Here is a 54538-nt window from a genome sequence, read left to right as displayed (position 1 = left end):
AAGCCTCCTCCCAATATCCTCGATCTCCAGGCGAATTCCTAGTAACACGTCTGGTGTATTCAAAAATGCCTGAGAACCCTTGTCTTAGTAGGGTTCCCAGGCATTTCGTTTACCTAGTAACTGTCGAGCTCGGGGTCAGGAAAATAAGCTTAACGTTGTAAATCCGCATTTTCCTGACGGGACCCCTTAAGGCTCAAAAAAGACAGGTGGCTTTAGCAGGGAGAGTTTCACAACATTTTTTTAGTTGCTGCTTTAGGCTTAATGTTGGCAATGGAGGTTAACGCTTTGCAAATTGTGGGTAGCAGAGGCGATAGGGACAACTAGAAAGCAGGTGATCAAATGACAGTATCAGAAGGAAAACGTGTTCCGGAATTTACGCTGCCGTCCACAAAGAGGAAAAGCATGTCACTTTCCGATTATATGGGGGAGAAGCATGTGCTGCTCGTGTTTTTTCCGCTTGCCTTCACCCCTGGCTGAATCAGAGAATTGACCTCTTGGAAAGAGGCCTACGATTTTTTTGACGAACGCCAGATTGAAGTGCTAGGGATCAGCGTCGATCATATGTACACGCAAAACGTATTTGAAGCTACGCTCGGGACGCTTCCGTATCCGCTGTTAGCCGACTGGCATAAAACAACAGCGCGTGACTTTGGTGTGCTCGACCCGGAGGATGAAGTATCCAGCCGTGCCTGCTTCTTGATTCACAGGGACGGGACGCTCGCCTATCGGAATGAAGCGTTTGATGCCGAGAATGACGCTCACTATCAGGAAGTGTTTGAAGCCTGCCGAAAGCTGGAGAGCAGGCAATCCTAAAAAAAGCTGCTGCCAATTAAACGGCAGCAGCTTTTTAATATCGCTATCGATTCTCATTATCTTTATCGTGCGTAACGTCTGCCTTTTCCTCATCTGTTTCAGCGCGGCCTTCTTTAACCGGCTTCATCGTGCCTTCTTCTTTTGAAACTTTCGCAAATAGCAATGACCCTAATCCAAGGGCAAGAACGACGAGAATCAGGATGTCGACAGCAACCTGTGCAGGTCCGCCGATCGGATGCTCCTGCGTCGTTGTGTAAATAAAATAAATGGCAGCGCCGACGATCATAACGACCGCAAACAGCGGTGTAATGCCTCTTAGTAAACGGCTCACTATAAACCCTCCTTCATGTGTGCTGATAGTACGTAAATTCCTGTAAAATGAAAATTATATTCGCTTTTTTGCGTGATTCATACGAAAGCAACCCCAATATTGGCAACGAATAGATATTTAAACCTAGTTACATAGATGATTATTCGATTCTTTTAATGGTTTTATTCATAATAAACGTTATTTTTGTGTAAAATTATGTATTAGGAAAGATTTACTTTTCTTTCTTCCAGCTTCCAACTATTATAAACGTATACTCATCGTTTGGAGGGGATACCATGTATATTCTTTTTCGTATCAGATGGGGAACGGATGAAATACTGACTCATACTGGGTTGGACATTCCGAAGGTTTTCGACACGAAGGAAGAAGCGGAATTGATGGCAGCAGCGCTGAACAAATCAATCCGGCCGTCCATGGAGTGGCAGGTAAGACAAGCGTCGACAGAAGAAGCGACGTCACCTGTGACCGAGAAGCTGAAGGGAACATTTGCATAAACCGGTTCGCAGCCGTACAACAGCATACAGCAGATTCAATACTCTTACTCACTCTACTAGTCACTCTACTTATTCGATTTTAAACGTCACCGCGACCAATCTGCAAAGGAGATCTCTGTTCTCCTATGAAAAACTCAGGAGCCAATGTGCTCCTGAGTTTTTTTGCATGGCGAAATGAAAGGGACGAAGTAACGCGAAAGTTTTCATTCCGGCTCACGAAGTTTTCATTTGGGGAGGGAAAGTTATTAAATGTTGAGGCAAACATTTCATCCTCTGCGTCGAAGTTATCAGTGTTATCAATTCGCGTTCTATATAGCGAAAAAGTTATTAGTTGACCGAGCCAACTTTTCATTTGGTGCCGCCAACTTATCAAGATCCTAAAAGGAAGCTTCCGGACCCCGGAAGCAATCTGCTTCAGTCGGAAAAGTTGAACATTTTCTAGAGAAGATAAACGTTTCCGTCCGCCAGATGAACGTTTCTTCGTTATAGCAGTTCGAAGTTGATGCTCGTAAACAGTTAGATGCCGAAGTTAAAGCTTTCACCTGAAAAGTTGAACATCTTCCTTAAGAAGTTAATGATTTTGCCAGAAAAGATGAACACTTTCCCAAGCAACACCCTTCTTAAGGAAGCTTCCGGTGCCCGGAAGCGATCCGTGCATTCGTGACATAAGTTTATGGGAGACCGTACCTGCTGTCTAAAAAAAGCATGAATAAAAGCACCGCTGCCTGTCAGACAACGGTGCTTTTGAAAAGCTGTTTTACATCGATTTGTTCCGGGAAAGATGAGCAGCGCTGCTATCATTTTACAACAAGCCGATCATATACACGCCAATCGCAAACACGACCGATACGACCGGGATCGCGGCAGCTACGACGAAGATGTCTTTATAGCTGTCTTTATGCGTCATGCCGGTAACTGCCAATAGCGTCAGTACAGCGCCGTTATGCGGCAGGGCGTCTAAACCACCTGACGCAATCGAAGCAACGCGGTGAAACGCTTCCGGCGGAATGCCCGCCTGATTGGCCATCTCCAAATACTGGGCGCCAAGCGCTTCAAGGGCAATGCCCATCCCGCCTGAGGCAGAACCGGTTGCGCCTGCCATCAGGTTAACGGCAACGGCCTGGGAGATGAGCGGATTGCCGGGGATGCCCATGACAAGCTCGGACAGCCGATCAAAACCCGGAACTGCCTGCACAACCGTTCCGAATCCGACAGCGGCGCTTGTGTTAATGATCGCCACTACAGAGCCGCCGGCGCCTTCGTTCACGGCTTGCACGAATGACGCGTATTTTGAGATGTTAAATAGAAGAATGGTGGCGATCCCCGTCAGAAGAGCGACGACGATGTCCCAGCCGAACACGTTCAGCGTGAGTATAACGAGTGCGAGAGGAACAAAGGATAAAAGAATGCTCGGCATCTCTCCATCGGCTTTTTTCTGTTTTTCCTTCGGCTCGGTATACACCTCTCCCGCTTCACGCAGCTTCTGTTCGCGCCAGCGGAGGTAAAAATACCCGCCGAACATCATCACTGCCGCTGCTGTTAACCCCATTACAGGACCGGCCATCGCATTTGTGCCATAGTAGCCGGTTGGAATCAGGTTCTGGATTTGCGGCGAACCGGGCAGCGCCGTCATCGTAAACGTCAGTGCGCCGAGTGCAATCGTCGGCGGAATCAGGCGCCTCGGTATGTTTGCCTCGCGGAATAAAGGGAGAGCGAGCGGATAGACGGCGAACACGACGACGAAAAGGCTCACGCCTCCGTAGGTTAAAGCTGCAGCAGACAAGACGACACCGAGAATGGCCCGTTTGACGCCGATCGTTTTCGTAATCGCCGTTGCGACAGAGCGTGACATTCCGGTGACGTCCATCAGCTTTCCGAAAATGGCACCGAGCATAAAGACCGGAAACCAATCCTGTGCAAATCCGACAAACCCGCCCATATATGTATCGCGATAGGCATCGAGCAGGTCGAGTCCTCCGGTTAGAGCGACAATACCGGCTGCGATAGGTGCCACCCAGATGATGGACCAGCCGAGATAGGCGAGGACCATGATCGTAATTAATCCTAATAAAATTCCAAGCATGATGAAGCAGCCTCCTTCATAATAGTGAGAGCGGTTACAAAAAAATCGTTCAGCCCCACCTTGTTAGTCATGCAAGATAAATGCCAATTTTGCAAAATGTTTAGAGTGTAATCAGAAAGGAGCGATAATCGTGAGAGTCAATAACCAGCTTTCAACCTCTTATATAGAAAAAATCAGCGTCCTGCCTGAGGACGTTCCATTTCGGCAATTGATTTCTGAATCCGGGACCGGTTTTGTCGTGCTGACAGATGAAGCTGGTGTAGTCCGCGGAATGCTTACGCCAGAACGTCTGCGTAAAGCCGAGCGGGATCGTGTGGAACCTGATAACCCGATTCCCGATGCGTATGTAAAAGAGCCTGTTTTCATTGAGGATCATGATCCGCTTTCGACGTTTCCTCCAGAAGAAACGGCTGCGCTTGTCCGCCGTAACGGGCAAATTGCCGGACTGCTGAAGCGGGATACGGTGCTTCGTGACCTGCAGCGGCTACGAGCAGAAAGCCGTCTGAATGAAGAAATTCTGCAGGTCGTGTTTGAAACGGCGTACGAGGGCATCGCCGTCGTCGATCAGCACGCGAACATCGTGCATATGAATGATGCCTACCGCAGCTTTCTCGGCATCACGCCTGAAGCAGAGGTAATCGGGCGAGCAGTTACAGACGTCATCGACAATACGCAGCTTCACCGCGTCGTTGAAACCGGAATTCCGGAGCGTGCACAGACGCAGGTGATTCAGGGTCAGAAAATGATCGTGCACCGGATACCGATCTGGCGTGGCGACGAGATCACCGGTGCGATTGGCATGCTGATTTTTGAAGGGGTGTCCGAGCTGTATCACATATTGGAGCAGGAAGCGGAGGGAAAAACGCTTGCTGAAACGGCAAAGGCAGCACCTGAATATGAAGACGTCACGTTTGAAAATATGGTTGGGGAAAGTCATGCGATTCAGATGATGAAAAGCCGGGCCAGAAAAGCGTCGCGTACGAAAGCGACGGTGATGATTACCGGCGAAAGCGGCACTGGAAAAGAAGTATTTGCAAAAGCGATCCGCAATATGAGTCCACGTGCGAAAGGACCGTATGTGAGCATAAACTGTGCGGCGATACCGGATCAGCTGTTGGAAGCCGAGCTGTTCGGCTTTGAGGAAGGATCATTTACCGGTGCGAAAAAAGGCGGGCAGAGCGGTAAATTTGAACAGGCGCATAAAGGAACGCTGTTTCTCGATGAAATTGGAGATATGCCGCTGCATATGCAGACGAAAATTTTGCGCGTGCTGGAGGAGGAAGCCGTTGTGCGTGTTGGCGGCAGCCAGATGATCCAGCTCGACGTCCGCATTATTACGGCAACCAATCAAAACCTGCTGAAAAAGGTGGAGGAAGGCACGTTTCGAAAGGATCTGTATTACCGTTTAAACGTCATTCAACTGGAGCTGCCGACGCTTCGTGAACGAAAGGAAGACATACCTGCGCTCGTGCAGCACTACATTCCGAAGCTCGCCTACAAGCACAGTCTGGAGCAGAAAACGTTCACGAAAGAAGCGATGCAGAAGCTGAGAAGCTATGAATGGCCGGGAAATATCCGTGAGCTAGTGAATGTCTTGGAGCAGGTGCTGACGCTTGCCGACGGCACGGCGGTCGAGGTGCATGATTTGCCGCATGCCGTGCAGGCTGCAGCGGAGCAGGAGCCAAAAGCGATGCTGCATGAGAGGAAGGAAAGCCGCGAAAAAAGTATGATAGAAACTGTGTTGGAAGAAGCAGGCGGCAACAAAACGAAAGCAGCAGAGCAGCTCGGTATTCACAGAACGACGCTTCATAAAAAGATCAAGCGTTACAGCATTGAAGTGTAGCGATAAATCTACACTGTTTCGCTACACTCGTTGATAAATGAATACGCTTTCACATAAAACCGCTTACAATGATGCAGAGGAAAAGTTGGCATGGCTTTTGCATCTCTATAGAACATGAGAAAAGAAAAGGAGGTCTATCTTTGGGATATTCAACGGTACACTTACCCAAAAGCATTTTATATGGAGAAAACAGCTTTTCAGCCATCGGCACAGAAGCAGCTAAGTCCGGCTCACGTGTCCTGCTGATCAGCGATGAAGTCATGAAAAAACTGGGCTACGTAGAGGAATGCCACGCCTTTCTTCGAGAAGCAGACGTTGCCTGCACCGACTATCTCGGCGTCGCATCGGAGCCGACGGACGTCTACGTAGCGGAAGCGCTGCAGCTCATTCAGGATCATCAGTGTGATCAGGTGATCGCGCTTGGAGGCGGGAGCTGCATCGATACGGCCAAAGCGGTCGCGGTGCTTGCGACAAATAAAGGAGATATCAGTGACTACATGGGCGGAAAAACACTCGCAGCTAAGGCGCCCTTACCGCTGACCGCGATTCCAACGACGGGTGGAACAGGCTCGGAAGCGACTGATGTCACCGTGATTACGAATACGCGCACTGACGTAAAAATGATGATAAAGCAGCCGGCATTCATGCCGGAAAAAGCGATCGTCGATCCGTATTTGACTGTATCCTCTCCGAAAAGCATCACTGCTGCTACCGGTGTCGATGCGCTCACGCATGCAGTTGAAGCGTTCATTTCCAGAAAAGCACATGCGTTTACCGATGCGCTGGCGCTTTCTGCGATTAAACGAATCATGCTCTATCTGCCGAAGGCGTTTGAAAACGGCAAGGATATCGAAGCCCGTGATCATATGATTTACGGCTCCATGCAGGCAGGAATGGCCTTTTCCAATTCATCGGTCTGTCTCGTTCACGGCATGTCGCGTCCGATCGGCGCGCTTTTCCACGTGCCGCACGGCATTTCCAATGCGATGCTGCTGCCGGTGCTGTTAAACTACGCCAAAGAGAGCTGCACGGACCGCCTCGCGGAAATCGGCCGCTACGTATCTGCCGAGCTGGATGCAGCAACCGATGCAGAGGCGGCTGATTACGTCGTATCCGAAATTCTTCATCTGTGCGAAGCGCTCTCTATACCAAATTTGAAGGCGTGGGGTGTGGAAGCAGATAAGTTTCAGAGCGTGCTTGATAAAATGGCGTCTGATGCACTCGACAGCGGCAGCCCCGCAAACAACCCGAAAGTGCCGACAAAAGAAGAAATTATCGACCTGTATAAAGAAGCATATGACTTTCAGTATGCAAGCCTGCAAAACCAATAAGGAGGAATAAATCATGACTGTACAAACAGCAAAGCAGTTGAAAAACTTCATTAATGGAGAATGGGTGGAATCCACGACCGATCAGTATCAGTCTGTTCCAAATCCGGCAACAGGAGAAGAAATTGCACGCGTTCCGCTATCCACGAAAGAAGACGTTGATAAAGCAGTGAACAACGCGAGGGAAGCGTATAAGCTGTGGAAAAAAACACCGGTGCCGAAGCGGTCCCGTATTTTTTATAAGTATCATCAGCTGCTGATGGAGCATTACGAAGAGCTCGCTGAATTGATTACGATCGAAAACGGCAAGACTTACGAAGATGCCTATGGGGAAGTGCTGCGCGGAATTGAGTGTGTAGAATTCGCGTCAGGCGCCCCGCATTTAATGAAGGGTGAAGTACTTCCGGAAATTGCGACAAACATTGAATCGAGCATGTACCGTTATCCGGTCGGTGTCGTTGGCGGCATTACGCCATTCAACTTCCCGATGATGGTGCCGTGCTGGATGTTCCCGCTCGCGATTGCATGCGGCAACTCATTTGTCATGAAGCCGTCCGAGCAGACGCCACTCCTTGCCGAACGACTTGTTGAGCTGTTTATGGAAGCGGGTCTCCCGAAAGGTGTGCTCAACATCGTACACGGTGCGCACGATGTCGTAAACGGCCTGCTGGAACATGACGAAGTCGATGCGATCTCGTTCGTAGGTTCGCAGCCGGTAGCGGAGTACGTGTATTCAACTGGTACGAGATACGGAAAACGCGTTCAGGCGCTGGCCGGAGCGAAGAACCACTCCATCGTCCTCGGCGATGCTGAGATGGATAAAACAATTGAAGGCATCATCGGCGGAGCGTTTGGCAGTGCGGGCCAGCGCTGCATGGCAACAGCTGTCGTCGTTGTCACAGAGGACGTAGCCGACGACGTCGTCAACCGCCTCATTGAAGCCGCGGATCAGCTGAAGCTCGGTGATGGGCTGAAAAAAGACGTGAACCTCGGTCCGGTCATCCGCGACACGCACCTGGAGCGTGTCCACCAGGCTATCGAAGAGGGTGTCGCAGAAGGCGCTAAGCTCGTCCGCGATGGCAGGGAAGATGTGAAGAGCGAGCTGCCGCCTGGCTTTTTCCTTGGTGCTACTATCTTTGACCACGTGTCGTCTGATATGAAAGTATGGGAGAAAGAAATTTTCGCTCCCGTCCTCTCGATCGTACGCGTGAAGAATTTGACAGAAGCGATCGAATTCACGAACCGATCCGAGTTCGGAAACGGCTCCGTGCTGTACACCACAAGCGGGGCTGCCGTACGCGAATACCGAGAGGACATCGAAGTCGGCATGCTCGGCGTGAACGTCAACGTACCAGCGCCGATGGCCTTCTTCCCGTTCTCCGGCTGGAAAAAATCATTTTACGGAGATCTGCATGCAAACGGCATGGACGGCGTTAACTTCTATACGCGCCGCAAAATGGTCACCTCCAGATGGTCGTAATATAGAAGCAAAGAGAAGCCCGGGAGCCGATGCGCTCCCGGGCTTTTCTGCGTGCGGAAGTTTTCATTTCGGCTGCTGAAGTTTTTATTTGGAGTCGTGAAGTTATCATTTCAAGAGGCAAACATTTCATCCTCTGCGTCGAAGTTATCAGTGTTATCATTTGGCGTTCTATATAGCGAAAAAGTTATTAGTTGACCGAGCCAACTTTTCATTTGGTGCCGCCAACTTATCAAGATCCTCAAAGGAAGCTTCCGGACCCCGGAAGCAGTCCGACGAAAACCTTCGTTTCGGAAAAGTTGAATATTTACAAAGAGAAGTTAATGATTTTGAAAAGGAAGATGAACACTTTCCTCAAACTCCCCTTTGTAAGAAAGCTTCCGGCTCCGGAAGCAGATCCTGCGCAGTTCCGGCATCATTTTCTCCTAAACTGCACCAGTTTTCCATACCTGTCCAGTGAGTTCACAGTTCGTTGCGACTTTTTTTCAATGTAAGCGGTTAGCATCGTTGAGCGTAAGCGCTGGCTGCGGTAAGATAGAGAGCGGACGTTTAACTAGAAAGGAACGAGAGCTTACTATGACGAACCTGGATTTTCTGAACCAGTTTTGGATTATCGTGTTTTTCCTGATTCCGATCGTGCTGATTTCGAGAACGGTCGTCGCAGGAACGCGGTATTCTCCCATTTTGATCGTTGTGCTATTCGGTTTGGCGATGGGCTTTTTGCTTGAATACAGCGGGGTAAGCGACCCTGGACTGACGGCATTCCCGATGGTCGGTATTATGGCGCAGACAACCATTATTGCGCTGATTGCTTCGTTTTTTGTCGGCGGACAGGAGCTGCGCAAAATTCTCGGGCGAAAATCGCTCGCTGCGAAAGACATGGTCACGCCGGCAGATGAGGAAGTCATTCTTGGTACGACGCGCACGCAAATGTTTCTCATTGTTCGCTCGCTTTTCATTCTGCTCGGCATGTACGGACTGATGCATGCGATTCAGGGGACGGGCACTCCTGAACTGAGCAGCTATTATCCTGTTATCGCCTACATCGGCATCATCGGATCACTGATATTAATCGATAACAAGGCGCGTATCACAAATAAGCCGCTCTACTTGCGAAAAGGTGTCGTGGAGCTTGTGCTGCTGCTTGTGGTGCTGCTTATTTCATATTTGATCGCCCAGCTTGTGGCGCCGGTCATTGCGCTGCCGCAGATTTTCTTTGCAATGATGGTGTCCGCTGCGATTGGGGCTGTGTTTTACAAGTGGACGTTCGGTCCCACGCTGCGCTCGCTATTGTTTGCGGGAATTCCGATCGTGCTCGCCGCGAACTTTCTCGTCGGCGGCTCGCGAATCGGTGAGGCGTTCGACATTCCGGGCGTTAATGCCGTGCTCGTTTACGGCTTCTTCGGCCAGCTCGTCTGGATGTTCGGCGGGATTGCATTGCTGATGTATTTTGCCCGCACATCCAACGCCCGCAATCTGGCGCCGGGCATGGCAGGGGCGTTGTCACACTCCGGTTTAACCGGCGCGTGTACGGCAGGGGACTTCGGAAAAACGGCAGCAAGCCGTGCGCCAATTATGATTAACATTCCGTTTTTCGGTCACATTTTTGTCTTCTCGATTCTGGCTGTGAGTGCAGAGCAGGGAAGTCTCTGGCTATGGCCGGCGCTTCTGCTCGTTGCAATCGGTCTTGGCCTGACGGTTCTCTCACTGAAAAACCTGCGCGCAGCAGGTGGAGAGGATCGCCGCGAAGTAACGTCACTGATGCAGTTTTCCTTCGGCTGGCAGCTTTGCGCGGTGTTCGGCGGATTGGCGTTTTTGTACATGGGACCGCTCGCGATTGACTATGCCGCGATGGCGCAGGCCTCGGCGATTTCGCACTTCGGCCTGTTTGCAGCAATTCAGGAAGGGATGTTCGGAGAGAATGCAGCACTGCTTATTCCGTTCGTCTTCTCGATGCCGTTCCTCGTGCACCCGCTCGTGTTTTACATGTTCGGACGCGCGATGGAAAACGGCGGCGACATGCCGAAAAAGCCGGTATACATCATGGCTTTCATCGGTCTGATCGGTGTTACCATTTCCTTGTTTGTATAAAAAGAAGCCGTTCCCAGCGTGGGAGCGGCTTTTCTTTTTTAGTGCTAAGATGCACGTATCACCGGCGAATGGCCTAATAGAAAGACGAACGCAGTTCAACTGGCTGATCCGGCAAAGACGTGCTTCATGGCGTACGTTTTTGGGGAGATGCCGTAGCGCTTTTTAAAAACGGAAGAATAATAGCTTGCGGATTGAAAGCCGACGCGGATCGAGACTTCTTCGATCGACAGCTGATTACCCGCCAATAGGCGCAGGGAGGCATCGAGCCGGTATGCGACCAGATAAGCCTTTAGACCAGTCTGAAACTCCTTCTTAAACAGCATGCTGAGGTGAGACTCGGAGATAAAAAGCTCCTTCGCAATACGACCAACAGTAAGGGACGGGGAACTGAAGTGACGGTGAACGATGTCGGCAGCCTGCTGTGCAGAAGTTAACGACGGGCTCATATGGTGCATTCCTCCTCAAGCGGGTATCGCTTGGTATTTCTATATATCTTACAAACAATGTCGAAATTTGTAAATAGTCCTAGTTAGGTCCAAAGGCTTATTTTTCAGTAGAGTGAACAACGTGTCCCTAATTGTTCATTTGAGCGAAAGTTACGAACCAAGAACGAGCAGGCAGGCGCCTGCAAGCGCCATTAGAAAGCCGGTCATCTGCCAGCCGGACAGCTTTTCCTGAATGATCAGCCGGGCGCAGAGAAGCGTGAACAATGGGGACATGGATCCGGCAAGTCCAATGACCGAGAGTAGCCCCATATTGACGCCTATAATATAGAGCACGGCAGCTAACGTTTGAAAGATACCCATAATACTAACGAGGACGCCGGCTCGAACGGTCAGTTGAAGGCTTGTTTTCTGCACGATCATCACAGCGGCTGTCAGAAAGAGCGCCCCGGCCATCGTAAACAGAACGGTCCACATCGCTTCACCCGCCGGAGGAACGTAAATGAGCACAAAAAAGAGCCCGAGCAGAAAGCCCGCCGTCGCCGCTTCCAGCATCACTTTGGCTGAAGCAGCAGTATCGTCATTCTCATCCTGCTTTGAGATTAATACGATCGCGAGTGTAAGGACAACCAGTCCAGCAAAAATGAGCACACCGGGACGTTCTCCGAATAGCAGACCGGCTGTCACCGGCATAATCGCCGACATAATCCCGCAAATGGACGCGGAAACGCCCATTTTTCCATTTGCAAGTGCCCGGAAATAAAACAAAAAGCCAGCTGCCAGCGCGGCGCCTGAGAGACCTCCCCAAATGAGAGCATCTGTGCTGTATGTATCAGTTGTAAGCAGTACAATTGGAATCATCATAATCGTACCAGCTAATTGCGCATAAAAAATGACCGCAAGCGTCGGCATGCGGCGAGTTACCTGGCCGGCCAGAAAATCACCGATTCCAAATAAGACGGCAGTTAAAAATCCTAATAAGAGTGCCACGTGTCATGATCTCCTTTCCACAATCAGACTTCCAGTATACACGGTACGATATCATTTGTAAGGAACCGTGCACGGAAAATAAGAAAAACCAACCCGCGGCGGGGTCGGTTTCAAAAATCTGCGCTTATGGTTCAGGTGCATGCTGCGGATTGGGACCGAACCGGTTGCTCCCGGAATCTGATTCCAATGCCATGAACACGATAAAAATAATCCAGCCGATAAACGGAACAATGTTGATCAGAATCCAGAAACCGCTGCGATTCGTATCGTGCAGCCTTCTTACACCGACGGCAAGAGACGGAATAAGGACCGCCAGACTGTAAACGGAAGAAATCACCGTCGGCAGTCCAATCAGCGTTTCCAGCATCGCGAGCCCGACAAGAATCATAAAATGGACGAGAAAAAACATCCAGTATTCTTTTCGGCGGGCCCGTCCGGAGAACGTTGCATAGTTTTTTAACACGTGGAGATACCAGTTCATGATCGGCTCCTTTCAGGATGAAAAAACACCAGGCTACAGTTCCGTATCTTCGAATCGCTCAAGATCGTTGTTATGGCCAATGACGAGCAGAATATTACCTGTACGGATCGGTTCATCCGGCTTTGGTGAAATATTCATCGCTTCACCGTCTTTAATCGCAAGCAGCGTGATGCCGTATTTCGCTCGCAGCTGCAGTGACATAAGCGTTTCCCCATCAATCTTATCGGAAGCGCGAAGCTCGATGATGCTGTAGTCATCGGACAGATCGATATAATCGATAACCTTATCGGAGACGATATTATGGGCAATTCGTTTGCCCATATCAAATTCCGGATGCACGACGACGTCTGCGCCGATTTTATCAAGTACCTTCTGATGATACATATTCTGCGCCTTGACCCACACCTGCGACACGCCTTCATCCTTTAACACGAGCGTCGTTAAAATGCTCGCCTGAATGTTATCACCAATTGCGACGACAACGTGTTCGAAATTGCGGATGCCGATGCCGTGCAGCTGCCGTTCGTCGGTGCTGTCGAGTTGAACGGCATGAGTGGAAAATCGGCTGTACTGATCGACTTTATCCTGATCGATATCAATCGCCATCACTTCGTGGCCCATATTATGCAGCTCCCGGCAGACGCTACCTCCGAATCGTCCGAGGCCGATCACCGCGTATTGATTTTTATGACGAGTTTTCTTTTTTCTCATAAAAAATAACCCCCCTATACTTCCTGCTTTTAAAGCTACGCCGGAAGCGGGGGATTGTCAATCATGAAATCATACAGACTTTTCCAATGTGTCTTAGGTCAATCCTGCAGCAGCCGGTAGACACCGACAGCGAGCAGCGCTCCGATCACCGTTGCTGTCAGGTAAATCCACAGGTGCTCGAGCGTGCCGGAAGCGAGTGCGGGACCGAGTGAGCGCGCCGGGTTCATCGAGGCACCGCTGATTGGACCGGCAAACATCGCCTCCAGCCCGACCGTTGCTCCAATCGCGATGCCGGCGAAGCTTTTAATCGCCTTTGCGTGAACGGCTGAAGCGGCGATGACGAGCATGAGGATAAACGTTAATATGATTTCAAGAATGAACGACTGCTCAGGGGCATAGGCAGGCAGCGTCGCGCCGAGGTCTGCGACGTTTCCGAACAGGGCAAGCAGCGTCAGGCTCGCCGCAGTCGCACCGCCTACCTGAGCCGCTATGTAAGGAAGCACGCTTTTTCCGGGAAAGGTGCGCATCGCCCAAAAGCCGATCGTCACCGCGGGGTTAAAATGGGCACCGGATATGTGACCGAACGTATAAATCAGCGCCATGACGACGAGTCCAAACGTGAGTGCGATTCCCACGTGTGTAATATCTCCGGTTAGTTCATTAACAACAACGGCTCCCGTGCCAGCGAATACAAGGATGTAGGTACCGACGAATTCCGCCGTTAAGGATTGTCTCATGTGTGTAAGCCTCCAGCATCGAATGTGTATATAAGCGTTCGTTTATATTCTGTCGCAGAGCTGGAGAGAAGTCAACCAGTAATTAAATGAACGTCGTCCATACGCCTGTTTCACCGAGAAAATCGTTACGTGTGATCCGTTCACCCGTTATATACTGACGATAGGCAGCAATCGTTCCGTCATGAGAAAACAGCCAAATGTGCTCTGCCTGACTTGAGCGGCACCACGTAAGCAGCTTCTCACAGTGCACATAAAACGTCGGCTCCGGCATCGTATTCAGAGCTCCCCGCCAAAGCATCGTATCTTTTTCTGGCATCAGCTGCCACTGTGAAAAGTCTTCGCCCAAATGCTGTTTGGCAAGCAGCCGGTCACATGGAAGCGTGCGTCCAAGTTGAGGGACTGGAAAGACTCTTGGACCGATGAACGGTGTGACAACGTGTTCCACATCGCCAGGTGAGACGAGCGAAGCAGTTTCCAGCGTTCGCCGAGTCGGGCTGCTTACAATAACGTCAGGCGGTGCCGCTTCAGAAAGAGCAATGCGAAGGTCGTCCGCCTGCTGCCTGCCAAGCTGCGTTAAGCGAGGATGATCCAGCTTTAGGCTATCCGGAGGGTGCAGCGTATGAGCTGCTTCGCCGTGGCGAATAAAGGTCAGCTTCATGAACGCTTCTCCATTGAAGTTCGGGCAATACAGTGGACACGGTAAACGGCGTGTTCCACGTCATCACGATAAAAGCTAGAGTGGTGGGTCATGCCAATTTTTTCAGCCGTTCGTCTGGAGGCAGCGTTGTCAGCAGTCATATAGGAGTAAACAGCAGGGAGCTGAAGCGCTGAGCATGCATTTAATCTAAAAAAGGAAGCGGCTTCAGTAGCAAATCCATGTCCCTGATGGTCGCGGTGAATATGGTAGCCAATTTCCGGCAGTCTTTCCCCGTCGATCATCTGATAGGTAATGCCGCAGTCCCCGATCATGGCATTGCTTGCCTTAAGCTGAATGGCATACAAACCGGCCCCTTCCTTATATAACGTTTGACTGCGGGCAATCCAGTCTTTGCACATGCGTTCAGAAAACGGCTGCGGGTAGTGAGCCATCGTAGCCGGATCTCCGAGAATATCGATCAGCCAGTCCAAGTCCTCTTCGATAAAAGGACGCAAGATCAGCCTGTCTGTTTCGAACATAAATATCCCTCCTTAGTAGTAGTAAACCAATAAAACGAATCTATGAAAAGCTCCTATTTTACTTGAAGAAATCGCTTTCAGCTGCATAGTTTGATAAACTGAATAAAATCAGGATCGAAAGGAGTGCGAGTTCATGCAGACGAAACTGGCGCACGTGCGCATTAACGTGAAGGATTTGGAGCGCGCCGTTCATTGGTATACGAAAACGCTTGGCTGGAAGGTGGAAACCGAGTGGCCGAAGGAACGGCCGAACTACGTTCACTTTGAAGCAGCTAATGGAGCTGTTTTCGGCCTGATGGAAAACGAGGACTTTCCGTCAGCCGGGCGGTTTAACTTTCACGCTGAGGATGTTGACTCACTTTGGGGCAAGTTGAAAAATCAGGTCCGCGTTCTGGAGCCGCTGTTTGAAACCGAGTACGGGTCGCGCAAATTTACGATTCAGGATCCGGATGGTAACGAGCTCGGGTTCGTTCAGGAGGACTAGCATGGGGATGTTTGGCGCGGTCGTCGGTATTCTCGGCCTGCTCGTGCTGGGGATTCTGATTGCCGCCTTCCGCTTATTAGCGAGGCAGGAGGAAGCAGCCGTTTCAGCTGAAGGTAAAGAGCGCACAAAGCTCGTGATCGGAGCAGCTTTTGCCTTTCTCGCGCTGGTTGGATTAGCCGGTCTCCTCTGGTGGTAAAGAAAGAGGACACCGAAAGGAGGAGTCGACCATGCTGACAGCTGCCGTTATCATTGCGGTATTCGTACTTATCGGACAAAGTGTTCTGCTTCTCATTCTGCTGAAAGCAGTGAAGCAGCACTTCCGCGAACAACAGATTTTGCAGGAACAGATGGTGTATCAGCTCGTCAATCTGCGGGAAGAGTGGAAAGATAAGCAACAGATATGAGGATAGAGGGGGAAACCAGTGTGGAAAAAGACGTTTGGATTAGACGGTCACAGCCTCAGGATGCAGAAGCGCTGCAAAAGCTGATGCACGACTATATCACCTTGTTTTATGAACAGGAAGAGCCCGACTCTAAGCAGACCGCAGCGGTGATCACGCGCTTGCTGGATGATGAAGCGTTCGGCGTACAGTTCGTCGCTGAGACAGAAGAGGGGATTGTCGGATTTGCCACGCTGTACGTGAGCTTCAGCACGTTAAAAATGAAGCCGCAGGCGATCATGAATGACCTGTACGTGACGGCAGAGATGCGCGGAGGCAAGATTGGAGAAAAGCTGTTTACGGCGTGCGTGGATTTTGTGCGCGACGGTGATTATGCGTCGCTCGTCTGGGAAACAGCAGCGGACAATGAGCCGGCTCAGGCGTTTTACGCAAAAATGGGCGCAACGTTATCGGAGTGGCTGCATTATGAAATCAGCTGATACGTTAACGATCCGTCCGTTTACGGCAGAAGATGATGCGACCTTAATCAGCTGGATCACGTCGCCGGAAATGCTCGTGCAGTGGGCAGGGACGACGTTTAGCTACCCGCTTACCTCGCTGCAGCTGGAGGAATACCGGAAAGAACCGGACAGCATCATCTGGAGCGCTGAAAAAGAAGGGCGGCTCATCGGCCACCTGGCGCTTCGAAAGATTGATCATACCCATAACAGTGCGCGGATCGGCAAAGTGATCATCGGTGTACCGGAAGAGCGCGGCCGCGGGTATGCCGGCCAGATGGTAACACATGCTCTTTCCACAGCTTTTGACGACCTGCAGCTCCACCGGGTAAGCCTTGGCGTATTTGATTTTAATGCGGCTGCCATTCATGCGTATCAGAAGCTCGGCTTTCATTACGAAGGCACGTACCGTGACTTTCGCAAAGTCGGCGATACATACTGGAACTTAATTGAAATGAGCATGCTGGAAGACGAATGGAGGGAACGGAACGCGTGAAGTACCCATCAATAGCAGCGTTAGCGATCATCGCAGTGTTTCTGCTGTTTAACGGCGTCGTCTTTTTCACGACTTCGTCCGAGACTGCCCAGCTGCTCGTGCTGCTTTCATCGCTGGCCTTTTTCGGGCTTCTGCTGATCGGAGTAAAGAAGCGGCATGAGCAAAATTCGTAAGGGGAAGAGGCTTTCTGCAGAGTATGTTGCAGAAAGCCTTTTCGTTGTTTAGTGACGTTCGAACCAGTCGAGTATCTCTACCTGCGCAGCATCCCAGTTTTCCTGCACGCTGTGATCATCCCCTTCATAGGTGAGCAGCGAGGACTCCTGCCCGGCGGTATTCATCGCTTCGTGCAGCTTTTCGGCCTGGTCAACCGGGACCTGATCATCTGCTTCTCCGTGGAGAAGGAGGAGCGGTGCGTCGATCTCTTCTGCCCAGTGGACTGCTGACCGTTTTTCATACTCCTCCGGCACCTCTTCGGGAATGCCGATCAGTTCAGCGAGCAGCGGCCGCATTTCAGGACGATCGTTTTCATACAGCTCGCGGATATCAGTCGCTCCTCCCACGACAGCCGCGGCCTGGATGTCCATGCCTTCTTGTATGGCCCGGGTCGTCATCATGCCTCCTCTGGAAAAGCCGAGCATATAGATCTCATCTGCATCGGCGAAAGCGAGCTCTTCCGCAACGTGTGCCAGCTGCAGCACGTCGTGCACATCGTCCCCGCCAAATTCATCCTCGCCTTCGCTGCTGCCGCCCTCCCGGTACTGGCTGGCAATCACCGTGTAGCCCTGATCGGCCCAGTAGCTGTGAAAAAAAAGCGAGTTCATCGTGCGTCACTTCACCAAAGTTTCGATTTCCGCCTCTATTGATGATCAGCGTCGGTGCCGGTTCTTCATCCGCACTGATGATATATCCATCAATCATATAGCCGTCGCTTTCATATGTGATCTCCCAGACGTTTACGTCATAATCACTTGAGAAATCCGGTATTTCCTGTTTATCTCGGATAACCTCCTCATTCGAACAGGCTGAGATAAGCAGGACTGCCAGTACAGGTAATGTTATTTTCATAACCGCCTCCTTTCATATAACTACGGAATGAAGACGGGAGCGGTTTCAATAAACTGCCAATTGGTGAAACGTGTAGGTACACTTCTCGTCTAACACGATAAGAGGAGGGTTTTTATGAAAAGGGGAATCATCGCAGCCATGTTGATACTGGCGGCCTGTGGCGAAAGCGATGAATCAGCGGGAGTAGCGGGAGAAAGCAGTGAGCCTGATTATACGACTGTAGACGTTCCGGCAGACGATCGGGAAGCACTGCTGGACGTGATGCGCACCTGGAGCGAAGAGGAACTGGACGAGGACGGCGGATTGTTTCTCGCCTCCGACAGTTCAGCCGGAGCGGCGGCAAATGGAAGCGTCGTGCAGCAGGTGGCAGCCGATGATGTATCAGCCGCAGCAGAATCGCTTACAGCGTTCGCCGAAACACTGGAGTCAGGTGATGAACAGACCGTTTATTTGCAGAGCGTGCCCTATAGGGAAGACGAGCTGAAGCAGCTGGCGGAACGATTTACGGAAGAGGCCGGAAACTGGTACGAACACGGTGCCTTAATCGACGTCGTTTCGTCGATTCGCAATCACGAAATGGACGTGCGCGTCACGTCTATGGATGCAGTGGATGAAGCTGCGATCAGGGCGGATCTTGGCTCGATTTCCTTTATAACCTGGCACGAAGCGCACTCCAACGAACGGGATGATGCAAACGTTCCGGTCGAAGCCCCTGACTATACCGGCACGGTGACAGAGATCGATGACGATTTTTTCATGACGATTGACGACGAGAACGATGTCGATGTGATGGACGGGGACATTATGAAAGAAGGCGAGGAGCAGCTGCCGCCTGACATAATGGAAGCAGGGGACGAGGTGGAAGTGTGGATAGGCGGTGCACCGAACATGCGGGATGAGGCGTATGACGCAGCGATTGCCGTGCATGTGCTGACAGATGAGACAGAAGAACGATTGCCGACAGTGGACCATGAATCGTGGAGCGCTCCGCTTGAGGGTGAGACGAAAGTGACAATGCATCCTGACGGAGGTGAGCCGGACCGTGCGGCGATTGTGCATGAGCCAGAACCACTTGCCGAAAGCCTGCGAATTCCGGGAGATCTGGATCCGGAAGAGACTCCTTTTCTTGCTGTCGTTTCAGGTGAGTCCGGATCATGTGCGGTCGAACCTACTGAAATTCGCGTGTTTGAAAGCGGACTCGCCGAGCTGCATCCGGATCCGGCAGAGGGGCACGAGGGTTGCACCGACGACTATAATCCGTACACGCTGATCATTCCGATGCAGCCTGATGTGGCAGACAGGATTGAGCACGTGCAGCCGGCACCAGTCAGCGGACATTCGGAGCTGCCTGTTGAAGAGCCCGGCACCCTGTATTAACAAGTGCGTGTAAATGAAAGGAAGGAGAGGATACATGGTGAGGTTGTTACTTATAGCCGGCGCGATAATGCTCGCCGGCTGTGCAGCGGACGATCTGCGTGTTTATGAGTGGCAGCAGTCTTCAGATCATTGGGAGCTGCAAGTTTCAGTTGAAGAACTGGCAGCCGGTGACGATCAAGGGGAAGAAGTGCTCATTACAGCTGAGTATAGGAATGAATCAGCGGTTGCAGAAAATGTACGGATCACGTCGCTATCTGCAGAATTGGATCAGAATGAAATGGCCTCTTCCTCAGTCGATGAAGTGGAGGCAGGCGAGACAGTGGAGCAGGAACGGAGAGGAAGCGCTCAAAATCCCGCCTTTTTAGGGAGTATTGTAAACGAAGAACCGATCATCATCACCCTGGACTGGCATGAAGCAGGAGAAGCGCGTCAGGAAACATTTCAGTTTCAGGTGGAAGAATGATAATGACGTCACACCGGAACAACGAAATAACAGGCTCCCGTCAAATGATGACCGGGGGCCTGTTAACTGTTTTAAGCTCTTAAGCGTATTCTGTAAAAATACGTTAAGTTAATATAGGGTTAGATAACAGTTCATTAAAATGAAATTTCAATATCGATGTCTTCCCCTAATTCATTCCAGTCTTCATCAATCGGGGCTGACCATGTCATTCTTACACTGTTTACATCTTCTGCATTTGAATTTTCAAGGATAAAAAAGAAGCTGCCGCTGTGATTCGTATTTGCCATCATATCACTGTCTAAATAATCAGACATCAGCCAATCAGATTCAAGCTGCTCACCTGTATCTGTTGAGATAGTGGCCTGATTTACATAGAATGTAATATCGTCATCAGACGAGTTTTGCACCTCAACATCAATTTGAATGTAATCAATCACGTCTGACTCCATCAATTCAGCCATATCAGGTGTTAGTTCACCGGATATTGTGTTTACTTGAAGAATATCCATTATGACTGGACCAGTTTCAATTGTATCAATATCATCCTGTCGGGCATGGAGTGTGAATGTGCCGCCCTCATTTTCGATGGTTTCTCCAACTTCTGTTTCCCATCCATCCTCCTGAACCTCTTCCATGACCTCTTCATCTTCATTATTCAAGTTTTGATCGGCCGAGTCATTAGCAGCTTCATTAGAATTATCATGTTCATTACTTACTTCTTCATCATTATCACCGTTGTTAGAGTTGTTTTCTGGGCTATCTTCAATTTGGTTAGTCGCATCGTTGTTATTGCTTGCTTCTGTTTCATTCACATTGTTTTCTTCACCACAAGCAACCAGCAGTAAAATAACACTAATCGAAAGGAGACCTAATGATTTTTTCATAATCATACCCCCTAATTAATATACTTTTATCATACCAAATCAAAGCATATAAATGTCATAAATTTCATTACAAAGCATCAAGATAGATAGTTTATAAATATAAAAAAGCGCCCCAACAGGCGCTTCTTTCGTTCCTTATGTATGGTCTTTCAGCGAAGCAGCAGGGAACACGAATACATTGATGAGCAGCACAGCGCCGAGAGCAATGTAGATCAGCGGTGTAACCGAAAACGTACCGCCGAGAAATTCTGCTGAGGCAGCATAAAATCCGACGATCAACAGAAGCGCTCCGAAAACAGCATTTGCTTTACCAAACAGTGTCAGCTTATTCATACTGATCCCCTTACTGAAGGTATTGGAATGACTGAGATTCCGAATACAGTATACCATCAAATGCAGAAAACGTCCGCATGAAAAAATTGGATGAGCAAACTGGTTGGAAAAAGGTATGCTACAATGAGCTGGAAAAGATTTCTGGGAGGTGGAGTAATGAGAGGCTTGTGGTGGAAAGGAGTGGCCGTAGGAGTGACAGAAACCGTGCCGGGAATTAGCGGAAGCACGGTGGCCATGATCGCAGGTATTTATGAGAAACTAATCGCTTCACTGAGTATGCTGTCAACGAAAGATCGTCATCAGGCGATTCCGTTTTTAGCGGTATTTGGGTTTGGTATGGTGACGGGGCTTCTCGGAGCGATCTGGACAGTCGATTATTTGCTTCATACATATAGAACTCCGACTTTATTGTTTTTTGCAGGAATCATCACCGGTTTTTTACCTGGACTGGTGAAAGAAACAGCATCGATGGGAAAAGGAATTCGACTCAAAGAAACAGGGTGGATTTGTGCAGGAATAGCTGTTGTCATTTTACTGCAAACAGCAGGAGGAAGAATCACATTTGAAACAGAAGGCAGTACGTGGGTACACTATTTATTTCTAGGTTCTGCAGGACTGGCTGCCAGTACAGCGCTTGTACTGCCCGGAATGAGCGGGGCACTTATTTTGACGATTCTCGGTGTGTATGAAACGGTGACGGCGGCCGTATTGCAACTGAATTTCTCTGTTTTACTCCCGATCGCAGCAGGCGCTGTAACGGGCCTGCTCGTTATTAGCAGACTTGTTAAAGCAGCTCTTTCAAAACATCCTTTTCGTACCTACCTGCTCATCACGGGTCTTGTTACGGGTTCTCTGTATGCACTCATGGTAAATCTCGATTCGTCAGCACCAGCAGTGTGGCTGGCTTCAGGGGTTACATTTACAGCTGGAGCTGCAGGAATGCTGCTTATCGCAAATCTTTCTTCTACTAAAACATAACAGGAGGCTTTCCATGATTGATGTGATCATTATCGGCGCAGGAACGATGGGGCTTGCGGCTGGCTATACGGCAGCGAAAGACGGAAAAAGCGTGGTGATGATTGACGCGGATGATCCACCGCACAATTCCGGCAGTCATCACGGTGATACGCGGATGATTCGGCTCGCTTATGCAGAAGGGGCACAGTACGTGCCGTTTGTACTCCGGGCAAAAGCGCTATGGGAGGAGCTGGAGCATGCGACGGGAGAAGAGATGTACGTGAAAACAGGAGTGCTTGGAGCAGGTAAAAAAGATGGGACGTTCGTGAATCAAATGATCGATAGTGCCCGTGAATATAACCTTCCGCTCGATGTTCTTACCGCTGAAGAGGCCAACGCTCGCTGGAAGGGCCTTGCGCTTCCGGCTGATTACGCGGGCTGCTATGAACCGGAGGCAGGTGTCCTGTATGCCGAAAAAGCGCTTCGCGTCTACCGGCGGGAAGCGCTCGCAGCAGGAGCAAAACTCTATACGCACACGACCGTGCAATCCGTTGAACCGTCGGCGGATTTTGTGACTGTGGTGACGGACCACGGCAGCTGCACCGGAAAGCATCTGATTGTGTCTGCCGGAGCGAGGAGCGGAGCAGTTTTGAAGCAACTCGGGCTACGAATCCCGCTGCAGCCTATTCGCAAAACGTTTTCCTGGTACGAGGCCGATGAAGCACGCTACTCGGCACACGTATTTCCAGGATTTGCGATGGAAACAGCGGACGGAACGTTTTACGGGTTTTCAAGTGTCGATGAGGCAGGAATCAAGCTGGGTCGCCACGACGGCGGGGAAGCGGTCGATCCGGAGCAGCAGCTCGCTCCTTTTCAGGCAGCGGACAGCGCAGACACGTCAGCTTTTCTAAGCCGGTTCCTGCCACTGTCAGGAAAATTCAAGCATGGCAAAACGTGTTTGTATACGATGACGCCGGATGGAAGCTTTGTCATCGACCGGCATCCGCAGTTTGCTCACATCGCTGTTGCAGCAGGATTTTCCGGACACGGGTTTAAATTCGCGCCGGCAGTAGGAGAAGCGCTCGTGCAGCTCGTCGAAGGCAGCGATACGACAATGGATCTCACTTCGTTTACGATTGGACGGTTTTCAGATGAAGGCTGACACGTTCACCAGAATCATCTACGTGAGTGCGCTCGCCTTTCCGCTGCCAATGCTGCTCATTTATCTCGACTATGGAAGCCGTTTTTACGATTGGGCCGTTCCAGGCGTATTTCGTCATATCCTAGGAATGATGGTCATCAGCATGGCGGCAGCGTTCCTGCTCGCACGGTGGGGCAGGCAACTTTCACCGCTTTATACGGCCGGATTGATTCTCTTATGCACGGTAACGTTTGTGAGCGGACCTCTGCTCATGGAAGAGAGCTACTGGTTCGCACCGCTGAGCCGCAACGCCCTGCTCGGCATTGCGACCGGGCTCTATGCATCTTTTTTTATCCTTATGTGGCTGCCGATGTATCAGGCAAACCGGCGTTAGCCGCTAACCACGATCGTTCAGGTGTCTGTGCGGAAGCTATCGATACTTAATAAGCTCAATTCCGGGTGTTGCCTTCTGGTGGAATAGGACGCTCCTGAAACATGCTGGCAAAATGTACGAGGTTGTAGCACATGATTTTCGTATTCTGCTTGGTAAAAGCATTATCCCGGTCCGTTTCCAAATAAGACGGTCCGGGTCCCGCTTCCCCAACCCAGTAGGCATCGACGTTCGGCGGAATTGTAAAGCCAATGTGCGACAGGCCGTAAAGGATGGATTTTGCGGCTTCTTTTGCTCCATCTTCGTTACCGGTTACAACGGCACCGCCCACTTTATTGTAGTAAATCGACTGGCCTTTCGTATTCAAGTCACTGCTAGCTGCGTAAAGCCGTTCCATCGCAAGCGTCATCACACTGCTTTTTTCCCCGATCCAGATGGGAGTTGCCATAATCAAAATGTTTGCTCCCATCACTTTTTCAAGGAGCCCCGGCCATTCATCACCTTCACCAAGGTCCTTCTCCATTCCAGGTAATATGCGGTAATCAGCCAGCCGAATTTCTTCGGTTTCCACGCCAAGCTTTGTGAACCATTCCGCTGCTTCCTCCAATAATCCAGAGGTATGGGAAAGGGCAGGGGACGGCTTTAACGAACCGTTCAGAAAAAGTGCTTTCATCGTATCATTCTCCTTTTTAAAAAAGTGCTCCGATTAGCTGCTCAAACGACTGTCTCCAACGATTGTTTCTTTCCATTAAATACCTACTATACTGTATGTTGAAACGTATAGTTCAAAAAAAAGCCACCGAAATGATTTCGGCGGCCCTTCGCTTAGCGCAGTGCAGTATTTAATGTTTCGAGATTCTGCTCCATTAGAGAAAAGTATGTTTCCTCATTTTCTACATCTTCTTCAACAAGAACTTCTAAGTTATGAAGCTCAAGAGATTCAGCACCGACCTGCTCGCGGACTGTTTCGGTGATGTTTTCCGGAATGTTCTGCTCGAACATCACGTAGTTAATATCGTTGTCTTCCATAAATTCAATCGTTTCTTCCATTTGCTGAATGGATGGCTCGTTTGAAGGGGAGAGACCAGCAATCCCTAATTGACGGATCCCGTACTCTTCTTCCCAGTAGCCATAGCCGGCGTGGGAAACGACGATGATGTCCTGCGTCATATTCTCAGAAAGCTCGACAAACTGCTCGTCCAGCTCTTCAAACTGGGTTAACAGCTCCTCGTAATTTTCTTCAAACGTATCAGCTGCATCTGGATTTGCTTCGCTCAGCGCGTTTTTAATGTTTTCTGCCTGCTCAGCAGCACGCTTCGGATCGAGCCATAGGTGCGGATCTTCATCGCCGTGGCTGTGATCGTGGTCATGATCATCGTTGTTGTCATCATGATTATGGCCGTGATTATCGTCATCGTGGTCGTGATCATGATCATCGTTGTTATCATCGTGATTATGTCCATGATCGTTGTCATGGTCGTGATCATGGTCATGGTCATGGTCGTGGTCATCATTAATGCCATGGCTGTAAGAAATCAGATCGATTCCTTCAGAAGCTGTTACCATTTCGACATTCTGACCTTCAACAGCTTCCTGCACGCTTTCTGTAAAGCCTTCAAATTCAACGCCATTATAGATGAACAGATCCGCTTCTGCGATTTCGATCATCTGGTTGGAGGAAGGTTCGAACGTATGCGCATCTGCTCCGACAGGTACGATGTTTTCTACTTCTACGTAGTCACCGCCAATTTCCTGAGCAAAATACTCAAGCGGGAAGAGCGTTGTTTTTACCGTAATTGGATCCTGATCCTCGGCGGCCTCGTTTTCCTCTTCATTCGTTGCGGCAGTGTTGCTATTTTCCTCAGCATTGTTCGTATTGTTGTCTGCAGCCTCATTGTTGCCGCAGGCTGCTAAAAAGACAGCCGAGAGCACGATGGCAGACAGTTTCGTTTTTCTCATGTATTTCATACCCCTTTCGTAACGATTCCGTTTTACTCAACCTGTAGTATACGGAAAACAATGCAGTTTGTAAATCATAATCGTTACGATTGTAAAAAAGAATGAAAGATTGCGCTACAATGGAAATGAGAGGAAGTGAGTCAGGATGGAAAAAGAGATTGTCATTTACCATGCAAAAAACAAAGCTTGTGCTTCTTACATTGGGCGCATGGCTGTTTGTGGCAGCAGGGATATTTTTTTATCTCAGCCCGGAGATTGGTTTGACGCTTTTGACAGAAGTGCTCGTCTTTTGGATCGGCGTTCCGTTTTTCACCTTAGCAGGCCTTTATGCGGCAAAACGGCTGATGATCAAAAAGCCGGCCGTCATCCTCGACTCGGAAGGCTTCGTGGATCAGGCATCCGCTGTCGGAGCAGGCCGCGTCTACTGGAAGGAAGTGGAGTCGATGTTCATTTTTACATACGGCGGTCAGCGCTTTCTCGGTGTCCGGCTCAACGAAACCAGCGGCCTGGAACAGAGAATGTCGAAACGAAAAGCTGCGCTTCTGAACCTTAACCGGGAGCTGACCGGCGCTGAAGCGTCAATTCATATTCCACAGACGGCGCTCTCCGTAAAGCTTGAAAGCGTGCTCGATGATGCTAAAAAACGGCTTCAGCATATAAAACGTAATACGTGAAGCGTGTAATTATGGCCAATTAATTTTCATCAGAACGAATGAGTTTGCTTCTGTTGTTTTCAGCGGAAGTTTTTTTCTGTTATTAGCACTGATCGTATGCGTTGTATGATGGTTAGCCGTTATGCAGCAGCGTGTGCACGTTCAGCATCAACCTATAAAACAAGATTATCTATAGACATCACAGAGTACATCATGTAGAATAACCCTAGATTTGCATTAGGTAAACATTTATAGTTATAAACAAATAAGTTACACGAAGCCATAATATGTGGTAGTGGAGAAAAGGAGTTTGATGATGAAACGAGCAGGATTATTAACGATGGGTGTGCTATTTCTGACAGCCTGTGGAGCAGAGAACAATGAGAACTCAGGGGGGCTAAACGATAACGGAGCAGAAAACAACGAGAACACGGAAGGACTGAATGAAAACGTCGGAGAAAGCAATGAAGCAGATGCAGAGGGAAATGAAGCGGAAGCAGCCGGTGATACGCTGCAAGTAACCGCAAGCTTTTCGGTCATCGCTGACTTTGTCGAGCAGGTCGGCGGGGACCACGTTGAGGTTGATTACATCGTGCCGCGTGGCGAGGAGCCGGAAGAGCATGAGCCGACGCCGGGCAATTTCCAGACCGTTGCTGACAGCGAAGCGTTTTTCGTAAACGGCATGGGACTGGAATCCTGGCTGCAGTCGCTCATGGATAATGCTTCTGAAACGGAAGCTGTTGAGCTGGCAGATGGCATTGACGGAATTGCACTGGAAGAATCTGATGCGGAGGATCCTCACGCCTGGCTGAACCCGCAGAACGTAGAGATTTACGTAGAAAACATTAAAGAAAAGCTGATTGAACTGAATCCGGAGGCAGAAGCAGATTTCGAAGCCAACGCCGAAGCCTATCTGGAAGAGATCAGCGAGCTGGATGCGTGGATCGAAGAAGAGCTTTCTGCCGTGCCGGAAGAGCACCGCTTTTTGACGATCAGTGAAGATGCTCTCGTATATTTTGGCGAGCGCTATGATTTTGACACGGCAGGCATTTGGGAACTGAATTCTCATGAGGAAGGAACGCCTTCTCAAATCTCCGGCATGGTTGATGAAGTACAGGAACGCGGCGTTCCTTACGTCTTTGTCGAGTCAACGGTAAGCCCGAACTATATGGAAACAGTTTCTGAGAACGCAGATGTACCAATCTATGAAGACATGCTGTACACGGACGGCATCGGGGAAGACGATACGGGCATCAGCTCATACGTCGATATGATGGAGCATAATACAGAGGCGATTCGAAGCGCTCTCGGTGAATAAGAGGCAAACCGGCGGAGAACATGTTCCGCCGGTTTTTTCTTTAAGAATGGTTTTAAGCCTGTCATGAGCGGGTATTTATGACGTAGCCACAAAAATCAGCATGGTAAAAGGGGCGATAGGGAACACATGCAAACGTGGAAAATTAACTACGGGACAGGCACGACGCAGATTATCAGCGATGCCGTGCTGGACGAAGTGAAAGCCTTCGCAGCAGCTCAGATGGATCTTACAAATAAGCACGTGACGATCTCCAGTCTGGACGAATCGTACACGGTCACCGCTAAGTGGAAAGAAGGCAATCCACCGCGGACCGAAGAAATAATCAAGCAGTTTGACGGCCGTGGCTACTATCAGCAGTGGCAGGCATAATACCATTTATACATAGCGTTGCCGCAGTCTTTGGGACTGGGGCCTTTTTTTGTTCGATAACGCTCGATCGGTTACCTCAGGGGGAAGAAAGACGCTAATTGGAAAATCATGTATCATAGTATCATAAGGCCGTATTGCGAGAAGAGGGTGAATGATGTGCATTATACAGAATGTGGAGAAGACCGTGAAGTCCTTCTCATGTTTTTACATGGCGGCGGAGTGAGCGGATGGATGTGGAGACCCCAGCTGGAAAAATTTGCGGATAGCTATCATTGTCTTGTACCGGATCTTCCTCAGCATGGAAAAAGTAATCAGTACACGTTTTTTTCGATCGATGAGGCAGCCGATGAATGCCTGAAGTTAGTAAAGAGGAAAGGGAGAGAGAAAAAGGTCGTGGTAGTGGGCTTTTCGTTAGGGGCACAGGTGGTCATTTCCATGCTTGGAAAGAAGCCTTCCCTGATTGATGCAGTGATGATCAATAGTGCATTAGTTAAACCTGTCCCTTTCGCAGGCTGTCTCATTCAGTTAATGAAGCACGCTCTGCGATTAGTGAAATGGAAAGCTTTTTCGAAGGTGCAGGCGACCTACATGTACCTCCCGGAGGATCAGCATGAGCAGTATTATCAAGAGAGCCGCCAGATGACGAAGCCTGCTTTTGCCAGCGTGATGGAAGAGAACATGTCGTTTTGTCTGCCGGAATCATTTCGATCCTTCCAAGGATCCATGCTTATCACAGTCGGGGAAAAAGAAAGAACGATGATGAAGGCAAGCTTGGAAGAAATGGTCCATCGCAATGAGAACAGCAAAGGGATGATGATAGCTGACGCAGGTCACGGATTTTCATTACAGGCACCTGATTTATTTAATACCATTCTAAAAACATGGATCGCAGAAAGCTTACTGGATACAAATGGAGAAGACGTGTAAAAACCTTCCTCCATACGTAGAGCAGTTCGAATACTCGACTAAAATAAAGCTATTCCTTAACCCAGCATTTTAGTAAACAAATAGAACTAGGAAAAGATGAACACTAAAAAACGATAGGCCTGTCGATCATTTTTTTGAAACTTACTATGCTTACAATCGTACTGTAGTCAGAGGTGATGAGATGAAGCGACTTCTGTTAGGAAGCACGATCCTGCTTGTGACCGCCTGCAGTGGCGAGCAGGATGACTATGAGGAGCTGGCTGAGCTCGCAGGTGAAACGCCTGAAGACCATGATCCGGCAAATTATGTCCCTGATTTAGAGGAAACAGAGTTGGAGGAGCTGTCCATATCGGAGCTGCAGCAGCTGGCTAATCCAATCACGCCTCCTTCGAATCAGCTATCTCAGGAAGAGATGAGAGAGGATGCCGATACGCTGCTCAGACTGTTCCGCTACGGATACGGACCGATGGAGTATTACGGCGGTGAGGACGTGTTTCTAGAGCACCATAGCGAACTGATCGACTGGATTGAAGAAGCCGAAACAGATATATCTGCCCGCAATTTCATGAATCGGGTGAAAGAAACGTATGCATTTGTCACCGATCAGCACCTCTTTCTTGGCTCCGGCGTTCCGTTTGAGCGGGAAGAAGGGTTTTATTACATAGAAGATGTTTTTGTTAATCAGGACAACGACGAATGGTTTCTTGAGGACGCTCAAATTCTTTCCATTAACGGAGACAATCCGGACGAATGGATTGTCCCTCATATCAGCGAAGAAGGGAAGCTCGAACATATCATCGGACGATCCACTGCGGCAGCTGACAGCTGGCAGGTAGAGACAGAAGACGAAACGCTGGACGTAACGGCTGTGAGGCCATTAGGTACTGCTTCGCCTTCAACGGACACTTTTGCTGAGAGCATGACGGAAGGAGAGATTCCGATCATCCGCTTCGGTTCCATGACCGTTTACGATGATGATGATGTGTCATATGACGATATGCTGGATTCGGTCCAAACTGTGGAAGAGGCGGATGCTGCGATTATCGATTTACGCGGCAATCGAGGAGGTCTGGGTATTTTCGTCACAAGATGGGTGCATGATTTAACAGGATCTCCTCCCGCAGAATCCACTGAAGTTGGATTGAAAACGAATACGAATCACATTCTGCTCTCGAATATGCGCGATATCTACGAGGAAGAGGGAATGGAAGTCGTCACGTTTTATGATCATATCGAACCGGAGATGTTCCGGGGATTCGATGCGTCAGAGGTGCCGGTTGAACCGGATATAGACGTGACGTCGTTTGATGATCAGTGGGAAGAGGCAGAAGAGCCGATAGCGGAAGAGCCGCAGCTTAACACACCTCTGTATATTTTAGTGGATGAAGAAACGGGCTCCGCTTCAGAATATATGGTCATGAGCCTGCAGTCGTTTGAGAACGCACATATCATCGGAGTACCGACGATGGGAGCGTTGATCAGTGACGCCGGCTCGTATGTTCAACTTCCGAATTCACATATGCCGGTGCAGATGCCTGCTTTCTTGTTATGGAATCCGGATGCATACGGCCGGGAGGGCTTCGGGCTCGAACCCGATATTTGGATTGCGCCCGCCGACGCGCTGGAGAATGTCTCTGCCTGGGTGGACCGGGTGCACGCGTCAGATACGCCGTAAGAGAGGGGATAAGACATGCATATACGCAACATGACGCTTCACGATTACGACGCGCTCATCGGACAGGTCAACGAATGGTGGGGCGGAAGGCAGATGAGCGATATGCTGCCAAGACTGTTCGTCCGTCATTTTAAGCAAACGTGCTTTATAGTAGAATCAGACGGAAACACGTGCGGCTTTTTAGTCGGTTTTCTTTCACAGGCCGATCCGCAGGCTGCCTATATTCACTTTGTCGGAATCGATCCGGCCTACCGCAGGCAGAAGCTTGCAAGGGAGCTGTACCAGGTGTTTTGTAAGAAAGCGATGGAACAGGGACGAACCGACATCTATGCGGTCACATCACCAATTAACAAAACATCAATCGCGTTTCTTCAGGCAAACGGCTTTTCTATTATAGAAGGCACTCACGTTATCGATAGCATACCGGTTCATGCCGACTATGACGGTTCTGGAAAGGACCGTGTATGTTTCGTCAAAAAGATATGGCAGACAGAAGCAGCTACGTAAATGACGACAGTCGGAAAGCTGTAAGAACGTAAAGAAGCCCATCATTTCAAACAGGAGGCATCTGCATGACGATTCTCGGCTGGATGCTGGAAAGTCCGCTCCTTGTTCTGCTGCTCGTAGCAGCAGTGGTCACCATCGTCTATCAAGTCAGAAGGAAACGCAGGGATTCTCGAGACGCATAAACCAGCAATGAAGGAGGTACACATGGTGACTAGCATGTACAACAAGCTTGTCCGGGATCTCATTCCGGAAATCATTGAAAAAGACGGCAAGACGTGCGAGACAGCCACACTGGATGCGGACGCCTACGAAACAAAACTGCTCGAAAAGCTGCGTGAAGAAGCACTGGAGCTGGAGCACGCGGAGGCGCAGCAGGACAAACTGGAAGAGATCGCCGATGCAATGGAAGTGCTGCACGCGCTCGCAGAATATTATGGAAGCACAGCAGACGAAGTAGAGCAGATCCGCCTGAAAAAGCGCGCGGAACGCGGGGGCTTCAGCCGGCGAACGTTGCTTAAGCAGGTTGACGAAACCTGAAAAAAAGACGTTCGTCGAGACATAAGCAAGCAATGACTGCTTACCAGAAGTTAGCAAAAATAGTCCTTTTGCCCTCATAGATTTTCCCATATTTGCGTTTGGAACGGTGGAAATAGTGGAATATGACTTGTAGGCGCTTTCAATTCTGGCGAGGGCGTTTTTTAAGCTTGAACTCCACTCCTCTACTCCAACGACCAGGAAAACATGAAGGAGGAAGATGCACGTGAAACACAACCTGTCACTGATGGAACAAAACACTCTTTCGCGACTGCGAAGAGAAGAACAGTCTCTGCAGCTGCAGCTGGACAGTTTAGGCCGGCGCCTCCATTTTTTGAGGAGAATTAAACAAACATATTCGGACCGGCACACCCACGATCACTACCAGAAAAAAATGGGCGATGTCCTCCGGGAAATGCAGCACTTGCACCGCAAGCTGATGATGAACAGATCCAAGCAGGAGGCTATTTCCGGTGCAGAACCGGTAAAAGAAGAAGCATAAATACAACTTGGGCAGAACAGAGCCAGTGAAAGCTTCGCTTTGGGCAGAAAGCAGAAGCTTTTTTTGTGCGGTTTAGGAAAGCTTTGTTCAAATCGACGAAGACGACGGCTTGCTTCAGCCGGGATGTGCTTCCTGGATTGTTTCGATCGTTCCTTTATAGTAATCATAAGCACCGGAGTCAAGGTGCCACATGATGCGAATCGCTTTCGGTATCGTCAGCGGCCCCTGTGTCTGCCAGGATTCGACTTCCGCTGTAAATGGGCGGAGCCGGTACGTACCGTCTTTTTCTTTGTACGGCCGGTCTTCGCTGTCAAAACGGCTGAACAAACCCGATTCGTCGGCAGAAAACGTGCCGGTGACGTGCAGACCGGCGTGAGACAGCGCTACCTTGATACCGTGTGCAGTCGGCTCGAGCCACTTTATGCCGGGATGCAGGAACAGAGCTGGAAGCAGCAGAGCCTCGGCAAAAATGGTGAGCAGCGCTCCCTGACTGAGTTCAGGGCCCGAAGTTCGAAAAGCGGGAATGACTTTCAGAAACCGTCCGTCCATACGTCCTGACCCATCCATAAACAAGTCGCGGACCTCAAGCGGCATGCGCTTCGTCCGCATATAGGCAGTGCGTGCCGGCTCCACCATAGACAAATACTGCTTTGTTTCCAGCTGCGTCCACGGTTTTCCGGGAGCAAGACGAATGAAGCTTTCTTTCCAGATGATGTCGGCTTCCCAGATAACCGGCTTGCCGATCCAGCCGGCTCTGCGCAAATGACGCGCTGCTGCTTCCGGGAGAGAAGCTGTCCTTTCCTCTGTCCAATATTCCTGCCCCTTTGAAGCACGATGGATCAGTTCCAGCCGCTCCGACTCAAACTGTCGTTTCATATGGATAACCCCCTTCCTGAATGGAATTAGTACTTGTATCAGGCCCGTTCAGCAGGTTTCACAAAAAGAATGTTTTGCATATAGGCTTTTTGGTAATAGATACTATAACACCGCAGTCATAAAACTAATCATCAACAATTCAATCTAATTATGGACAAAGAAGGAGAGTGGACATTGTGATTTTGGACTATTATTGGTATTCTTATTCTAGCATGGCTGCTTGGCTTCAGTCTGGATTTCGGCGGCGGACTCATTCATACGCTGCTCGTTATCGCACTGATCGTCGCTGTCGTGAACCTGATACTCGGAAGACGAGCCTGACTATTCTACAAGAAAGGTGGTGAGGTGCAGCGCTGACACAGCGCGCACACGTATATGGCAAATAAACTACTCTTTTCCGCACTAACAGCAACAGCAGCGGCCGCCGTTTACTACTTGCGAAACAATGAGAACCGTGAGAAAGCAGCGGACTATGTAAAACGGGCGGTCGCAGAAGTAAAAGGCCAGACGAAAGAAGACGAAGACCGCGAACTTCGGGAAAAGGTCGGACACTCCGATCCGCTCGACATTCAGGACAACTCGATGGTAGATGAGGGAGCGCAGTTCTCCGTTAATTACTACAACGAGAAGCTGAAGGACGAGGAAGAAGAAGATCCAAAATAACAAGAAACCTTCACGGCTCTGCCACTTCTGGCAGAGCCTTTTTTTATGCTCTGCGGAGCCGTTTTTTCGCTGCAAGACCTTCCTTTAGCAATTCTGCCTGCTGCCTGAGTGCGGCAAGGGTTTCCGGAGAAGACGGAATAACCGGCTGATCATTTGACAGCCATGCAGGTACCGGCGCTGTTTTGACAGGTGTCATTTGGGTAAACGGTCGTTTCACCGTCTTCCAGGACTCCAGCATTTTTTCCACATAGGAAAAGGAGCGGGCTCCGTATGAGGCCGCTTTTGCGAGCGCTTCTCGGAGTACCGCTTCAAAGTCCTGAAACAATGGCCGCCATGCTGCAAGCCGCTTTTCTAATCCCTCAATCATTCCAAACTGATCGATACATAGAGAAGCCAGCGGGTCTTCTCGTCTTTCTGGTGTTATCTTTGCAGGATTCTCTGGTATAGCAGCGGTATTTTCCTTTTTCGAAACGGAATTTTTTACGTTCGAAACGGACTCTTCCTCCCAGCTGTACCCGGCATTTTCTACAGCTCCTTGAATCGTTTCCCAGCAGACGCGGTACTGCATCGTCTTATCCCATTTCATCACCGGATTGCGGCGCTCCTCCATGAACCCGAGCTGCGTCAACTTCTTTAAATACGTTCGCATGGAATAGGCAGACACGTTCATCAGCATATCCTCCGCCAGCTCCTGCCCGCTTTTATACACCCAGCCATCGCGGTTTTTCGTGCGGCGGCTCCAGTACATCATCTGATTCAGCACCATCGCCAGCTTATAGTCTCCTGTAATCACTGCAAGCTCTTCCTTTAACACAATTCGTTTCATATCGATTCCTCCTCTTTTGTCTTCCGGTCTTCAAGTACATCAAAAATGAGAAAAGGGAGGGGACCGATCGCAAAAAAATAGTTTTGGAAAGCAAAATGTCCGTCAGCTGTCATTTTTTATTAAACAATAACAACAGTAGACCGATCTGGATGTACATTTTTTCTAACTGTTTCATTTTGTCGAAAGCATAGCCGCTCACATCGAATCTCTTACGTTAGTTAAAAAGGAAATCGCTCCCTCGCGTCGAATCATATAACGAACAAGTGATGTCCGTTCGTTATAGCTGGGGAGGAGAGCATATTGGAAAAAATGATGCAGTTTCAGCGCAGAAACGGGCTGCACATCCGGCTTGCAGCTGCGATGATTTCCACGTTGCAGCAGCACGTTTCCTCATCCGATGATTTGCAGCACGTGTGGATCGAATACGGAGGCAGGCGTGCCCAGATCGCGAATCTGCTTGCGATCGTGTCGCTGCGTATTCCGTCCGGTGCTTCCTTCAGGATTTACACAGAAGAACCAGATGCCGATCCGCTGCTGGATGTAATTGAGACATTTTTTGCTCAGGAGCAGGAAGAAGAACCGGATACGATGGCAGATGAGCTCCTCATTGAAAGCTCTGTCAGCATGGAAGCGGCGATGGCCGCCATGCGTCATGGGGTGCTCGTTGTGAACCGGGAAAACCGGATTACGTACGTCAATGAAGCAGCAGCGGCGCTCATCGGCAGAGCACAGGCAGAGCTTCACGGAAGCCGAGCCGACCGGAGTGTGCCTGGGTCGATGATGCACCGCGTGCTGAAGACCGGAGAAGCGCAGTGGAACGTGAAAATGAAGCTGCATCGTACGCAGATCATTACGAACCGGGCGCCGGTTTACTACGACGGGGAGATCATCGGAGCCGTTGCCACGTTTGAGGATATTTCCAACGTCGAGAGCGTCTCACGGGAGCTCGAATCCGTGCGTCTTTTGAAAGAACGGCTGCAGCTGTTGCTCTCAGCAATTCAGGATGCGATCGTCTTTCTCGACGAAGCAGGGGACAGCGTCTACGAAAACACGGCTTTTACAAAATGGCAGGAGCGGGAAACGATCGAGCCGCGGCGGCTGATGAAGAAGGAAGAATGGGCGTCGCTGAAGCGACAGCTCCCGGTAACGCGGGCGATTCGCACGAAGGATGGTGACGTTTACGTCATGCAGGCGGATCCGGTTTTTCTGAGCGGACAGTTTCGCGGAGCCGTCATTACCCTGCGGGCGTCGCGCGGCATGCGCGAATTGTTAAAAGGTGTTCCTGCCGTATCACGTCAGCAGGCTGAATCAGCCGATGAACTCGCGTTTCAGTCGCTCGTCGGCGAGAGCCCGGCGCTTCGGAATACGATACGCGCGGCGATGAGAGCCTCCGAGACGGATGCGACAGTGTTTATCAGCGGCGAAAGCGGCACGGGAAAAGAGCTGCTCGCTCGCGGGATCCATCAAGCCGGGCGCAGAAGGCTGAAGCCCTTTATAGCGGTAAACTGTGCGTCGATTCCGGTGACGCTTTTGGAGAGCGAGTTATTCGGCCACGAAAAAGGAGCGTTTACGAGCGCGTTTAAAACGCATATCGGCGCTTTTGAACAGGCAGACGGCGGCACGCTGTTTCTCGATGAGATTTCCGAGCTTGCGCCGGAAGTGCAGAGCAAGCTGCTGCGTGTAATTCAGGAACGGGAAATTACCCGCGTTGGCGGCAGGGAGCGGATCCCGGTCGACATCCGCATCATCACTGCGACGAACCGGGCGCCAGATGAACTGATCACGAGTGACGCGTTTCGCGACGATTTATTTTACCGGCTGTATGTCGTTCCGCTTCATCTGCCGGCTTTACGGGAGCGCGGCGGCGACATCCGGCTCCTTGCGGCCAACTACATTCACTACTTTTCACGTCTCATGGAGCGGGAAGATCCGCACGTCGATACGTCTTTTTTAGAGGCCCTTGAGAAAAGAAGCTGGCCCGGGAACGTCCGTGAGCTGCAAAATGTGATCGAGCGGATTATGACGCTGTATCCGGATGACCAGTTAACCGCGGCGCACGTACCGGATGCGTTCACGCGAAAAGAAGAAGCACCGCTTACGCTCGCAGAAGCGGAGCGCGAAGCGGTCAAACGTGCAGCGCCTTACGCGGCAAGCTATTCCGAACTTGGACGGATGCTCGGCGTCTCGCATAAAACAGCCGCCCGCAAGCTTCACGAGCATGGCCTGACAGAGCTGTTTGGTCAATCTGCCCAGCCCTCTGGTCATCATGACCAGATACTCCAAAAAGAACAGCCGTAACTGCGAATCGTAAGCGTTTTCAATTTGGCACGATCCTTGCATATGTTTAGAGGCAGCTCGACATTTCAAAGGAGGTTACACGCATGAAAAAACTGATGAACGATGTGGACCAGATTGTAGACGAAATGTTAAACGGGATGGTGGCAGCGCATCCGCAGGCGTTAAAACGGGTGGACGGAACGACGGTTGTCGTCCGTAAAGATGCCCCGGTGAACGGGAAGGTTGGGGTCGTAAGCGGTGGCGGAAGCGGTCATGAGCCGGCTCACGGCGGCTTCGTCGGCAAAGGCATGCTCGATGGCGCAATCGCCGGTGAAGTGTTCACTTCTCCAACGCCGGACCAGGTGTTTGAGGCGATTAAAGCTGTAGACGGCGGGGCAGGCGTTCTGCTCGTCATTAAAAACTACACCGGCGACGTCATGAACTTTGAAATGGCCGGAGAAATGGCGGAAGCAGAAGGAATCAGCGTTAAGCAGGTCGTCGTCAATGATGACGTCGCTGTGGAAGACAGCTCCTTTACGAGCGGGCGCCGCGGTATTGCAGGCACGATTTTTGTCCATAAAATTGCCGGAGCTGCTGCTGAAGACGGCAAGTCGCTCGATGAGGTGCAGCAGATCGCGGAAGGCGTCATTAAAAACGTGAAATCAATGGGCATGTCGCTCCATCCATGTACGGTGCCGGCTGCCGGAAAACCGGGCTTCGAGCTCGACGACAACGAGATGGAAATCGGCACCGGTATCCACGGCGAGCCGGGAACCGAGCGAACCGCTCTTAAGCCGGCGAAAGAAATTGCGCAGATTTTGTTTGATAAAATTCATGAAGACATGAAGCTGGAAAGCGGCGAAGAGATCGCGGTCATGATAAACGGACTCGGAGCTACACCGCTCATGGAGCTGTACGTGATGAACCATACGGTCGCAGATATTCTCAAGCAGCACGGGCTCCACGTCACAGAAACCATCGTCGGCGAATACATGACGTCACTGGAAATGGCCGGGGCCTCCCTGTCGATTCTGCGGCTGGATGAAACACGTAAAAAATACCTCGCTGCAGAAGCAGATACGACCGCATTTAAGCGATAATCAGGGGGAGGATTTGCCATGACATGGACGGCAGAAGACATACAGCACTGGCTGAAGCAGTTTGCAGATCAAATTCACGAGCACAAAGACGAATTGACGGACCTGGACCAGAAGATCGGCGATGGGGACCACGGGATCAATATGGCGAGAGGCGTCAAAGAGATGAACAAGCTGTTCGACGAGAAAACATTTGCTACGCCGGGGGAGCTGTTTAAAGCGGTGGCGATGGTATATATCGGGAAAATAGGCGGAGCATCCGGTCCGCTTTACGGATCAGCCATGATGAAAATGGCGTCGAGTGCAGGGACGCAGGAGACGCTGTCTGACAAAGAGCTGATCGATGCGCTGAAAGCCGGAAAAACGGCGATCGAGCAGCGCGGCAAAGCTTCCGTCGGGGAAAAAACGATGGTGGACGTTTGGGTGCCGCTTCTGCAGAAATTTGACGGAAGCGACGTGGACTGGAACGCCTTTTCCGATGAAGCCGATGAGTTAAAAGCAAAAACGAAAGAGATGCACGCCAAAAAAGGGCGGGCCGCCTATCTCGGCGCCCGCTCCGTAGGCCACATTGATCCGGGCTCTGCAAGCTCCGCCCTATTCTTTCAGACGCTTGCAGCAACAGCCCGCGAAAGGGGATGAGACAATGGATCGGGTCAGTCTCGTATTTGTCTCCCACAGCGCCGACATTGTCAAAGGCATCAAGGCGCTGCTGTATGAAATGCAGCCGGAAGTAAACATCGCCGTCGCCGGCGGTGAAGAAGACGGCGGTATTGGCACGAATGCGATGGACATTCAGCAGGCAATCGATACCGTTTATACCGATAAAGGCACGGTGATCCTGTTTGATTTAGGCAGTGCTTTATTAAACGCTGAGCTTGCGATCGACATGGCCGGGGATGAGCGGCTCGTTAAAATAGCCGATGCCCCGATTTTAGAAGGAGGCTACGCTGCCGTCGTCGAAGCAGGCTTTGGAAGCAGCGTCGACAAAGTCGTGGACGCTGCCGAAAAAGCGCGCAGCATGCGAAAGATCCCTCAGGATTAATTCGAAAAAAAGCAGGTGATAGTGATGCTGTTTGAAAACCAGCGCGTCACCCCGTCCGTATCCGGCGCCGGAGAGTTTATGAAAGCGGCGCTGGAGGGGGCGGAAGCGATCGTGCTCGCCCAATCCAGCATGGAGGAGCTCGTCAAAGTGCATAAGATCTGCCGGCGCAGGCCGGGCATGAAGCTGCTGCTTCACTTAGACAGCATGAAGGGGCTGTCGAAAACACCGGAAGCAGTGTCGTTTCTTGCCGGCTACATTAAACCGGATGCGCTCATCACGTCGAGCCCGCAGGCGGCCGTGGAGGCGCGCCGGCACGGCATCACGAGCGTGCTGCGCTGTTTTGCATTTGACGAGGAAAGCATTGATTCAAGCCTCAAGCTAATCGAACGTGCCAATCCGGACTACGTGCAGGTTGTGCCTGGTGTTATCCCAGTGACGATCCGGCTCATGCGCGCGAAAACCGGTCTGCCTGTCTTAGCCGGCGGCCTCGTCCGCACCGATGCCGACGTGTGCCGTGCCGAAAAAGCAGGCGCCACGGGGATCACCTCGTCCTGTCCGGATTTGTGGCAGGCGGCTTATGTCAGCAGAGCCAAGCGCTCCTGAACAGGGAATTGTAACGTTTTCCCTGTCGGAGCGTCTATACATACAAAAAGGGGCGGTTCTGCATGAAACGAACAGCTATGCTGGCAGCGCTGCTGCTCGCAGCAACGGCATGCGGCACGGCGGATAACGAAGAAGCCGACAGCCCGCAGTCGATCGGAAACAATGACAATAACGGCGCAGAGGAAGCGCCTGAAGATCCAGAAGAAAATGAGCCAGAAGAAAACGAGGAAAACAACGAGGAAGCGATGGAAGGAGAGGCTGATATGGGAGACCTGCACCTGCAGGCTGATGCAGACGAACAGGACGGCGAAATCAACGTGACGCTGACGCTCACAAATAACGGAGATAGCGATGCCGCACTCGACTTCCGCTCCGGGCAGAAGTACGACGTGAAAATATACGACAGCAGCGGCACGAAGGTTTACGACTACTCGGAAGACATGATGTTCACCCAGGCGCTTGAAACGGTTGAGCTCGGCGCCGGAGAAAGCATTTCCTACGAGGTTCGCGCGTCCGTAAACGGAGAAGGCCCGTATCAGATTGAAGCTGCCGTTACCGCCGCTGAGTTGAACGGGGAAGCCATGTCCGAGGGCGAATTGAGCACCGAAACCGACGCGTAGACCGCCCGCGCTTTTCAGCAGAAAGCGCGCGTGCTACACTAGAGCTATATGCTGATAAAGGAGGAACTATTCACATGCCTGTAAACGTACGCGCAGACGTAACACCTAACCCGAACGCAATGAAATTCACGACTGATCAGGTGCTCTTCGAAGGAAGCGGCAGCGCTTCATTTAAAAAGAGCGACGACACGGATCACCCGCTCGCAAAAGAGCTGCTCGCCCTCGACGGCGTCGACAACATCTTTGGCTTCCAGGACTTTGTCACGGTTAACAAAGAGCCAGACGCAGAATGGGACGCACTCGTACCGAAAGTACAAGAAGCAATCGAAAAAGTATACGGCTAAACATTAAGAAAACCGGGCGGATGCCCGGTTTTCTTTTTGTTTGGAAAGGATAAGGAGGCTTTCGGCAGGGCGACCGAAAGGCAATCGCTTAACTGCGGCGGAAAGCAAGCCACCTCAAAATGAACACAAACCGATGCCAAAGCAACTTTCACCCCCAATAAGGAAATCGGGCCGTAGTGGTATATAGAAATTCCCTCAAACAGCCACCTTCTTTAATAAACGAATTTAATTAACTAAGTATTATTAAAATCTGTTAATACTTAATTAATTGAACGATAATTAATAAAATCGTATACTTTTTTACTCCTGCACGCTATACTGGGGGTAACTACTTCCTAAAGGGGTGAGCGGAATGATCCACTCATTTGATTCGTCTCATACATGGTCGCTGAAAGAGGCCGGTGGCAAAGGGTTGAATTTAGTGAATATGGTGAAAGCCGGGCTTCCGGTACCGCCAGGATTCATTATTTCGACAGCAGCCTATCGGCAGTTCATGAGCGATTACAAGCTGGAAAACATGGTTCAGAACGAGCTGTTTGGTATCGATCCGGAGAATGTTCATCAGCTTGAGCAGAAAGCATCATGGATTCAGCAGTCCATCATGAAACACGAGGTTCCACAGCAAGCTCGAGCATCGATCATGGAGGCGCAGCAAAAGCTTGGGGACATGCCGCTCGCCGTACGTTCTTCCGCAACTGCCGAGGATTTACCCGACCTGTCATTTGCTGGCCAGCATGATAGTAATTTAGATATCGAAGGAGAAGAGCAGCTGATGGAGAGCATAAAGCGCTGCTGGGCATCGCTTTGGAACGCACGAGCTATTTCCTATCGGATTCATCACGGCATTTCGCATCACCCGGATGAGCTCGCACTCGCCGTCGTCGTGCAGGTCATGGTTGAAAGCGAAAAGTCGGGCGTGCTGTTCACCGTCAATCCGCTTACTAACCGACGCGATCAACTGCTTGTGAATGCAGCCTGGGGCATGGGAGAAGGCGTGGTTTCCGGAAAAGTAACGCCGGATACGTATATTCTTTCCAAAGAAAATGGGCGACTCATCACTGCTGAAATTGCGAAAAAGCAAACGAAAATCATCCGTACAAAAACGGGTCCGCAGAAAGCAGATGTCCCCTATGAGGAGCGGGAACAAGCCTGCTTATCGAAAGAGGAGCTCGAGCAGCTTTACACACTTGCAAAGGCGGTAAACAAATATGATGACAGGCCTCAAGATACAGAATGGGTCATTGGCGACGGTAACCTGTTTATCGTTCAGGCGCGTCCGGTCACGTCCTTGCATGAGACCGTTTCTCCTCCTGATCCTCCGGAGAAGGGACTGCGGCTTTATTTATCATTTACCCGCGTTTCACAGGGAATCAGCATCCCCTTCACGCCGCTCGGATTGGACGTGCAGCGTTTGGAGATGAAGGGCGCCCTCCACGCACTCGGATATAAACAAGCCTATGCAGATACGGCCTTTAAAACAGCAGAAGGGCGAATTTACTGGGACTGCACCGAAGTCATACGCAATAAAAAAAGGGCCTTCAACATAGCAGACAGTCTCTCGCTAAAGGACCCTGGAGCTGAAAAATTGCTGAAGCAGTTCGTGACGGAAAACGAACAGGAGCTTCAACAGCAGAAAAGTGGTTTGTATGTCCCTTTCAAACTCGCCGCTGTTGGTGGTAGGCTGCTCATCCGTGCTATCGCCGCTTCGGTGCAGCCGCATTTAGCAGAAAAGCGACAAGTGCAGCTCGCCCACAAGCATCTGCAAGCGATGATGAAAGTAAAACAGCAGGCTGGCTCCAGGCGTGAGAAATTGGAGGCCGTTCATACGATTATGGATGAGGCGATGCGTATTATTTTGCACCAGTGCGCTTATATCGTTCCCGGACTGTCTGCAGAAAAGCGTGCAAAAAAGCGGACAGCGTTATGGCTGGAAGACTCGAAGCTGCTGAATCCGGTGCTGCATGCTCTGCCTAACAGTCCGACGACGCAGATGGGAAAACGGCTCGTGGAAATTGCAGCTGCATACGACGAAGCGGGAATGGATCCAGATCCAGAGCATCGTCTTATCCAAGAGTTTCTAGAGGAATACGGACACCGATCCACGACCGAGCTGGATATCGGAATTCCGAGGTGGTACGAGGATACCGCTTATCTTCTTCAGCTGATCGAATCATACCGTGAGCAGGGGGCAGCTGCGCTCTCTAAAAAGCTAGATGAACAGGCAGCGTACGCGCGTGTGCAAATAGAGCTGCTCAAAAGGGAGGCAGAAAAGCATAAAGGAAAGCAGGGCGCTAAAAAACTGGAGCGCGACTGTCTGCACATCCGTCGTTTGCTGGGATTGAGGGAGCGCCCTAAATTTGATCTGATTCGCTCGTTTGCGCTGGTTCGGCAGCTGATGATGGAGATCGGAGAAGAACTCGAACAAAGCGGCAACCTTCATCACAAAGAGGATGTCTTTTTCCTAAAGCTGGAAGAATTATATCACGAAGAAGCATCCTTTTTGGAAACCGTCGCTTCGCGGAAAAAACGATATAATAAGCAAAGGCAGCGAAAAAGCGTGCCCCGCTTTATGACAAGCACGGGAGAATGTTTATATGAAAGTACGACACTTCAACAAGATGGAGCGCTGCAGGGGAATCCGATTTCTTCCGGTGAAACAGAAGGCACCGTGCGGGTCTTAACCGAGCCGGCAGAGGCGAGGCTGAACCCTGGAGAGATTCTCGTGACCCACAGCACGGATCCGAGCTGGACCCCTTTGTTTTTAACGGCCGGAGGCTTAGTGATGGAAACTGGAGGATCCGGCTCGCACGGCGGAATCGTCGCACGCGAATATGGCATTCCGGCTGTTGCCGGGATCGAGAACGTGAGTGAAAAGCTGCAAACCGGTGACCGCGTGCGCTTGAACGGGACGACCGGCACCGTGCAAGTCCTTGCTTCAGCATCCGCTTATCGAGAGGAACATACAGGGAGTTGAGTTATAATGGAACGAAAACGAGTATCCAAAAAGCGGGAAGCGTTAACCGCCGCTGCACTGAAGCTGTTTACTGAAAAAGGACTTCGTTCCGTGACAGTAGAATCGATCATCGAAGAGGCGGGCGTGAGCAAAGCCACCTACTATAACCATTTTCAGGATAAAGAAGCGATTGTTGAGCAGGTTCTGCAAGAGGTGTTTGCCGTCTCCTTAAACCGAATCGAGCAGGTCGTGCAGGAAGCGAAAAAAACGAAGCTGACGAAGCCTGCTTTTCTGCGTGTGTTTGATCTGTCCGTCTACGACGATTTGTTTCAATCCGAGTTTTTAACCGAGCTGCATACGCTTTATCCTCAGCTGACAACGCGTTACAATCACTGGGTACACGAGGAGCGAATGCCGCTTTTCCGCGAGCTTATGCGGCTTGCAAAAGTGGACGGCATCCTCCGCATGGACATTGACCCGGACGTATTGATTCACTACACGTTTTCCGTACGAAGCGCAATGAAACAAACCATCCAGCAAAATCAGCTCGGCTTAGAAAGCCGGGAGCTCAAGGACTTCGCCGAACAGTTTTTCGACCTGTACCTGAACGGTGTTTTAGCAGAGCGGGAGTAAAAATCGGGCCGGCGCCCAATTTACCTCACCGAACCCCTGGCAGCCGCCCTTGTCTTCCACAGCTTTCCAGATTCTGTTATGATGAAAGCAAATCGATGGAATGTGGAAGGTGTTTTTATGACGGTGCTGGATATGCGGGAGGTGTCGGGTGGCTACTCGACGAAGGAGGATACGATTCACGAGATTACGCTTTCGGTGAAGGAGGGGGAGTGGCTCGGGCTGCTCGGACCGAACGGGGCCGGGAAAAGCACGATCATCAAGGCGCTGCTTGATCTGCTTCCGGTGAAGCGGGGGGAGATTACGCTTCCGGGACCGGAGGAATATGCCTTCATTCCGGAGCACCCGATCTTTTTTGAGGATCTGACCTTGTGGGAGCACATTGACTTCATGCGCGCCGTGACCGGTCTGGACGAGGAAGAGACGACGGAGCGCGCGGAGTATTTATTGAAGCTGTTTCGCCTGACGAAGGTGCGCAACCATTATCCGACGGCGTTTTCAAAAGGCATGCAGCAGAAGCTGATGATTATCCTCGCGCTTACGGCGAAGCCGAAGCTGTACATCATCGATGAGCCGTTTATCGGACTCGATCCGAAGGCGATGAAGGATTTGCTGCGGGAGCTGGAAGCGGAGCGGGAGCGAGGTGCCTGTGTGCTGATGTCGACGCACGTGCTCGATACGGCGGAAAAAATCTGCGATCGCTTCGTGCTCGTTAACTACGGAACGATCATTGCAGAAGGGACGCTGGACGACATTCGCCGTGAAAGCGGCGTCGACGGATCGCTGCTCGACTGCTTCGACGAGCTGATGACCGAGGAAGAGTTATGAGAACCGGCATCGGACGAATCAAACTGGAGTGGAAGGATAAAATCGCGATCTGGCGGATGGTTATCGACTGGACGGTAGCGCTTTACATCATCGTTCCCATCCTGGCAATCGGCGGCTACTACTACGTGCAGCTCTGGCAGGGAAATATGGAGCACCTGTTTACGTGGATGACGCCATTTCGCTGGACGTTTCTGCTTCTGATCATCATCCATGCAGGCACACTTCGATTGTTCGTCGTCGAGGCGGATATGCTCTTTCTGCGTAAATTTCATGCGGCGTTTCAGCGCATTAAACGTACAGGTGTCGTCTATACGCTCCTCCTCAATGGATGCATGATTCTGCTTTTTGCGATCGCGCTCGTTCCCGTTTGGACGGTATACGGAGGCTACTCGGCCGGCTGGATTCTCTCTGTACTGGCAGCAGCGTTCGTAACGAAAATCACGGCGCAGACAACAAAGCAGCTGTTGGACGTACGCTATGAGCGGGGGAAGCTGTATGCGATGAATACGGTTGTCACATTCCTGTTTACAGGCGTTTATATCGGACTCGTGTTTGCTCCGATCTGGCTGACATTGCTCGGGTCCCTGTTTCTCGCAGGAGCGGCAGCGTATCTCATCCGCATGAGGCTCCGCGAGGACTGGGCGTTTTCACTGGACTGTCTTCGGGAAATGGGCCAGCGGATTAATCTGTCCGCCTTTTTTCTGCAGCAAAGCGGGACCCAGGAAAAGCCGAAGAAATATCCGCGCAAAAAGCCGATGCTTCTTTTTACGGAATCGGAGAGCTTTTTTAAAGAGCCGACGAACGACAAGCGGCTGTTTGAATGGTTTATGAAGCGCTGGCTTAGAAGCAAGATGAGAATGCTCGTGTACGCGCAGTTTTTCATTCTCTTCACGATTGCGATTGCCGTAGCGCCGTTTTATATAAAGTGGCTGCTGCTTGTGCTCTGCACCACGATCGTTGTCTACACGACGTATCAGATGTGGCTGGAAAGCTGGAAGCATCCGTTTATGAAGCTGTTGAAGCGGCATGAGAGCACCGATATGTCCGTGCCGATCCGGCAGGCGGTCGGGGTGATTACGCTTCCAGCTGCTGCTGTGTTCGGATTTTTCGCCGGCGCAACTGGCATTGCGCTCTGGGCCGGTCTTGTTACAGCGGCACTTATGATCAGCATCATTTTCTTTCTTTTTATCAAGCCTCCGTCAAAGGCTGTGTTGGAAAAGCAGAAAGGAGACGTTGTATGAAAAAAGCAGGAGTGGCAGCGGCCGTACTCGTACTTGCTGGCTGCGGGACACAAATGGATGAAACGGCAGAAGAAACGGTGGGGGGCCTGACCGTTGGCGTGGATTACGGGGCTGGAACGAATGAATTAAATGCCGACATATTTATCCGCAATGATCGAGAGGAAACGATTACGGTTTCCGCCGGACAGAACATTACAGACATTGAGCTTTACGAAAACGGGGAAGCAGTAGACGTGGACCGGGAGCCGGTCGATGATCTGGCGGTGTCATACACGCTGGAGCCGGATGATACGGAATATGGCGAAGAGCTGCGCGGCGTTGTGTTAGACGGGGATCACGAATATGAGATTCACGTTTCGCTGGAAGTCGCCAGCTGGCGCGGTGAAGAAAGCGGCGACCTCGAGCCGGTGGAGCTCGAAATAACAGAACCGATCGAGCTGGAGTAAAAAAGACGAATCATGCGCTCGTCTTTTTTGTGTGGTTATCGTTACGACTACGAAGGTGCGCATACAAAGCGATGCAGCCTAATACAGTCGCAAACATGGCCGCAACCACCAGCGGCTGTGTGAAGACATTTGATACTGGCTGAACCTCGTTCAGCACAACGTGCCGCAATTCACGTACAATCTGCGAGCCTGCAAACAAAGTGGCCGCTGCAATGATTAATCCTGCTCCGATGATATCCAAGCGCATAGCATCCTCCTATTCAAAACATGATCATAAGCGAACGTTCTTCAGTTTAGCATATCAGCTGGAACAATCAACCAATTATAGAAGCAGATATCCAAAGGTACTAGTTTTAGCTGCCCTTTTCGGTATCAAGCCAGATCACCTTCGTTGTAGCTTGTTTACCGATCCTGCTATGATAGCGGTAAGCTCGATCATTTTCCTCAAGGAGGCGTCTCACATGGCAAAAACAGCAATCATCACAGGCGGCGGCAGCGGCATTGGCTATGCTACAGCAATGCAGCTGGCAGACAAGGGCATTAACATCACCATCGTCGACATCAACGACGAAAACGGGAACGAAACCGTACGGCTTCTCAAAGAAAAAAACGTCGATGCCATTTACGTGAACGCAAATGTGTCGAAATCAGCGGATGTAAAGCGGTATGTGGACGAAACGCTCGATCATTTCGGTTCGATTGACTACTTTTTCAACAACGCAGGCATCTCCGGAAGCGGCGGCTTTTTTCTCGACACTGACATCGACGAAATTGAGCAGATCGTAGGGATCAACCTTCTCGGCGCACTTTACGGTGTCCGCTATGTCGCAGAAGTGATGGTGAAAAACGGGGGCGGCTCGATCGTCAATATGGCTTCAAGCGCCGGCGTGATCGGTCAGGCGACGGTTGTTACGTATTCGGCGACAAAGCATGCCGTTGCCGGGATGACGAAAAGCCTTGTCGCTGAATACGCAAAAGACGGCCTGCGCGTGAACGCAGTCGCACCTGGACCGACGGAAACGCCGATGGTGAAAGCATATTTTGACGCCAATCCGCAAATGAAGGAAAGTGCGGAAAAAGGCATTCCGCAGCAGCGCCTCGGCACATCTGAGGAAGTCGCGGAGCTCGTCACGTTTTTACTGACGTCAAAAGCGCAGTACATTAACGGTGAAATTGTCCGCATCGACGGCGGTTTTACGAATTCAAAATAACAACCAAACGAAAAGCCATTCTGCCATGAAAGCAGGATGGCTTTTTCAGTTTGAACAGGAAAGTTCAACTATTCATGAGCCAAAGCTAAGCAGGACTATTAGGATAAAGCTTCTCGGTTATCGGCTTCTATATGAACGGCGGGGAGGTGGTCAAGCTGCTGGTGTGTCATACGCCTCAATCAAATAGATTTCACCGAAAAGAAAGCCTGTCTGTCAGGCTGTCATAAAACAATGATATTCCACCCATTTCCCTAAGCTGATAGAGGATCCGATTACAGCGTACATGACTGATGGTAATATTAACTGTCGTCTAAACCGCGGCGGTCGATAATCTGGACATCTTCAGACGTGATGCCCTCTCTTTCGAATAACGTGATGTCGAACTCCGGATCCCATTCATGGGTGGTAACTTCAACCGAGTAGTCGCCATTTAGTCCATCGGTGTAGATTTCTGCATAATCATCTTGGCGGAAAAAAATGTTGTCGCCGGGAGTTACAAGCTGATACGTCTCTTCTCCAGCAACTTCCGATAATTCCACTTGATATGGTGCATCATCATTTGCTTCATCGAGCATCAGGCGAAAAGAGGCAGCCCTGGGTGATGCATGCATCTGATCAGGATCTTCAATGGATGCATCTTCCTCTCCTTCCGTATAGTGAAGGACAGCTCGATTCGGTACGATGGTGACTTCGTATTCCGTCTGGCCGTTCTGATCATGTGTTTCCAAACGTGTGAGGAGACCATCATCAGTGTGAAACTCCCAATAATACTCTTCAGTGACATTTTCATCGTTACCAGAGTCGCTGTCATCAGCCGCTCTTGTCACGGTTCGTTCCTGATAATAATCCCGGTCCTCGTATGTGTTCACAACTGCTTCAAGCAGTTCCGTTGCACTGTAAGGAACAGTTTCGGGCGCCGATTCTTGATTCTCAGAACTGCAGCCGACTGCTGTAAAAACAGCAATTAGAAAGATGTAATTTCTCAAGACATCTCCTCCTTCATATTCAGTGCTCAATTTCCTAAAAAAAGAAATATTAAACATATGCCTTCTCTGTCAAAATCATAAAAGCCTTATCGATAAATTCGTTATGAATATCTATCTCTTAGAGAGGAAAAGCACTCCTTACTTCTCACGGGAAACAAAACGGAACCATTTATGTTAAAATAAGTAAACGACACTGTGCGAGGTGAACCAATGGCATACATACTGGAACATGTAACTGTTATCGATGTCGAACGGGAAAAGATCTTTACAGGAGCAATCCGAATCGAAGGCGACACGATCGCCGCCGTATATGAAGGCGATGCGCCGGAAACGGGTGCACGGAGGGTTGATCTGGAGGGCCGGTACGTGATGCCGGGCTTAATCGACATGCACTGCCATATCAAGGAAGGATTCGCGCCGCACTTTACGGCTGCAGGCGTGACGACTGTCCGTAATACGGCAGGAAACGTCATCGAGCTGGAAAAACTGATTCATGCGCCTACGGACGCGCCGACGCCGCGCGTGTATGCGTCTGACCGCATGATTGATGGACCGCCCGGGCTCTGGGGCGAGACGGCTCTGGCCAATTTCGTCACCGACGATCCGGAAGCAGCGCGCGCAGAAGTAAGGCGGCAGGCCTCAGCCGGAGCGCAGTTTATCAAAGTATACGGGTTGCTTTCGAAGGAGGCGATGCGCGTCGTTGCAGAAGAAGCGAAGCAGCACGGACTAGAAGTGAGCGCTGACTTGATTCATTCCTCCGTGACGGCCATCGAAGCAGCAGAAATGGGCGTCACCTGGTTGGAGCACGCCTCAGGTGTCGTGCAGGCCATGTATCCAGGCTGGACGATGGCTTCAACAAACGTTGATATTGATTGGGAACAGCCGGATCTTGAGCGGATGGAAGCCGTATGCCGCGAGCTGCTAAGGCATAACGTAAACCTGTGTCCGACTCTGCTCGTCCTCGATCAGATTCAACAGCTGCCTTCCCCGTGGGAGTCGGAATTCTTGTTTAAAGAGGACGGCCGTTTAAGCGGTTCAGGCACGCTGAACACGCACTGGAGCGGTCTCGCACAACAGGAGGAGCTGCTGAAAACGCATATGGGCTTCCTGCTGGATACGGTAAAAGCGGCTGCCAAAACGTATCGTGGCCTCGGGGGAACCGTCGTAGCCGGCACCGATTGTCCGGCGGGAGTCTGGACATACGCCGGAACCGGGCTGCACCGGGAGCTGGAGCTGTTTACTGACATGGAATGGACGGAAATGGAGGCGCTCCAGTCAGCGACTTCGACTGCTGCGGCTTCAATCGGCTTAACCGACCGCGGCACGATAAAAGCAGGCTGCAAAGCGGATCTGCTGATACTCGATCAAAATCCGCTGGAGTCGATCTCCAATACGCAAACGATTTATCATGTCATCAAAGGCGGAAAACGCTATACGCCGAACGACATTCTCGGTCATGTGCCGTCACCCGCTTATCTTAAACAACGCGAAGAAGAAGTAGCGGCTGCATTTCCGCTTTAGAAAGGAAGAGACTGATGAAACGACCGACTTGTGAAGCCTGCCATCAGACGCTGTCGTGGGAGCAGGCACTGAAAGCACAGCGATTTTTATATGAATATACGAACTGTCCGCACTGCGGGGAGACGCAGTACATCACGACATATGGGAAAGTCGTTTTCTGGATTGCGATCCTGCCAACGACACCGCTTATGCTCAATTTTTTCATCGACCTCTCCGTTGGGCCGAGCATCGTCTTATTTTTTCTGATTGCACTCATAGCACTTGGCATCACGCCTTATGCGTACACACTGACGAATGAGGATAAACGTGCGATCGTTCGGGACAGCTAATAATTTGATTAGAAAGCCTTTATAGCTGGTATACAAGCATGAAAGGAAGCTGTGTGTCATGCTTGTGAAAGTACAGCATATCCTCTCCTTATTCTACATACAAGCTTACAGCGATTTTATGCGTTTCCTCAAGTGCTCCAAGCTCAAACGCGTACACGAGACGGACGACCTGCGCCTCATAGTCTGGGAGAGAAACCTCGATTGTCTCCGTCGCGCCGGCTGAGAGCGTTTGCGGAAACTCTCTCATCTCTGCGGCCTCTATGGCGGCCGCTTCCCAGTCGTCTGTCCCGGCCGCCTGCCAGTACAGGTTTTGTGGAACTATATCATCCAATGCTTCTACGGATACCGTTACAGTGCTGCTCCTGTTATACACCATCTCGTCGATCTCGATACGTGCGTGCGCATGCTCCGAAGGAAGATCGCCTTCACGAATCTGCTCGACGAGCGCTTCACGGTCGGTCTCCCCGGAAAGCACCCGGAGCAGTACGTACAACAGCGCTGCTCCGGTTATCAGGTAAATCGCTCCTTTATTTTTCATGTCTGCCTCCTTGCCTGCGATGATTCCGGTTTTCCTTAAACGGGTATGAAACCTGTGAGCCGCTTCATGCGTACTAGAAAATAATGGCTCGTTGCTGGTTCTATATGAACGCAGTGAGTTTATTTTGAGAAACAGGTGATGATGTGAAAAATTGGGCAGTGAAACTTTCAGTCAGTGCAGGCTTTATTAGTATTCCCGCGTGCGCGGCGGACGAACCGCCAAGTGCGAGTGTACATATGGGAGACATTACAGCGGCGACGCTTATGGGCTCCTACGAATGGAATGCCGGCGCAACCGGCGGATCGAGGGAGGAGGCGTTGGTTCCTCCGCAGGCAGTTGAAATGGAGGAATTGGAAGCAGTCGACGTAGAAGCAGGAGCGGACGCATCCGTCGCGCTGGAAGGCGGAGAAAACGCGGAGATCGACGTGCTGCTCTGGAACGAGCAGTCGGTGCAGGAAGAGCTCGCTAGCGGCACAGGTGAATTTACCGTTCCCTCTGAGGAAGGCGAGCATATTATTGAAATTTTTGCAGACTGGGGCGAGGAGGGCTATGCGTCCTACACGCTGTTTATTGACGTGTCAGAAGAGGAGGAAGACGAAGAGGAAGGGTGAAGATGGATGAAAAAATGGGAACTGGACAGCAGCACCGTTTTAAAATGGGGCATTCCGGCAGCAGCGCTTTTACTGATCAGCGCCGTTTTTCTGCCGCCTGCGCTCGTTGTTTTCTTTCAGGAAATCCTGTATTTCTCCGAACATCACTGGGCCTTTATTCCGTACCCAAGCGCCTTTCAGCTGATGGCAGCCGCCATGGCATGGGCGGCTCTCTGTATTATTTCCTTGTTCGTAACGATGCTGATCGCCGAGGGAAAAAAGCGTACCTATCGCGGAACCGCTGTGCACGCAGGTCTTGGTCTTCTCAGCTTACCTTTGCTTGCCCTTTCGCTCGGGCATTACGCCTACATTGACGATGAAGGTGTTCACACAAATGCGATGTGGTCTTTCAGTGAAGAAACGATGGCCTGGGAGGATGTTCAGCACGTGGAGCGGCTCACGTCAGGAGAGTCGGTGACCGTCAATGAGTATGCCTTTGCCGACGAGAATCGTACGTTCATCATCCCTTACAACGCAAATGATTTTCCGACCACACGCGCGATGACCCGGATGGAAGAAGAGCACGGACTGGAAGCAGAGTCCCCGAGCTGAGCTATTCCCAGTTTGAAAGCGCCCATGTTTTTGATTCAAGCGTGACGAGGCCTTTCTGCAGCTGAGACGGGCATTTTTGGTTATAGAGCCGGATGAGAAAATTGACGTTATCCATGTCTGTGTCGGTTTCTGCCTGGAGGAGAGCTGCGTGCACCTTTTTGCGCAGCTTGACCCATTCCGGCAGGAAACCCTGTTCGCGGGCTGTTTTCTGAAACTGCTGATAGACATCCATGCTCCGGTATTCAGCAGAAAGGCGTTTTCCTTTTTGTTTTGGTTCAGCGTCAGCCTGTTTGATGATGTCACCGATCGGATCCCGATATTCCATCCGCTTCACTCCTTTTCATGTCATAATAGACTCAGTATAACAGAATTTGGTAAAGAAAGCGCATACAAGAAAGGCGTGTCCGCATGAAAAAACGTAGCTTGATTAGCTGTGGAGTCGGCCTGCTGCTGCTTTTGGCCGTCTTTTTCATTCCTCGATATATACCCTTCGTTTACACGTACAGCGTGGACGGTAATCAGCATGCAGCAGGCGGCTGGCAAGTGATTCACGAGACGACCTTCCTGATTCCGGAGGACGATACGACGGCACAGCTGCTTTGGGAGATGCTGCGCCATCACACGTATAACATCGAATCGATCCTATTCAGTGCGATCACGACAGGCACGCTGCTCGTCATTCAGCTGCTCGTGAAGCCGGTAAAGCGGGAAAGCCGTCTTTTCATGCCGCTCGTGATCGGACTGCTTTGTTTAAGTGCACTGCTTTTGTTTCAATACATGCAGGAAGTATCAAGCCTGCAGCAGCAGATGGAGCGGCTGACGGAGCGGGTGCAGGTGATAGAGAACGAATAAACTACTGACAGGCTGAATAATCGAACGAATGCTTGATGCGATTGAATACATGCTTACAAGGCATGTGCCCAATGTATACGCAGAATGATTAAAGAGGAGAGATTCTTATCAAATACACTCTACTACTATCGGGCAGTGCACTGCTTTTCGTAACCGGATGCAGCGACTCGCCAGAAGAGGAAATCAAAGCACTGGGAGATGAGTACGGACTGGAGGTGCAGGTCCTGGAAAGTACCGACATGGAGAGCGACGAAATGGCTGATCTTGATGAAGATGGGGCAGAGCAGTTGTTTCAATATATTGCTTCCGCGCTCGAAGATGGCACTGAGGAAGGCGACAGCGATGTACCGTTTACACCGGAGCTGGAAGAGCGAGTGGATGACTCAGGTACGGGCGGTGTTGAAACAATCACTCGCCAAGAACACGTATCTGAGGAGGATCACCGCTTTGAGCGGCACATATCGTTCAGCTATGAGCTTGAGCAGGGTGCAGAAGAAGTTACACCTGACATGATCCAAATCATCGATCCTAATGCTTATTCAACCGGGATGCCTGGATTTAACTGGATCGATAGAGGCACAAGCGGCAACTACGACGAAGAGACCGAAGAGGTCGAATTTTACACGAATGGCGAATGGGAGATTCACTTCTTGTACAAAGGAGAAGAAGTGCACTTTACCGTATTGGACGACTGGTTTATGACGCTCGATCCGCAGGGGATTCTCGACGACGTTCCTGTTGTATGGTGATCCACTGAAGCTGCAGAGACCACTTTCCGTCAGATAAGGAGGCATTACTATTTGGTTTGTTAACGACTATTTATTAGGGTATTTGTTCATCATGCTCGCCGCACAGGGCTATACGTGGTACTACCTGTCGGGTGACATTTACCCGCTTTCGCTGTTTGGCCTTTTGGCGCTCGTCGGGCTTGGTATACTGATACATAAAAATAGCAGGAAAGTTCCGGAAGCGAAAAAGAGAAAGGTCATTCTCTTTGATGCGCTGCATATAGGAGTTGTCGCGGTTCTCGTCAGCATTCCAATGCCGTTTTTAGTGTGGCTTTACTCCGCCTTCATGCCGCTCGCGATCATTCAATATGGATTCAAGCCGTTTGGTCAAAAAAGAGGATAGTCAAATGAGGAAAAGCTGTTCCGGCGGTTCGCATGACCGCCGGTTTTTTCGTCGTTGAGTGGATGAGGAGGCTTTCGGCAGGGCGCCGAAAGGCAACCACTTTGAAACGTAACTTAACGCAGGCGGAAAGCAACGTAACGCGGCGTGAAAGCAATTGAGCGTTGGATAAAAGCAACTTAGCGGCGCCCAAACGGAACACAGGCAACTTAGTAGATCGTTATAACGAATAAAACGACTTAAGCACTCCCAAAACGAACTTAAAACGTAAGCGTCAAAGAATCTGTGCCTGTTTTCCCTATCACGCCTCTGGCATGCTGAAAGAAAGCAGAAAGGATGTGAGGATAATGGAGGAAGCAGCGTGGGAAAATCCCCATGATCGGCGAGTCAACCG

68 protein-coding genes are annotated in these 54538 nt (G+C 50.6%); 47 read left to right on the top strand and 21 right to left on the bottom strand.

Features of this window, described 5'->3' with window-relative positions; translation table 11 throughout:
* Nucleotides 1-339 precede the first annotated feature (339 nt).
* The gene (locus HCN83_RS12965; RefSeq protein WP_281351736.1) at nucleotides 340-813 is read left to right on the top strand and encodes a redoxin domain-containing protein; all 474 of its coding nucleotides are present in this window, start codon (nucleotides 340-342) and stop codon (nucleotides 811-813) included.
* Nucleotides 814-856: 43 nt separating this feature from the next.
* On the opposite strand, the gene HCN83_RS12960 is transcribed toward HCN83_RS12965, so the two are convergent.
* Complete coding sequence (locus HCN83_RS12960) at nucleotides 857-1144, bottom strand: hypothetical protein (protein WP_168007989.1); 288 nt, start codon at nucleotides 1142-1144, stop codon at nucleotides 857-859.
* Nucleotides 1145-1419: 275 nt separating this feature from the next.
* Between HCN83_RS12960 and HCN83_RS12955 the strand changes: the two genes are divergently transcribed.
* Nucleotides 1420-1638 (top strand): hypothetical protein, encoded by a 219-nt coding sequence (locus HCN83_RS12955; protein WP_168007988.1) that lies wholly within the window; start codon nucleotides 1420-1422, stop codon nucleotides 1636-1638.
* An 802-nt stretch (nucleotides 1639-2440) separates the two neighbouring features.
* Here the strand turns inward: HCN83_RS12955 and HCN83_RS12950 are convergent.
* A complete protein-coding gene (locus tag HCN83_RS12950; protein ID WP_168007986.1) occupies nucleotides 2441-3721 on the bottom strand; it encodes a GntP family permease in 1281 nt (426 codons plus the stop codon).
* Between the two features lie 130 nt (nucleotides 3722-3851).
* Between HCN83_RS12950 and HCN83_RS12945 the strand changes: the two genes are divergently transcribed.
* The 4 genes from HCN83_RS12945 (at nucleotide 3852) to HCN83_RS12930 (ending at nucleotide 10460) form a co-directional block, all read left to right on the top strand.
* On the top strand, nucleotides 3852-5564 hold the full coding sequence (locus HCN83_RS12945; protein WP_343033729.1) for a sigma-54 interaction domain-containing protein: 1713 nt from the start codon (nucleotides 3852-3854) through the stop codon (nucleotides 5562-5564).
* Between the two features lie 140 nt (nucleotides 5565-5704).
* The gene (locus HCN83_RS12940; RefSeq protein ID WP_246238228.1) at nucleotides 5705-6895 is read left to right on the top strand and encodes an iron-containing alcohol dehydrogenase; all 1191 of its coding nucleotides are present in this window, start codon (nucleotides 5705-5707) and stop codon (nucleotides 6893-6895) included.
* 13 nt (nucleotides 6896-6908) lie between these two features.
* A complete protein-coding gene (locus tag HCN83_RS12935) occupies nucleotides 6909-8372 on the top strand; it encodes a CoA-acylating methylmalonate-semialdehyde dehydrogenase (protein WP_168007984.1) in 1464 nt (487 codons plus the stop codon).
* Between the two features lie 573 nt (nucleotides 8373-8945).
* Nucleotides 8946-10460 carry a hypothetical protein gene (locus HCN83_RS12930; RefSeq protein ID WP_168007982.1) on the top strand — a complete coding sequence of 505 codons (1515 nt, stop codon included), beginning with the start codon at nucleotides 8946-8948 and terminating at the stop codon, nucleotides 10458-10460.
* A 95-nt stretch (nucleotides 10461-10555) separates the two neighbouring features.
* Here HCN83_RS12930 and HCN83_RS12925 read toward each other — a convergent pair whose 3' ends face one another.
* The 7 genes from HCN83_RS12925 to HCN83_RS12895 all read right to left on the bottom strand — a co-directional run bounded on the left by HCN83_RS12925 (nucleotide 10556) and on the right by HCN83_RS12895 (nucleotide 14998).
* Nucleotides 10556-10906 (bottom strand): helix-turn-helix transcriptional regulator, encoded by a 351-nt coding sequence (locus tag HCN83_RS12925; RefSeq protein ID WP_168007980.1) that lies wholly within the window; start codon nucleotides 10904-10906, stop codon nucleotides 10556-10558.
* A gap of 150 nt (nucleotides 10907-11056) precedes the next feature.
* Nucleotides 11057-11893 carry an EamA family transporter gene (locus tag HCN83_RS18790; RefSeq protein WP_168007979.1) on the bottom strand — a complete coding sequence of 279 codons (837 nt, stop codon included), beginning with the start codon at nucleotides 11891-11893 and terminating at the stop codon, nucleotides 11057-11059.
* 124 nt (nucleotides 11894-12017) lie between these two features.
* Nucleotides 12018-12374: a DUF805 domain-containing protein gene (locus HCN83_RS12915; RefSeq protein WP_168007977.1), complete on the bottom strand. Its 357-nt coding sequence runs from the start codon at nucleotides 12372-12374 to the stop codon at nucleotides 12018-12020.
* A gap of 33 nt (nucleotides 12375-12407) precedes the next feature.
* Complete coding sequence (locus HCN83_RS12910; protein WP_168007975.1) at nucleotides 12408-13085, bottom strand: potassium channel family protein; 678 nt, start codon at nucleotides 13083-13085, stop codon at nucleotides 12408-12410.
* 98 nt (nucleotides 13086-13183) lie between these two features.
* Complete coding sequence (locus HCN83_RS12905) at nucleotides 13184-13822, bottom strand: MIP/aquaporin family protein (RefSeq protein WP_168007973.1); 639 nt, start codon at nucleotides 13820-13822, stop codon at nucleotides 13184-13186.
* Between the two features lie 82 nt (nucleotides 13823-13904).
* On the bottom strand, nucleotides 13905-14480 hold the full coding sequence (locus HCN83_RS12900) for a histidine phosphatase family protein (protein ID WP_168007971.1): 576 nt from the start codon (nucleotides 14478-14480) through the stop codon (nucleotides 13905-13907).
* Nucleotides 14477-14998 carry a GNAT family N-acetyltransferase gene (locus tag HCN83_RS12895; protein ID WP_168007969.1) on the bottom strand — a complete coding sequence of 174 codons (522 nt, stop codon included), beginning with the start codon at nucleotides 14996-14998 and terminating at the stop codon, nucleotides 14477-14479. The genes HCN83_RS12900 and HCN83_RS12895 overlap by 4 nt, the downstream gene beginning before the upstream one ends.
* A gap of 133 nt (nucleotides 14999-15131) precedes the next feature.
* On the opposite strand from HCN83_RS12895, the gene HCN83_RS12890 reads away from it, so the two are divergent.
* The 6 genes from HCN83_RS12890 to HCN83_RS12865 are packed head-to-tail and all read left to right on the top strand — an operon-like array spanning nucleotide 15132 to nucleotide 17049.
* The gene (locus tag HCN83_RS12890) at nucleotides 15132-15482 is read left to right on the top strand and encodes a VOC family protein (protein ID WP_168007967.1); all 351 of its coding nucleotides are present in this window, start codon (nucleotides 15132-15134) and stop codon (nucleotides 15480-15482) included.
* A gap of 1 nt (nucleotide 15483) precedes the next feature.
* Entirely contained in the window at nucleotides 15484-15678 is a 195-nt protein-coding gene (locus HCN83_RS12885; RefSeq protein WP_168007965.1) for a hypothetical protein, read from the top strand.
* A 31-nt stretch (nucleotides 15679-15709) separates the two neighbouring features.
* Nucleotides 15710-15886 carry a hypothetical protein gene (locus HCN83_RS12880; protein WP_168007963.1) on the top strand — a complete coding sequence of 59 codons (177 nt, stop codon included), beginning with the start codon at nucleotides 15710-15712 and terminating at the stop codon, nucleotides 15884-15886.
* 20 nt (nucleotides 15887-15906) lie between these two features.
* The gene (locus HCN83_RS12875) at nucleotides 15907-16362 is read left to right on the top strand and encodes a GNAT family N-acetyltransferase (RefSeq protein WP_343033728.1); all 456 of its coding nucleotides are present in this window, start codon (nucleotides 15907-15909) and stop codon (nucleotides 16360-16362) included.
* A complete protein-coding gene (locus HCN83_RS12870) occupies nucleotides 16349-16876 on the top strand; it encodes a GNAT family N-acetyltransferase (RefSeq protein ID WP_168007959.1) in 528 nt (175 codons plus the stop codon). The genes HCN83_RS12875 and HCN83_RS12870 overlap by 14 nt, the downstream gene beginning before the upstream one ends.
* Nucleotides 16855-17049, top strand: a complete 195-nt coding sequence (locus HCN83_RS12865; protein WP_168007957.1) for a hypothetical protein — start codon at nucleotides 16855-16857, stop codon at nucleotides 17047-17049. The genes HCN83_RS12870 and HCN83_RS12865 overlap by 22 nt, the downstream gene beginning before the upstream one ends.
* 48 nt (nucleotides 17050-17097) lie before the next feature.
* Here the strand turns inward: HCN83_RS12865 and HCN83_RS12860 are convergent, their stop codons facing one another.
* Complete coding sequence (locus HCN83_RS12860) at nucleotides 17098-17697, bottom strand: alpha/beta hydrolase family protein (RefSeq protein ID WP_168007955.1); 600 nt, start codon at nucleotides 17695-17697, stop codon at nucleotides 17098-17100.
* Complete coding sequence (locus HCN83_RS12855; protein ID WP_168007953.1) at nucleotides 17600-17941, bottom strand: hypothetical protein; 342 nt, start codon at nucleotides 17939-17941, stop codon at nucleotides 17600-17602. The genes HCN83_RS12860 and HCN83_RS12855 overlap by 98 nt, the downstream gene beginning before the upstream one ends.
* A 114-nt stretch (nucleotides 17942-18055) precedes the next feature.
* Between HCN83_RS12855 and HCN83_RS12850 the strand changes: the two genes are divergently transcribed.
* Nucleotides 18056-19318 (top strand): hypothetical protein, encoded by a 1263-nt coding sequence (locus tag HCN83_RS12850; RefSeq protein ID WP_168007951.1) that lies wholly within the window; start codon nucleotides 18056-18058, stop codon nucleotides 19316-19318.
* Nucleotides 19319-19352: 34 nt separating this feature from the next.
* Nucleotides 19353-19781 carry a hypothetical protein gene (locus HCN83_RS12845; protein ID WP_168007949.1) on the top strand — a complete coding sequence of 143 codons (429 nt, stop codon included), beginning with the start codon at nucleotides 19353-19355 and terminating at the stop codon, nucleotides 19779-19781.
* A gap of 134 nt (nucleotides 19782-19915) precedes the next feature.
* Here the strand turns inward: HCN83_RS12845 and HCN83_RS12840 are convergent, their stop codons facing one another.
* The gene (locus HCN83_RS12840; protein WP_168007947.1) at nucleotides 19916-20665 is read right to left on the bottom strand and encodes a hypothetical protein; all 750 of its coding nucleotides are present in this window, start codon (nucleotides 20663-20665) and stop codon (nucleotides 19916-19918) included.
* A 135-nt stretch (nucleotides 20666-20800) separates the two neighbouring features.
* On the bottom strand, nucleotides 20801-20998 hold the full coding sequence (locus tag HCN83_RS12835) for a hypothetical protein (protein WP_168007945.1): 198 nt from the start codon (nucleotides 20996-20998) through the stop codon (nucleotides 20801-20803).
* A gap of 156 nt (nucleotides 20999-21154) precedes the next feature.
* Here HCN83_RS12835 and HCN83_RS12830 point away from each other — a divergent pair, with 156 nt between their 5' ends.
* Genes HCN83_RS12830 through HCN83_RS12820 form a run of 3 tightly spaced genes read left to right on the top strand, consistent with a single transcriptional unit; the run spans nucleotide 21155 to nucleotide 23490 of the window.
* Nucleotides 21155-21976: a DUF368 domain-containing protein gene (locus HCN83_RS12830; protein ID WP_168007943.1), complete on the top strand. Its 822-nt coding sequence runs from the start codon at nucleotides 21155-21157 to the stop codon at nucleotides 21974-21976.
* A 13-nt stretch (nucleotides 21977-21989) separates the two neighbouring features.
* A complete protein-coding gene (gene solA / locus HCN83_RS12825; protein WP_168007941.1) occupies nucleotides 21990-23117 on the top strand; it encodes an N-methyl-L-tryptophan oxidase in 1128 nt (375 codons plus the stop codon).
* Nucleotides 23107-23490, top strand: a complete 384-nt coding sequence (locus tag HCN83_RS12820; RefSeq protein ID WP_168007939.1) for a hypothetical protein — start codon at nucleotides 23107-23109, stop codon at nucleotides 23488-23490. The genes solA and HCN83_RS12820 overlap by 11 nt, the downstream gene beginning before the upstream one ends.
* A 55-nt stretch (nucleotides 23491-23545) precedes the next feature.
* Here HCN83_RS12820 and HCN83_RS12815 read toward each other — a convergent pair whose 3' ends face one another.
* The gene (locus tag HCN83_RS12815) at nucleotides 23546-24160 is read right to left on the bottom strand and encodes a flavodoxin family protein (RefSeq protein WP_168007937.1); all 615 of its coding nucleotides are present in this window, start codon (nucleotides 24158-24160) and stop codon (nucleotides 23546-23548) included.
* A 152-nt stretch (nucleotides 24161-24312) separates the two neighbouring features.
* Entirely contained in the window at nucleotides 24313-25446 is a 1134-nt protein-coding gene (locus HCN83_RS12810; protein WP_168007935.1) for a metal ABC transporter solute-binding protein, Zn/Mn family, read from the bottom strand.
* Nucleotides 25447-25616: 170 nt separating this feature from the next.
* Between HCN83_RS12810 and HCN83_RS12805 the strand changes: the two genes are divergently transcribed.
* The 8 genes from HCN83_RS12805 to HCN83_RS12770 all read left to right on the top strand — a co-directional run bounded on the left by HCN83_RS12805 (nucleotide 25617) and on the right by HCN83_RS12770 (nucleotide 31931).
* A complete protein-coding gene (locus HCN83_RS12805; RefSeq protein WP_168007933.1) occupies nucleotides 25617-26120 on the top strand; it encodes an STM3941 family protein in 504 nt (167 codons plus the stop codon).
* A 295-nt stretch (nucleotides 26121-26415) separates the two neighbouring features.
* Entirely contained in the window at nucleotides 26416-27417 is a 1002-nt protein-coding gene (locus tag HCN83_RS12800) for a metal ABC transporter solute-binding protein, Zn/Mn family (RefSeq protein WP_168007931.1), read from the top strand.
* A gap of 126 nt (nucleotides 27418-27543) precedes the next feature.
* Nucleotides 27544-27786, top strand: a complete 243-nt coding sequence (locus tag HCN83_RS12795; protein ID WP_168007929.1) for a hypothetical protein — start codon at nucleotides 27544-27546, stop codon at nucleotides 27784-27786.
* Between the two features lie 156 nt (nucleotides 27787-27942).
* A complete protein-coding gene (locus HCN83_RS12790; RefSeq protein ID WP_168007927.1) occupies nucleotides 27943-28713 on the top strand; it encodes an alpha/beta fold hydrolase in 771 nt (256 codons plus the stop codon).
* A gap of 181 nt (nucleotides 28714-28894) precedes the next feature.
* Nucleotides 28895-30388 carry a S41 family peptidase gene (locus tag HCN83_RS12785; protein WP_168007925.1) on the top strand — a complete coding sequence of 498 codons (1494 nt, stop codon included), beginning with the start codon at nucleotides 28895-28897 and terminating at the stop codon, nucleotides 30386-30388.
* A gap of 15 nt (nucleotides 30389-30403) precedes the next feature.
* Complete coding sequence (locus HCN83_RS12780) at nucleotides 30404-30895, top strand: GNAT family N-acetyltransferase (protein WP_168007923.1); 492 nt, start codon at nucleotides 30404-30406, stop codon at nucleotides 30893-30895.
* Nucleotides 30896-31099: 204 nt separating this feature from the next.
* Nucleotides 31100-31432 carry a nucleoside triphosphate pyrophosphohydrolase gene (locus HCN83_RS12775; RefSeq protein WP_205774650.1) on the top strand — a complete coding sequence of 111 codons (333 nt, stop codon included), beginning with the start codon at nucleotides 31100-31102 and terminating at the stop codon, nucleotides 31430-31432.
* Between the two features lie 223 nt (nucleotides 31433-31655).
* The gene (locus tag HCN83_RS12770; protein WP_168007921.1) at nucleotides 31656-31931 is read left to right on the top strand and encodes a hypothetical protein; all 276 of its coding nucleotides are present in this window, start codon (nucleotides 31656-31658) and stop codon (nucleotides 31929-31931) included.
* Nucleotides 31932-32045: 114 nt separating this feature from the next.
* Here the strand turns inward: HCN83_RS12770 and HCN83_RS12765 are convergent, their stop codons facing one another.
* The gene (locus HCN83_RS12765; protein ID WP_168007919.1) at nucleotides 32046-32807 is read right to left on the bottom strand and encodes a DUF6544 family protein; all 762 of its coding nucleotides are present in this window, start codon (nucleotides 32805-32807) and stop codon (nucleotides 32046-32048) included.
* Nucleotides 32808-32996: 189 nt separating this feature from the next.
* Here HCN83_RS12765 and HCN83_RS12760 point away from each other — a divergent pair, with 189 nt between their 5' ends.
* Complete coding sequence (locus HCN83_RS12760) at nucleotides 32997-33128, top strand: lmo0937 family membrane protein (protein WP_168007997.1); 132 nt, start codon at nucleotides 32997-32999, stop codon at nucleotides 33126-33128.
* A gap of 54 nt (nucleotides 33129-33182) precedes the next feature.
* Nucleotides 33183-33470: a hypothetical protein gene (locus HCN83_RS12755; RefSeq protein ID WP_168007917.1), complete on the top strand. Its 288-nt coding sequence runs from the start codon at nucleotides 33183-33185 to the stop codon at nucleotides 33468-33470.
* Between the two features lie 43 nt (nucleotides 33471-33513).
* On the opposite strand, the gene HCN83_RS12750 is transcribed toward HCN83_RS12755, so the two are convergent.
* The gene (locus HCN83_RS12750; RefSeq protein ID WP_168007915.1) at nucleotides 33514-34296 is read right to left on the bottom strand and encodes a hypothetical protein; all 783 of its coding nucleotides are present in this window, start codon (nucleotides 34294-34296) and stop codon (nucleotides 33514-33516) included.
* Between the two features lie 309 nt (nucleotides 34297-34605).
* Here HCN83_RS12750 and HCN83_RS12745 point away from each other — a divergent pair, with 309 nt between their 5' ends.
* From HCN83_RS12745 to HCN83_RS12690, 12 genes are all read left to right on the top strand, one after another.
* The gene (locus HCN83_RS12745) at nucleotides 34606-36594 is read left to right on the top strand and encodes a sigma 54-interacting transcriptional regulator (RefSeq protein ID WP_246238229.1); all 1989 of its coding nucleotides are present in this window, start codon (nucleotides 34606-34608) and stop codon (nucleotides 36592-36594) included.
* Between the two features lie 83 nt (nucleotides 36595-36677).
* Nucleotides 36678-37673: a dihydroxyacetone kinase subunit DhaK gene (gene dhaK / locus HCN83_RS12740; protein ID WP_168007911.1), complete on the top strand. Its 996-nt coding sequence runs from the start codon at nucleotides 36678-36680 to the stop codon at nucleotides 37671-37673.
* Between the two features lie 18 nt (nucleotides 37674-37691).
* Nucleotides 37692-38309 carry a dihydroxyacetone kinase subunit DhaL gene (gene dhaL, locus HCN83_RS12735; protein WP_168007909.1) on the top strand — a complete coding sequence of 206 codons (618 nt, stop codon included), beginning with the start codon at nucleotides 37692-37694 and terminating at the stop codon, nucleotides 38307-38309.
* A gap of 4 nt (nucleotides 38310-38313) precedes the next feature.
* Nucleotides 38314-38712, top strand: a complete 399-nt coding sequence (gene dhaM, locus HCN83_RS12730) for a dihydroxyacetone kinase phosphoryl donor subunit DhaM (protein WP_168007907.1) — start codon at nucleotides 38314-38316, stop codon at nucleotides 38710-38712.
* A gap of 24 nt (nucleotides 38713-38736) precedes the next feature.
* A complete protein-coding gene (locus tag HCN83_RS12725) occupies nucleotides 38737-39315 on the top strand; it encodes a glycerol-3-phosphate responsive antiterminator (RefSeq protein ID WP_168007905.1) in 579 nt (192 codons plus the stop codon).
* 62 nt (nucleotides 39316-39377) lie between these two features.
* Entirely contained in the window at nucleotides 39378-39935 is a 558-nt protein-coding gene (locus HCN83_RS12720; RefSeq protein WP_168007903.1) for a BsuPI-related putative proteinase inhibitor, read from the top strand.
* A gap of 74 nt (nucleotides 39936-40009) precedes the next feature.
* Nucleotides 40010-40279: a NifU N-terminal domain-containing protein gene (locus tag HCN83_RS12715; RefSeq protein WP_168007901.1), complete on the top strand. Its 270-nt coding sequence runs from the start codon at nucleotides 40010-40012 to the stop codon at nucleotides 40277-40279.
* Between the two features lie 352 nt (nucleotides 40280-40631).
* The gene (locus HCN83_RS12710) at nucleotides 40632-43253 is read left to right on the top strand and encodes a PEP/pyruvate-binding domain-containing protein (protein WP_168007899.1); all 2622 of its coding nucleotides are present in this window, start codon (nucleotides 40632-40634) and stop codon (nucleotides 43251-43253) included.
* Between the two features lie 6 nt (nucleotides 43254-43259).
* The gene (locus HCN83_RS12705) at nucleotides 43260-43865 is read left to right on the top strand and encodes a TetR/AcrR family transcriptional regulator (protein ID WP_168007897.1); all 606 of its coding nucleotides are present in this window, start codon (nucleotides 43260-43262) and stop codon (nucleotides 43863-43865) included.
* 78 nt (nucleotides 43866-43943) lie between these two features.
* Nucleotides 43944-44690, top strand: a complete 747-nt coding sequence (locus tag HCN83_RS12700; RefSeq protein WP_246238227.1) for an ABC transporter ATP-binding protein — start codon at nucleotides 43944-43946, stop codon at nucleotides 44688-44690.
* Complete coding sequence (locus HCN83_RS12695; protein ID WP_168007895.1) at nucleotides 44687-45931, top strand: ABC transporter permease; 1245 nt, start codon at nucleotides 44687-44689, stop codon at nucleotides 45929-45931. The genes HCN83_RS12700 and HCN83_RS12695 overlap by 4 nt, the downstream gene beginning before the upstream one ends.
* A complete protein-coding gene (locus tag HCN83_RS12690; protein WP_168007893.1) occupies nucleotides 45928-46377 on the top strand; it encodes a hypothetical protein in 450 nt (149 codons plus the stop codon). The genes HCN83_RS12695 and HCN83_RS12690 overlap by 4 nt, the downstream gene beginning before the upstream one ends.
* Before the next feature lie 10 nt (nucleotides 46378-46387).
* Here HCN83_RS12690 and HCN83_RS12685 read toward each other — a convergent pair whose 3' ends face one another.
* Complete coding sequence (locus HCN83_RS12685) at nucleotides 46388-46618, bottom strand: hypothetical protein (protein WP_168007891.1); 231 nt, start codon at nucleotides 46616-46618, stop codon at nucleotides 46388-46390.
* 220 nt (nucleotides 46619-46838) lie between these two features.
* Here HCN83_RS12685 and HCN83_RS12680 point away from each other — a divergent pair, with 220 nt between their 5' ends.
* On the top strand, nucleotides 46839-47588 hold the full coding sequence (locus HCN83_RS12680) for an SDR family NAD(P)-dependent oxidoreductase (RefSeq protein WP_168007889.1): 750 nt from the start codon (nucleotides 46839-46841) through the stop codon (nucleotides 47586-47588).
* 299 nt (nucleotides 47589-47887) lie between these two features.
* Here HCN83_RS12680 and HCN83_RS12675 read toward each other — a convergent pair whose 3' ends face one another.
* The gene (locus HCN83_RS12675; RefSeq protein WP_168007887.1) at nucleotides 47888-48574 is read right to left on the bottom strand and encodes a hypothetical protein; all 687 of its coding nucleotides are present in this window, start codon (nucleotides 48572-48574) and stop codon (nucleotides 47888-47890) included.
* Between the two features lie 210 nt (nucleotides 48575-48784).
* On the opposite strand from HCN83_RS12675, the gene HCN83_RS12670 reads away from it, so the two are divergent.
* Nucleotides 48785-50095, top strand: coding sequence for an amidohydrolase family protein (locus HCN83_RS12670; RefSeq protein WP_168007885.1), 1311 nt, complete (start codon nucleotides 48785-48787; stop codon nucleotides 50093-50095).
* A gap of 14 nt (nucleotides 50096-50109) precedes the next feature.
* Nucleotides 50110-50424 (top strand): TIGR04104 family putative zinc finger protein, encoded by a 315-nt coding sequence (locus HCN83_RS12665; RefSeq protein ID WP_168007883.1) that lies wholly within the window; start codon nucleotides 50110-50112, stop codon nucleotides 50422-50424.
* A gap of 88 nt (nucleotides 50425-50512) precedes the next feature.
* Here the strand turns inward: HCN83_RS12665 and HCN83_RS12660 are convergent, their stop codons facing one another.
* The gene (locus HCN83_RS12660; RefSeq protein ID WP_168007880.1) at nucleotides 50513-50962 is read right to left on the bottom strand and encodes a hypothetical protein; all 450 of its coding nucleotides are present in this window, start codon (nucleotides 50960-50962) and stop codon (nucleotides 50513-50515) included.
* A 158-nt stretch (nucleotides 50963-51120) separates the two neighbouring features.
* Here HCN83_RS12660 and HCN83_RS12655 point away from each other — a divergent pair, with 158 nt between their 5' ends.
* Together HCN83_RS12655 and HCN83_RS12650 are read left to right on the top strand one after the other, a co-directional pair.
* Nucleotides 51121-51573, top strand: coding sequence for a hypothetical protein (locus HCN83_RS12655; RefSeq protein WP_168007878.1), 453 nt, complete (start codon nucleotides 51121-51123; stop codon nucleotides 51571-51573).
* A gap of 6 nt (nucleotides 51574-51579) precedes the next feature.
* On the top strand, nucleotides 51580-52164 hold the full coding sequence (locus HCN83_RS12650) for a hypothetical protein (protein ID WP_168007876.1): 585 nt from the start codon (nucleotides 51580-51582) through the stop codon (nucleotides 52162-52164).
* A 1-nt stretch (nucleotide 52165) separates the two neighbouring features.
* On the opposite strand, the gene HCN83_RS12645 is transcribed toward HCN83_RS12650, so the two are convergent.
* Nucleotides 52166-52489: a hypothetical protein gene (locus HCN83_RS12645; RefSeq protein ID WP_168007874.1), complete on the bottom strand. Its 324-nt coding sequence runs from the start codon at nucleotides 52487-52489 to the stop codon at nucleotides 52166-52168.
* A gap of 83 nt (nucleotides 52490-52572) precedes the next feature.
* On the opposite strand from HCN83_RS12645, the gene HCN83_RS12640 reads away from it, so the two are divergent.
* The 3 genes from HCN83_RS12640 (at nucleotide 52573) to HCN83_RS12630 (ending at nucleotide 54147) form a co-directional block, all read left to right on the top strand.
* Nucleotides 52573-53016, top strand: coding sequence for a hypothetical protein (locus HCN83_RS12640; RefSeq protein WP_168007872.1), 444 nt, complete (start codon nucleotides 52573-52575; stop codon nucleotides 53014-53016).
* Nucleotides 53017-53231: 215 nt separating this feature from the next.
* The gene (locus tag HCN83_RS12635) at nucleotides 53232-53765 is read left to right on the top strand and encodes a hypothetical protein (RefSeq protein WP_168007871.1); all 534 of its coding nucleotides are present in this window, start codon (nucleotides 53232-53234) and stop codon (nucleotides 53763-53765) included.
* A gap of 91 nt (nucleotides 53766-53856) precedes the next feature.
* Complete coding sequence (locus HCN83_RS12630) at nucleotides 53857-54147, top strand: hypothetical protein (RefSeq protein WP_168007869.1); 291 nt, start codon at nucleotides 53857-53859, stop codon at nucleotides 54145-54147.
* The last annotated feature ends 391 nt before the right edge of the window (nucleotides 54148-54538 follow it).

Source organism: Alkalicoccus luteus (genome assembly GCF_012034335.1).
In the GTDB taxonomy this organism is placed as follows: Bacteria; Bacillota; Bacilli; order Bacillales; family Salisediminibacteriaceae; genus Alkalicoccus; species Alkalicoccus luteus_A.
This window is presented reverse-complemented; position numbering and strand designations above follow the sequence as displayed.

Bases quoted from the DNA above. Each gene is read 5' to 3' on its own strand.
- HCN83_RS12955 (WP_168007988.1), top strand. From the start codon at position 1,420: ATGTATATTCTTTTTCGTATCAGATGGGGAACGGATGAAATACTGACT.
- HCN83_RS12950 (WP_168007986.1), bottom strand. From the start codon at position 3,721: ATGCTTGGAATTTTATTAGGATTAATTACGATCATGGTCCTCGCCTAT.
- HCN83_RS12935 (WP_168007984.1), top strand. From the start codon at position 6,909: ATGACTGTACAAACAGCAAAGCAGTTGAAAAACTTCATTAATGGAGAA.
- HCN83_RS12930 (WP_168007982.1), top strand. From the start codon at position 8,946: ATGACGAACCTGGATTTTCTGAACCAGTTTTGGATTATCGTGTTTTTC.
- HCN83_RS12925 (WP_168007980.1), bottom strand. From the start codon at position 10,906: ATGAGCCCGTCGTTAACTTCTGCACAGCAGGCTGCCGACATCGTTCAC.
- HCN83_RS12915 (WP_168007977.1), bottom strand. From the start codon at position 12,374: ATGAACTGGTATCTCCACGTGTTAAAAAACTATGCAACGTTCTCCGGA.
- HCN83_RS12910 (WP_168007975.1), bottom strand. From the start codon at position 13,085: ATGAGAAAAAAGAAAACTCGTCATAAAAATCAATACGCGGTGATCGGC.
- HCN83_RS12905 (WP_168007973.1), bottom strand. From the start codon at position 13,822: ATGAGACAATCCTTAACGGCGGAATTCGTCGGTACCTACATCCTTGTA.
- HCN83_RS12900 (WP_168007971.1), bottom strand. From the start codon at position 14,480: ATGAAGCTGACCTTTATTCGCCACGGCGAAGCAGCTCATACGCTGCAC.
- HCN83_RS12895 (WP_168007969.1), bottom strand. From the start codon at position 14,998: ATGTTCGAAACAGACAGGCTGATCTTGCGTCCTTTTATCGAAGAGGAC.
- HCN83_RS12890 (WP_168007967.1), top strand. From the start codon at position 15,132: ATGCAGACGAAACTGGCGCACGTGCGCATTAACGTGAAGGATTTGGAG.
- HCN83_RS12885 (WP_168007965.1), top strand. From the start codon at position 15,484: ATGGGGATGTTTGGCGCGGTCGTCGGTATTCTCGGCCTGCTCGTGCTG.
- HCN83_RS12880 (WP_168007963.1), top strand. From the start codon at position 15,710: ATGCTGACAGCTGCCGTTATCATTGCGGTATTCGTACTTATCGGACAA.
- HCN83_RS12870 (WP_168007959.1), top strand. From the start codon at position 16,349: ATGAAATCAGCTGATACGTTAACGATCCGTCCGTTTACGGCAGAAGAT.
- HCN83_RS12865 (WP_168007957.1), top strand. From the start codon at position 16,855: ATGGAGGGAACGGAACGCGTGAAGTACCCATCAATAGCAGCGTTAGCG.
- HCN83_RS12860 (WP_168007955.1), bottom strand. From the start codon at position 17,697: ATGAACTCGCTTTTTTTTCACAGCTACTGGGCCGATCAGGGCTACACG.
- HCN83_RS12855 (WP_168007953.1), bottom strand. From the start codon at position 17,941: ATGAAAATAACATTACCTGTACTGGCAGTCCTGCTTATCTCAGCCTGT.
- HCN83_RS12850 (WP_168007951.1), top strand. From the start codon at position 18,056: ATGAAAAGGGGAATCATCGCAGCCATGTTGATACTGGCGGCCTGTGGC.
- HCN83_RS12845 (WP_168007949.1), top strand. From the start codon at position 19,353: ATGGTGAGGTTGTTACTTATAGCCGGCGCGATAATGCTCGCCGGCTGT.
- HCN83_RS12840 (WP_168007947.1), bottom strand. From the start codon at position 20,665: ATGAAAAAATCATTAGGTCTCCTTTCGATTAGTGTTATTTTACTGCTG.
- HCN83_RS12835 (WP_168007945.1), bottom strand. From the start codon at position 20,998: ATGAATAAGCTGACACTGTTTGGTAAAGCAAATGCTGTTTTCGGAGCG.
- HCN83_RS12830 (WP_168007943.1), top strand. From the start codon at position 21,155: ATGAGAGGCTTGTGGTGGAAAGGAGTGGCCGTAGGAGTGACAGAAACC.
- solA (WP_168007941.1), top strand. From the start codon at position 21,990: ATGATTGATGTGATCATTATCGGCGCAGGAACGATGGGGCTTGCGGCT.
- HCN83_RS12820 (WP_168007939.1), top strand. From the start codon at position 23,107: ATGAAGGCTGACACGTTCACCAGAATCATCTACGTGAGTGCGCTCGCC.
- HCN83_RS12815 (WP_168007937.1), bottom strand. From the start codon at position 24,160: ATGAAAGCACTTTTTCTGAACGGTTCGTTAAAGCCGTCCCCTGCCCTT.
- HCN83_RS12810 (WP_168007935.1), bottom strand. From the start codon at position 25,446: ATGAGAAAAACGAAACTGTCTGCCATCGTGCTCTCGGCTGTCTTTTTA.
- HCN83_RS12805 (WP_168007933.1), top strand. From the start codon at position 25,617: ATGCAAAAAACAAAGCTTGTGCTTCTTACATTGGGCGCATGGCTGTTT.
- HCN83_RS12800 (WP_168007931.1), top strand. From the start codon at position 26,416: ATGAAACGAGCAGGATTATTAACGATGGGTGTGCTATTTCTGACAGCC.
- HCN83_RS12795 (WP_168007929.1), top strand. From the start codon at position 27,544: ATGCAAACGTGGAAAATTAACTACGGGACAGGCACGACGCAGATTATC.
- HCN83_RS12785 (WP_168007925.1), top strand. From the start codon at position 28,895: ATGAAGCGACTTCTGTTAGGAAGCACGATCCTGCTTGTGACCGCCTGC.
- HCN83_RS12780 (WP_168007923.1), top strand. From the start codon at position 30,404: ATGCATATACGCAACATGACGCTTCACGATTACGACGCGCTCATCGGA.
- HCN83_RS12775 (WP_205774650.1), top strand. From the start codon at position 31,100: ATGGTGACTAGCATGTACAACAAGCTTGTCCGGGATCTCATTCCGGAA.
- HCN83_RS12765 (WP_168007919.1), bottom strand. From the start codon at position 32,807: ATGAAACGACAGTTTGAGTCGGAGCGGCTGGAACTGATCCATCGTGCT.
- HCN83_RS12755 (WP_168007917.1), top strand. From the start codon at position 33,183: ATGGCAAATAAACTACTCTTTTCCGCACTAACAGCAACAGCAGCGGCC.
- HCN83_RS12750 (WP_168007915.1), bottom strand. From the start codon at position 34,296: ATGAAACGAATTGTGTTAAAGGAAGAGCTTGCAGTGATTACAGGAGAC.
- HCN83_RS12745 (WP_246238229.1), top strand. From the start codon at position 34,606: ATGATGCAGTTTCAGCGCAGAAACGGGCTGCACATCCGGCTTGCAGCT.
- dhaK (WP_168007911.1), top strand. From the start codon at position 36,678: ATGAAAAAACTGATGAACGATGTGGACCAGATTGTAGACGAAATGTTA.
- dhaL (WP_168007909.1), top strand. From the start codon at position 37,692: ATGACATGGACGGCAGAAGACATACAGCACTGGCTGAAGCAGTTTGCA.
- dhaM (WP_168007907.1), top strand. From the start codon at position 38,314: ATGGATCGGGTCAGTCTCGTATTTGTCTCCCACAGCGCCGACATTGTC.
- HCN83_RS12725 (WP_168007905.1), top strand. From the start codon at position 38,737: ATGCTGTTTGAAAACCAGCGCGTCACCCCGTCCGTATCCGGCGCCGGA.
- HCN83_RS12720 (WP_168007903.1), top strand. From the start codon at position 39,378: ATGAAACGAACAGCTATGCTGGCAGCGCTGCTGCTCGCAGCAACGGCA.
- HCN83_RS12715 (WP_168007901.1), top strand. From the start codon at position 40,010: ATGCCTGTAAACGTACGCGCAGACGTAACACCTAACCCGAACGCAATG.
- HCN83_RS12710 (WP_168007899.1), top strand. From the start codon at position 40,632: ATGATCCACTCATTTGATTCGTCTCATACATGGTCGCTGAAAGAGGCC.
- HCN83_RS12705 (WP_168007897.1), top strand. From the start codon at position 43,260: ATGGAACGAAAACGAGTATCCAAAAAGCGGGAAGCGTTAACCGCCGCT.
- HCN83_RS12700 (WP_246238227.1), top strand. From the start codon at position 43,944: ATGATGAAAGCAAATCGATGGAATGTGGAAGGTGTTTTTATGACGGTG.
- HCN83_RS12695 (WP_168007895.1), top strand. From the start codon at position 44,687: ATGAGAACCGGCATCGGACGAATCAAACTGGAGTGGAAGGATAAAATC.
- HCN83_RS12690 (WP_168007893.1), top strand. From the start codon at position 45,928: ATGAAAAAAGCAGGAGTGGCAGCGGCCGTACTCGTACTTGCTGGCTGC.
- HCN83_RS12680 (WP_168007889.1), top strand. From the start codon at position 46,839: ATGGCAAAAACAGCAATCATCACAGGCGGCGGCAGCGGCATTGGCTAT.
- HCN83_RS12670 (WP_168007885.1), top strand. From the start codon at position 48,785: ATGGCATACATACTGGAACATGTAACTGTTATCGATGTCGAACGGGAA.
- HCN83_RS12665 (WP_168007883.1), top strand. From the start codon at position 50,110: ATGAAACGACCGACTTGTGAAGCCTGCCATCAGACGCTGTCGTGGGAG.
- HCN83_RS12660 (WP_168007880.1), bottom strand. From the start codon at position 50,962: ATGAAAAATAAAGGAGCGATTTACCTGATAACCGGAGCAGCGCTGTTG.
- HCN83_RS12650 (WP_168007876.1), top strand. From the start codon at position 51,580: ATGAAAAAATGGGAACTGGACAGCAGCACCGTTTTAAAATGGGGCATT.
- HCN83_RS12645 (WP_168007874.1), bottom strand. From the start codon at position 52,489: ATGGAATATCGGGATCCGATCGGTGACATCATCAAACAGGCTGACGCT.
- HCN83_RS12640 (WP_168007872.1), top strand. From the start codon at position 52,573: ATGAAAAAACGTAGCTTGATTAGCTGTGGAGTCGGCCTGCTGCTGCTT.
- HCN83_RS12630 (WP_168007869.1), top strand. From the start codon at position 53,857: ATGCTCGCCGCACAGGGCTATACGTGGTACTACCTGTCGGGTGACATT.